Annotated in this window: 53 protein-coding genes (1 of these 53 running past the window's edge); 49 read left to right on the plus strand and 4 right to left on the minus strand. The window is 59.2% G+C overall.

Going from position 1 to position 57,671, the window contains the following annotated elements:
- Positions 1-165 precede the first annotated feature (165 nt).
- From DU505_RS18820 to DU505_RS18900, 17 genes are all read left to right on the plus strand, one after another.
- Positions 166-1,026, plus strand: a complete 861-nt coding sequence (locus DU505_RS18820; RefSeq protein WP_114480508.1) for a ParA family protein — start codon at positions 166-168, stop codon at positions 1,024-1,026.
- On the plus strand, positions 1,013-2,416 hold the full coding sequence (dnaB, locus tag DU505_RS18825; protein WP_114480509.1) for a replicative DNA helicase: 1,404 nt from the start codon (positions 1,013-1,015) through the stop codon (positions 2,414-2,416). The genes DU505_RS18820 and dnaB overlap by 14 nt, the downstream gene beginning before the upstream one ends.
- Positions 2,413-2,598: a hypothetical protein gene (locus DU505_RS18830; protein ID WP_114480510.1), complete on the plus strand. Its 186-nt coding sequence runs from the start codon at positions 2,413-2,415 to the stop codon at positions 2,596-2,598. The genes dnaB and DU505_RS18830 overlap by 4 nt, the downstream gene beginning before the upstream one ends.
- Entirely contained in the window at positions 2,595-3,386 is a 792-nt protein-coding gene (locus DU505_RS18835; protein WP_114480511.1) for a hypothetical protein, read from the plus strand. Before DU505_RS18830 ends, DU505_RS18835 begins: the two co-directional genes overlap by 4 nt.
- Positions 3,383-3,721 carry a hypothetical protein gene (locus DU505_RS18840; protein ID WP_114480512.1) on the plus strand — a complete coding sequence of 113 codons (339 nt, stop codon included), beginning with the start codon at positions 3,383-3,385 and terminating at the stop codon, positions 3,719-3,721. Before DU505_RS18835 ends, DU505_RS18840 begins: the two co-directional genes overlap by 4 nt.
- Entirely contained in the window at positions 3,718-4,473 is a 756-nt protein-coding gene (locus DU505_RS18845) for an HD domain-containing protein (protein WP_220250876.1), read from the plus strand. The genes DU505_RS18840 and DU505_RS18845 overlap by 4 nt, the downstream gene beginning before the upstream one ends.
- Entirely contained in the window at positions 4,473-4,682 is a 210-nt protein-coding gene (locus DU505_RS18850; protein WP_114480513.1) for a hypothetical protein, read from the plus strand. Before DU505_RS18845 ends, DU505_RS18850 begins: the two co-directional genes overlap by 1 nt.
- Complete coding sequence (locus DU505_RS18855) at positions 4,675-4,911, plus strand: hypothetical protein (protein ID WP_114480514.1); 237 nt, start codon at positions 4,675-4,677, stop codon at positions 4,909-4,911. The genes DU505_RS18850 and DU505_RS18855 overlap by 8 nt, the downstream gene beginning before the upstream one ends.
- Positions 4,908-5,588, plus strand: coding sequence for a DUF2786 domain-containing protein (locus DU505_RS18860; RefSeq protein WP_114480515.1), 681 nt, complete (start codon positions 4,908-4,910; stop codon positions 5,586-5,588). The genes DU505_RS18855 and DU505_RS18860 overlap by 4 nt, the downstream gene beginning before the upstream one ends.
- Positions 5,589-5,658: 70 nt before the next feature.
- Positions 5,659-6,090: a hypothetical protein gene (locus DU505_RS18865; protein WP_114480516.1), complete on the plus strand. Its 432-nt coding sequence runs from the start codon at positions 5,659-5,661 to the stop codon at positions 6,088-6,090.
- Positions 6,083-8,002 carry a ParB family protein gene (locus tag DU505_RS18870; protein ID WP_114480517.1) on the plus strand — a complete coding sequence of 640 codons (1,920 nt, stop codon included), beginning with the start codon at positions 6,083-6,085 and terminating at the stop codon, positions 8,000-8,002. The genes DU505_RS18865 and DU505_RS18870 overlap by 8 nt, the downstream gene beginning before the upstream one ends.
- A complete protein-coding gene (locus tag DU505_RS18875) occupies positions 7,999-8,643 on the plus strand; it encodes a DUF2857 domain-containing protein (protein WP_114480518.1) in 645 nt (214 codons plus the stop codon). Before DU505_RS18870 ends, DU505_RS18875 begins: the two co-directional genes overlap by 4 nt.
- Positions 8,628-9,977, plus strand: coding sequence for an STY4528 family pathogenicity island replication protein (locus DU505_RS18880; RefSeq protein WP_114480519.1), 1,350 nt, complete (start codon positions 8,628-8,630; stop codon positions 9,975-9,977). Before DU505_RS18875 ends, DU505_RS18880 begins: the two co-directional genes overlap by 16 nt.
- Before the next feature lie 87 nt (positions 9,978-10,064).
- Entirely contained in the window at positions 10,065-10,952 is an 888-nt protein-coding gene (locus tag DU505_RS18885) for a PFL_4669 family integrating conjugative element protein (RefSeq protein WP_114480520.1), read from the plus strand.
- Positions 10,953-11,196: 244 nt separating this feature from the next.
- Entirely contained in the window at positions 11,197-11,694 is a 498-nt protein-coding gene (locus DU505_RS18890) for a DUF3158 family protein (RefSeq protein ID WP_181872870.1), read from the plus strand.
- Positions 11,695-11,786: 92 nt separating this feature from the next.
- Positions 11,787-12,275: a single-stranded DNA-binding protein gene (locus DU505_RS18895; protein ID WP_114480522.1), complete on the plus strand. Its 489-nt coding sequence runs from the start codon at positions 11,787-11,789 to the stop codon at positions 12,273-12,275.
- A gap of 107 nt (positions 12,276-12,382) precedes the next feature.
- Positions 12,383-12,856, plus strand: coding sequence for a hypothetical protein (locus tag DU505_RS18900; protein ID WP_147273097.1), 474 nt, complete (start codon positions 12,383-12,385; stop codon positions 12,854-12,856).
- Positions 12,857-13,084: 228 nt separating this feature from the next.
- Here the strand turns inward: DU505_RS18900 and DU505_RS22405 are convergent, their stop codons facing one another.
- Positions 13,085-13,621, minus strand: coding sequence for a hypothetical protein (locus DU505_RS22405; RefSeq protein WP_147273098.1), 537 nt, complete (start codon positions 13,619-13,621; stop codon positions 13,085-13,087).
- A gap of 266 nt (positions 13,622-13,887) precedes the next feature.
- Here DU505_RS22405 and DU505_RS18905 point away from each other — a divergent pair, with 266 nt between their 5' ends.
- From DU505_RS18905 to DU505_RS19025, 26 genes are all read left to right on the plus strand, one after another.
- A complete protein-coding gene (locus DU505_RS18905) occupies positions 13,888-14,112 on the plus strand; it encodes a hypothetical protein (protein WP_147273099.1) in 225 nt (74 codons plus the stop codon).
- A 101-nt stretch (positions 14,113-14,213) separates the two neighbouring features.
- Positions 14,214-16,259, plus strand: a complete 2,046-nt coding sequence (locus DU505_RS18910) for a DNA topoisomerase III (protein ID WP_114480525.1) — start codon at positions 14,214-14,216, stop codon at positions 16,257-16,259.
- Positions 16,260-17,010: 751 nt separating this feature from the next.
- Entirely contained in the window at positions 17,011-17,682 is a 672-nt protein-coding gene (gene pilL2, locus DU505_RS18915; protein WP_114480526.1) for a PFGI-1 class ICE element type IV pilus protein PilL2, read from the plus strand.
- A 39-nt stretch (positions 17,683-17,721) separates the two neighbouring features.
- A complete protein-coding gene (locus DU505_RS18920) occupies positions 17,722-18,510 on the plus strand; it encodes a TIGR03759 family integrating conjugative element protein (protein ID WP_114480527.1) in 789 nt (262 codons plus the stop codon).
- Positions 18,511-18,518: 8 nt separating this feature from the next.
- The gene (locus DU505_RS18925; RefSeq protein WP_245948074.1) at positions 18,519-19,319 is read left to right on the plus strand and encodes a lysozyme family protein; all 801 of its coding nucleotides are present in this window, start codon (positions 18,519-18,521) and stop codon (positions 19,317-19,319) included.
- Between the two features lie 16 nt (positions 19,320-19,335).
- A complete protein-coding gene (locus DU505_RS18930; protein ID WP_114480528.1) occupies positions 19,336-19,887 on the plus strand; it encodes an integrating conjugative element protein in 552 nt (183 codons plus the stop codon).
- A gap of 16 nt (positions 19,888-19,903) precedes the next feature.
- A complete protein-coding gene (locus DU505_RS18935) occupies positions 19,904-20,458 on the plus strand; it encodes a hypothetical protein (RefSeq protein ID WP_147273100.1) in 555 nt (184 codons plus the stop codon).
- The gene (traD, locus tag DU505_RS18940; RefSeq protein ID WP_114480530.1) at positions 20,455-22,641 is read left to right on the plus strand and encodes a type IV conjugative transfer system coupling protein TraD; all 2,187 of its coding nucleotides are present in this window, start codon (positions 20,455-20,457) and stop codon (positions 22,639-22,641) included. Before DU505_RS18935 ends, traD begins: the two co-directional genes overlap by 4 nt.
- 50 nt (positions 22,642-22,691) lie before the next feature.
- Entirely contained in the window at positions 22,692-23,390 is a 699-nt protein-coding gene (locus DU505_RS18945) for a TIGR03747 family integrating conjugative element membrane protein (protein ID WP_114480531.1), read from the plus strand.
- A 150-nt stretch (positions 23,391-23,540) separates the two neighbouring features.
- Positions 23,541-23,891: an integrative conjugative element protein, RAQPRD family gene (locus DU505_RS18950; RefSeq protein WP_114480532.1), complete on the plus strand. Its 351-nt coding sequence runs from the start codon at positions 23,541-23,543 to the stop codon at positions 23,889-23,891.
- Positions 23,891-24,115 (plus strand): TIGR03758 family integrating conjugative element protein, encoded by a 225-nt coding sequence (locus DU505_RS18955; protein WP_114480533.1) that lies wholly within the window; start codon positions 23,891-23,893, stop codon positions 24,113-24,115. Before DU505_RS18950 ends, DU505_RS18955 begins: the two co-directional genes overlap by 1 nt.
- Before the next feature lie 41 nt (positions 24,116-24,156).
- Positions 24,157-24,528 (plus strand): TIGR03745 family integrating conjugative element membrane protein, encoded by a 372-nt coding sequence (locus tag DU505_RS18960; RefSeq protein ID WP_114480534.1) that lies wholly within the window; start codon positions 24,157-24,159, stop codon positions 24,526-24,528.
- A 13-nt stretch (positions 24,529-24,541) separates the two neighbouring features.
- Complete coding sequence (locus DU505_RS18965; RefSeq protein ID WP_114480535.1) at positions 24,542-24,922, plus strand: TIGR03750 family conjugal transfer protein; 381 nt, start codon at positions 24,542-24,544, stop codon at positions 24,920-24,922.
- Positions 24,919-25,560 (plus strand): PFL_4703 family integrating conjugative element protein, encoded by a 642-nt coding sequence (locus DU505_RS18970; protein WP_114480536.1) that lies wholly within the window; start codon positions 24,919-24,921, stop codon positions 25,558-25,560. The genes DU505_RS18965 and DU505_RS18970 overlap by 4 nt, the downstream gene beginning before the upstream one ends.
- Positions 25,557-26,405 carry a TIGR03749 family integrating conjugative element protein gene (locus tag DU505_RS18975; RefSeq protein ID WP_114480537.1) on the plus strand — a complete coding sequence of 283 codons (849 nt, stop codon included), beginning with the start codon at positions 25,557-25,559 and terminating at the stop codon, positions 26,403-26,405. The genes DU505_RS18970 and DU505_RS18975 overlap by 4 nt, the downstream gene beginning before the upstream one ends.
- Positions 26,402-27,832, plus strand: coding sequence for a TIGR03752 family integrating conjugative element protein (locus DU505_RS18980; RefSeq protein ID WP_114480538.1), 1,431 nt, complete (start codon positions 26,402-26,404; stop codon positions 27,830-27,832). Before DU505_RS18975 ends, DU505_RS18980 begins: the two co-directional genes overlap by 4 nt.
- The gene (locus DU505_RS18985) at positions 27,795-28,313 is read left to right on the plus strand and encodes a TIGR03751 family conjugal transfer lipoprotein (RefSeq protein ID WP_114480539.1); all 519 of its coding nucleotides are present in this window, start codon (positions 27,795-27,797) and stop codon (positions 28,311-28,313) included. The genes DU505_RS18980 and DU505_RS18985 overlap by 38 nt, the downstream gene beginning before the upstream one ends.
- Positions 28,310-31,216 carry a conjugative transfer ATPase gene (locus DU505_RS18990; RefSeq protein WP_114480540.1) on the plus strand — a complete coding sequence of 969 codons (2,907 nt, stop codon included), beginning with the start codon at positions 28,310-28,312 and terminating at the stop codon, positions 31,214-31,216. The genes DU505_RS18985 and DU505_RS18990 overlap by 4 nt, the downstream gene beginning before the upstream one ends.
- A gap of 666 nt (positions 31,217-31,882) precedes the next feature.
- On the plus strand, positions 31,883-33,256 hold the full coding sequence (locus DU505_RS22410) for a hypothetical protein (protein WP_147273101.1): 1,374 nt from the start codon (positions 31,883-31,885) through the stop codon (positions 33,254-33,256).
- 347 nt (positions 33,257-33,603) lie between these two features.
- Entirely contained in the window at positions 33,604-34,500 is an 897-nt protein-coding gene (locus DU505_RS19000; RefSeq protein WP_181872871.1) for an OmpA family protein, read from the plus strand.
- Between the two features lie 169 nt (positions 34,501-34,669).
- Entirely contained in the window at positions 34,670-35,095 is a 426-nt protein-coding gene (locus DU505_RS22415) for a hypothetical protein (RefSeq protein ID WP_147273102.1), read from the plus strand.
- Between the two features lie 149 nt (positions 35,096-35,244).
- Positions 35,245-35,730: a TIGR03757 family integrating conjugative element protein gene (locus DU505_RS19005; RefSeq protein ID WP_245948076.1), complete on the plus strand. Its 486-nt coding sequence runs from the start codon at positions 35,245-35,247 to the stop codon at positions 35,728-35,730.
- Positions 35,727-36,719: a TIGR03756 family integrating conjugative element protein gene (locus DU505_RS19010; RefSeq protein ID WP_114480542.1), complete on the plus strand. Its 993-nt coding sequence runs from the start codon at positions 35,727-35,729 to the stop codon at positions 36,717-36,719. The genes DU505_RS19005 and DU505_RS19010 overlap by 4 nt, the downstream gene beginning before the upstream one ends.
- Complete coding sequence (locus DU505_RS19015; RefSeq protein ID WP_245948078.1) at positions 36,716-38,149, plus strand: integrating conjugative element protein; 1,434 nt, start codon at positions 36,716-36,718, stop codon at positions 38,147-38,149. Before DU505_RS19010 ends, DU505_RS19015 begins: the two co-directional genes overlap by 4 nt.
- Positions 38,146-38,526, plus strand: a complete 381-nt coding sequence (locus DU505_RS19020) for a hypothetical protein (RefSeq protein ID WP_114480543.1) — start codon at positions 38,146-38,148, stop codon at positions 38,524-38,526. Before DU505_RS19015 ends, DU505_RS19020 begins: the two co-directional genes overlap by 4 nt.
- A gap of 8 nt (positions 38,527-38,534) precedes the next feature.
- Positions 38,535-40,064: a conjugal transfer protein TraG N-terminal domain-containing protein gene (locus tag DU505_RS19025; RefSeq protein ID WP_181872872.1), complete on the plus strand. Its 1,530-nt coding sequence runs from the start codon at positions 38,535-38,537 to the stop codon at positions 40,062-40,064.
- Between the two features lie 33 nt (positions 40,065-40,097).
- Here the strand turns inward: DU505_RS19025 and DU505_RS22420 are convergent, their stop codons facing one another.
- Positions 40,098-40,478, minus strand: coding sequence for a hypothetical protein (locus tag DU505_RS22420; protein ID WP_147273103.1), 381 nt, complete (start codon positions 40,476-40,478; stop codon positions 40,098-40,100).
- A gap of 397 nt (positions 40,479-40,875) precedes the next feature.
- On the opposite strand from DU505_RS22420, the gene DU505_RS19035 reads away from it, so the two are divergent.
- Positions 40,876-41,889 carry a hypothetical protein gene (locus DU505_RS19035; protein ID WP_147273104.1) on the plus strand — a complete coding sequence of 338 codons (1,014 nt, stop codon included), beginning with the start codon at positions 40,876-40,878 and terminating at the stop codon, positions 41,887-41,889.
- Positions 41,890-42,406: 517 nt separating this feature from the next.
- On the opposite strand, the gene DU505_RS19040 is transcribed toward DU505_RS19035, so the two are convergent.
- On the minus strand, positions 42,407-43,594 hold the full coding sequence (locus DU505_RS19040) for a toxin-antitoxin system YwqK family antitoxin (protein WP_114480547.1): 1,188 nt from the start codon (positions 43,592-43,594) through the stop codon (positions 42,407-42,409).
- A 766-nt stretch (positions 43,595-44,360) separates the two neighbouring features.
- Positions 44,361-45,443, minus strand: coding sequence for a DNA cytosine methyltransferase (locus DU505_RS19045; protein ID WP_114480548.1), 1,083 nt, complete (start codon positions 45,441-45,443; stop codon positions 44,361-44,363).
- Between the two features lie 676 nt (positions 45,444-46,119).
- On the opposite strand from DU505_RS19045, the gene DU505_RS19055 reads away from it, so the two are divergent.
- The 5 genes in view from DU505_RS19055 to drmA are tightly spaced (at most 1 nt apart) and all read left to right on the plus strand, a layout consistent with a single transcriptional unit that may run on beyond the window.
- On the plus strand, positions 46,120-46,617 hold the full coding sequence (locus tag DU505_RS19055; protein ID WP_114480549.1) for a very short patch repair endonuclease: 498 nt from the start codon (positions 46,120-46,122) through the stop codon (positions 46,615-46,617).
- Complete coding sequence (gene drmD / locus DU505_RS19060) at positions 46,544-49,666, plus strand: DISARM system SNF2-like helicase DrmD (RefSeq protein WP_114480550.1); 3,123 nt, start codon at positions 46,544-46,546, stop codon at positions 49,664-49,666. Before DU505_RS19055 ends, drmD begins: the two co-directional genes overlap by 74 nt.
- The gene (locus tag DU505_RS19065; RefSeq protein WP_114480551.1) at positions 49,663-53,919 is read left to right on the plus strand and encodes an Eco57I restriction-modification methylase domain-containing protein; all 4,257 of its coding nucleotides are present in this window, start codon (positions 49,663-49,665) and stop codon (positions 53,917-53,919) included. The genes drmD and DU505_RS19065 overlap by 4 nt, the downstream gene beginning before the upstream one ends.
- On the plus strand, positions 53,916-55,139 hold the full coding sequence (locus DU505_RS19070; RefSeq protein ID WP_114480552.1) for a restriction endonuclease: 1,224 nt from the start codon (positions 53,916-53,918) through the stop codon (positions 55,137-55,139). The genes DU505_RS19065 and DU505_RS19070 overlap by 4 nt, the downstream gene beginning before the upstream one ends.
- A 1-nt stretch (position 55,140) precedes the next feature.
- Positions 55,141-57,671, plus strand: partial view of a DISARM system helicase DrmA gene (gene drmA / locus DU505_RS19075; RefSeq protein ID WP_220250894.1) — the 5' portion only. Its footprint extends 1,498 nt past the window's final position; the window shows 2,531 of its 4,029 coding nt (coding positions 1-2,531); its start codon is at positions 55,141-55,143; the stop codon falls past the right edge of the window.

Consider the following 57,671-nt stretch of genomic DNA (forward strand, 5'->3'; position numbering starts at 1 on the left):
CAACTGACTTGTAATCAGTAGGTCCCGGGTTCGACTCCTGGTGCCGGCACCATTGATTTATTCGGGACATCAGCGACTCGCAGCTCAGTCATAGCCATCCCACCCTGTGACGCAATGCCAAACATACTTTGATCACCGTTCTGTCCACAGAAACGGGGATTTGGCATGCGTGTTACCGCGATACTCTCCACCAAAGGCGGCGTGGGCAAGACCACGACCACCGCCAACACCGGCGGATTGCTGGCCGATGCAGGGCTTCGCGTCCTGCTTGTCGATCTCGATAGCCAACCGTCGCTATCGAGCTACTACCCGATCACCGCCCACGCGCCCGGCGGCATCTACGAGCTGATCGCACTCAACGAAACCCGCCCCGAGCGGATCGTTTCCCGCACGGCGATCGACGGGCTCGACATTGTCGTGTCCAACGACTACCAGGGGCAGCTCCCTCAACTGCTGCTCAACGCCCCGGACGGCCGCTTCCGGCTCTCGCATCTCCTCGATAGCGGCGCCCTCGCTGACTACGACGCCATCCTGATCGACACCCAGGGCGCGCGGTCCATCACCTTGGAGGCGGCCGTGCTGGCGGCCGATCATCTCCTCTCCCCGATCACGCCCGACCTCCTGTCGGCTCGCGAATTCGTGCGCGGCACGATCGGCATGCTGGACGAGCTGGAATCGCTCACCCGGTACACCTCTCTCTCCGTGCCGCCGCTCTCGCTACTCCTCAATCGCCTCGATGAGACCCGCAATGCCCGAGACATCACCCAGAGTCTGCGCGGCATGTTCGAGAACGATCTGCGAGTCCAGGTCATGGACGCCCATATTCGCTTGCTGGCGTCCTTCAAAATGGCCGGGGCTGCGGGGGAGCCGATCCATCGATTCGAACCGGTCAAACCCGCCAAGCGCGTCACTCCCGCCGGTGCTGACCTGATCAAGGCCATGGTCAAGGAGCTCAATCCGGAGTGGGCGAGGGTCATCGACGCCCTCCCCACCAGAAAGGGAGGGCTTTGCCATGTCAGCCACTGACGTCCTTACCCAGCCGGCCACCGATGCGCCCTTGTTCGGCTACTTGCCACCGCACAGCGTCGAGGCGGAGCAGTCCCTGCTGGGCGCCCTGATGCTCGACAATACTGTCTGGGACGATGTGGCCGATCGGCTGTCTGGCCTCATGTTCTACCGCCCCGAGCACCGTCTGGTCTTCGAAGCGATGCGGCAATTGAGCGACCAAGACAGTCCGATGGACGTGGTGACCGTTTCGGAGGCCTTGGAAGCCAACTCCCAGCTTGAGCGCATTGGAGGGCTGACCTTCCTCGCCGAGCTCGCTCGCAACACCGCCTCTACGGCGAATGCCGTGGTCTATGCCGGCATCATTCGTGATCGCTACCAGCTTCGGCAGCTCTCGCATACCTGCACGGAGGTGAATCGCCAGGCCCTCAATCCCGAGGGGCGCTCGGCAAGCGTCATCATCCAGGACGCCGAGCGGGAGCTGTTTCGCATCGTCGAGGATCAGCCGCAGGAGCCCAGTAGCGTCAACGCAATGCTCAGCCGTGCGGTGGATGTCATCGATGCCGCGTGCCAGTCCGACGGTGGCATCACCGGCGTCCCGACGGGCTTCGCCGATCTCGATGCCATGACCGCCGGCTGGCAGCCCGCCGACCTGATCGTCGTGGCCGGACGTCCCTCTCAGGGCAAAACCTCCCTCGGTCTCAATCTGATCGAGAATGCCCTGTTCTCGGCGGCCATCGCGGCGCAAGGGCCGGTGTTCGTGTTTTCACAGGAGATGCCCGAGGAACAGCTGATGCTGCGGTTGCTGGCCAGTGTTGGCCGGTTGTCGCTGCAGAAACTGCGTACCGGCAAGCTGGAGGATGAGGACTGGCCGAAGCTAACCGCCGCCGTGGCGAGGGTGAAGGAGCTGGAGGGTCGGCTCTTCATCGATGACGAGTCCGGCATTTCAGCCTCGACCCTCAAGGCTCGCGCTCGCCGCCTGGCGCGGCGTCACGGGCAACCCTCCCTGATCCTCATCGACTACCTGCAGCTGCTCCATGAGCCGGGCGGCGAGAACCGCAACCTCGAGATCAGCGCGATCAGCCGGATCCTCAAGGCGCTGGCCAAGGATCTGCGTGTGCCGGTGATCGCCCTCTCGCAGCTCAACCGGCAGCTCGAAACCCGCCCCAACAAGCGGCCCTGCATGGCAGACCTGCGCGATAGCGGTGCCATCGAACAGGATGCCGATGTGATCGCCTTCGTCTACCGCGATGAGGTGTATCACCCGGACAACCCCGATAGCCAGGGACTCGCCGAGCTGATCATCGGCAAGCAGCGCAATGGGCCGATCGGCACCGTCAATCTCATGTTCCTGGGCGACTGCACCCGATTCGAGTCACTGGAGTGGAAACATCAGGAGGTGACGGTATGAGTACCCAACATCTTCCCGAGATCAGCCAGCTCGCATTCTTGCTTGCGCTGGCTCACACCATGCCGCATCGCTCGCAAGCCATGGAGCGCCAGGCACAGAAGCAAACGCTGTCGGAGGAGCGTGCCCGGCAAGCGGCACTGTCATTGCTGGGCATCGACCTCATCAGGGAGGACCGGGAATGAAAATTGTGACGCTGAATGCTCCTAGCACCGTGTACTGCCAATGGGCTGAGTCCACCGACCGCCGGCGACACGACCTATGGCTCTACGTCGATGGTTGGGAAGTCGCTCCCAGTTACTCCATCGCATGGCTGGAGGGCGAGTCGCTGGCGGATGCCATCGAGGTGGAGCATCTAGAGCCTGGCGAAGGCCCTGGATGGTATGTCGTGGATGGCTGTGGCGACGTGTGCCCTGACCTAGAGCCGCTAAGCCACAGCGGCCCCTTCGACACATTCGCCTGGGGAGCGATCAAGTCCAAGTGGCAGGCACTGCGAGAGGCCGGCGCCCCACCCGCAACCCCCCTCAGGGAGTTCCGCCTGCCAACGGGGGTATTCCAGGCGGAGGACTGCCGGGATGGTGTGCTCATCAACCCTGTGCTCCCTGAGCACTTTGACGACACGCCGAATAATGCTCGCAGCCCCTTGGTGATTGACCGGTGGTGGGGACGCCCGTTCATTGTCGCCCGGCCCCTGGAGGACAGTCTGGAGGATGTCGACAGCTATGCCTCCCGCCTGAGCCTGCATGGCAGCAAGCCAAGCATGACCCCGGAGGAGTGGGTAGCCGGTCAGGAGGAGCTGCGACGGCGGAGGCGTCAGCGCTATCCCAGCGGCACCGCCTATGAAGTGCGTTGCCTCGATGGCGGCGCCTGGGATCGCTCAACGTGGTGGGGCGATGCCGACAACCTGGAAGCGGCACTGGAGATCGCAAAAACCGGGCCGTGCTGGAGGCAGCAGGGAGGGCTTCTCTCATGACTCTTATCGAAACCGTTCTGGGGGCAGAGCCGATCGCCTACATGGACTGGTCACGCCCCCTGCTGCTGCGATCCTTGGGACTTGATGCCCAAATTCGGACCGCCAACCCCTTCGACTCCCCGATGGCGGACCGCTATGAGGCCGGGGAGCTCACTGGTACGGAATCTCCCGAACTGTATGGCATGGTACCTCCCGAAGGCTGTCGACTGCTGACCAGCGGGCCGTCCGAGGATGGCGAGCTGATTTGGGCCATCTACGTGCGCCCTGTCACCCGTCTCGGCGAGCGGTTCCTGGAAGAGATCAGCGGGGCGGACTGCCGGGAGGTGACCGCATGACGACCCAACACGTCTCCTCTGACCGCGAATGTCTGCACGAACAGGTCCACGGCGGGCGTTTGATCTCGGCCGAATCGGCCCTGTATCGCATTCTCGACATGCTTGGCATTACCGCGGAGCCGGACAGCGAAGGCCGCTACGATGCCTGCATCCTGCACGCGCAGACCATCGATGCCATCGAAAAACGAGAAGCCGAGCGGATCCTCGACTTCACACCGATGCCGGCCATTCTGACGGCGTCGGGTATGACATTGCCACTCACCTACCCATCGTGGCGCCTCATCGATGATCGTGACATCGCCCAGGCGTTGTCCCGCATCTGCCGATTCGGTGGTCACTCTCGCCAGTTCTACAGCGTCGCGCAGCACTGCGTACTGGCCAGCCATCTAGTACCGCCTGAAGATGCTCTCGCCGCCTTGCTGCACGACGCGCCGGAGGCGTACATCGGCGACATGATCTCGCCGCTGAAAGCGATGCTGCCCGCCTACCAAGCCGTTGAGCAGCGTATCTGGTCAGCCATTGCCCAGCGCTTCGACGTGGATCCGGTGATGCCTGCCAGCGTCAAGCAGGTCGACTTGCAGCTGCTCGCGACTGAGCGACGTGACCTGCTGCCGTATTCGCCGCAAGAGTGGACCTGCCTGGAAGGTGTGTCTCCGCTGTCCGCTCAGATTGAGCCCTGGTCGCCGGATATGGCCTCCCTCGCCTGGGGACTTCGGCTTCAGGAGCTCCTTGCCGAGCGGGAGGGCGTGTGATGACCGATCAGACGATGCATCAGGAGCTCGCCCAGCTAGAAGCACGCCTGGTCGAGCTCCGCGAGCAATGTCAGCAACTGGAGCATGCCGTCCAGGCCTTACAGACACGGAAACGCCAGTTGGTACATGCCCTGGACGGCCAGCTGGATCTGTTCCGTGACCACCTCCACCACAGCGAGCAGCTGCTCAAGGAGGTGCGACATGGCTAGGCCACTGCGCGGAGCCAAACGTGGCATCGAGCGAGTCGTGCGCTACGCCGTGGCACACGACTGGACCGTCGAGCGTACTCGGGGTGGACACGTGAAACTCAGCAAGCCCGGATGCTCCCCGGTCTTCACCAGTTTCACACCCAGCGATGGCAAGCGCTCTGCGGCGAACGCCATTGCCCAGCTTCGCCGGGCTCAAAGGCGGCTTGAACCACAGGGAGGCCCCCAATGATCCCCGATCGTGTGATGCGCAAGATCCAGCGCTGCCTGGCGCTTTCCAAGAGCGACAACGGTAACGAGGCAGGTATCGCGCTGCGCCAAGCCCAGGTGCTGATGGCGGAACACGGCGTCAGCCAGGAAGCGCTGGCCATCGCCGACTTCGATGTCGCCTCCGTCGATACCCGGGCGGGCCGGACCCCGCCGCGCTATCTCGAGTCCCTGGCGCAGTTGGTCAATGCCGCCTTCGGCACCACTACCGTCTACAGCTGGCGTGGGGTGAAGGGCGTAATCGAATTCCTGGGCCCACGGGATGCGGTGCTGATCGCCGGTTATTCCTTCGAGGTCCTGCAGCGGCAGCTGATTCGCGACCGTCGGAATTTCCTTTGCACGCAGAGCCCCCGCCTCAAGCGGATGACCAAGATCCGCCGCGGCGACGCATTCGCCGAGGCCTGGGTCGTCGGGGTCAGGAAGCTGGTCAGGCCGATGGCCATGACCGATGAAATGAAAACACTCCACCGCACATACCGGGAGCGCCGCTTCGGAGCACTCGACATGTTGACCACGCGGGAACGTCAGCCGCTGCGTCGCCATGACCATGTGGCCGTGGAAGCGGGCTACGAGGCCGGCAGCTCGGCACAGCTTTCGGCTGGCGTGACGAGGACGCAACGGGAGGGACTGACACATGGCTGACCTCATCAAACTCCATCGACAGCCGCTGCCGACGGGATGCCGATACTTCGAGATCCCTCGGTGGAGCGTCATGACACTGGGAGTAGGCACCCAGCATCTCGATGCCTTCCGTGACCGGTTCCAGGCCTGGCTCGAGGCGCGCCCCCATCGCCAGACCCGTCACAACCACCAGACACTGTCCCTGCTGGCCGATTGTCGGGTACTGCTGCAGGCCGCTACTTGTCGCCTGAATACCCCCCATGAACGCCTGCGCTGGCAGGTCCTGGAAATGAGCGACCTGACGGATCGCCAGCTGATGCTCGTCATCCTCGACACCTTGGGCGAGGTTGATCGCAGTCTGATCGCCCTGCGTCGCGACGAGCATCGCCTTACCGGCGAACCCGACCAGGAGCTGACCCCGATCATTCACAACCTGCTCCGGTTTGTCCGGCGCATCGAACACCTGCTGGACCCGGTGCCGGGCAAGGTGCTGTCGCTCAAGGAGGATTCATCGCATGAGTAAACGTAGGCACCCCTCCCAGGAGGAGCTGATGAAAAAGCTCAAGACGCCGGGGCCGGCCCTCCAGAGCGAGCCGGTCGAGACGGTCGGTCCGCCTCTGGCCGAACAGGGGATCGAGGTCACCCTGGACAAACTGCGGCCCTACGATCGCAACCCCCGGACACTGCGCAACCCGAAATACGAGGAGATCAAGGCGTCGATTCGCGAGGTCGGGCTCAAGCATGCTCCGGTGGTCACGCAGCGTCCCGGCGATGACAAATACATGATCAGTGACGGGGGCAACACCCGTCTGCAGGTCCTGCGCGAACTCTACGAAGAGACCGGCGATGAACGGTTCCGCAAGTTTCACTGCATTTTTCGCCCCTGGGTCTCCGAGGCGCATATCCTCGCCGGCCACCTGTCCGAGAACGAGACCCGGGGAGACCTGTCCTGGATCGAGAAGTCTCTGGGTACCCAGCGGCTCAAGGAAACGCTGGAGACCGAAGCTGGCAAGGCGCTTTCCCAACGCGAGTTGGCCAAGCGTGCCAAAGAGTTGGGGTTTGCTCTGGACCAGAGCCATATCAGTCGCATGTTATACACGGTCGAGCATTTCTGGCCGACGCTGCCCATGTCCCTGGAGAGTGGCATGGGCCAAGACCAGGTCAGGAAGCTGATCAATTACCGGGAAGCCTGTCTGCTGATCTGGCGGCGCTGCGAGGTCGACGAGAGCGACTTTGGCCCCGCCTGGCATGAGACCATGGCTTACTTCGATCACGAGGGCCAGACGGCACTGCCGTGGTCTATCGTCGAGGACCGCCTGCTGGGCATGCTCGAGGATGCCACCGGGGCGCACCTCAATCCCATCGATTACGCGCTGCGGACGATCCTGGATTTCCGTAAGCGGCGCTGGTCCCTAGAGGAGCACGACGAGGATATCTGGCGGCCGCTCGACGTGGAGATGGAGCGCGTGCGCGATCCCGATGCGCATCCCTTGACCTATTTCCCACCTTTGCCCGGTGAAGAGGACAAGGGGGAGAGTGGCAGGCGGTGGATGACCGTAAAAACCACCCAGCCGCAGGATCCGGATTCCAACCCCTTGCCGCCATCTCCGTCGATTGGCCAGAACGACGGGAAGATGGACGACCCGAACCATCAGCAGGATGACGAGCAACCGGCGGTCACTTCCCGAGGCGAGCTTGAGGAGCTGAGGCAGCAGGTGGAACGCCTGCAGCAGGAGAATGCCTCTCTGCAAATCCAGCCGTCCTCACTCCATGCGGTGGCTGCTACCGACGTTGACGAAGACACCGAGCTGCCGCTGCCTCCGGCTGGGCCGTCCGAGCCGCTGAACGACGAGGAACGTCAGCGGCGTCTTGATGCCCTGAGCCTGGGGGGCAGCCAGAACTCAGGTGAGACGGAGAGTTTCCGGCGCACCCGAGAATGGTTGAGTCGCCAGCAGGGCGAGGAGCCCATCAACTTCGAGGACAACGCCCTGCGTGCCGTGCCGCTGCGCTCGGCAGAACCGATCTATCCGGTCATGGACATCTGGGCCATCGAGCCGGCCTTTCGTGACGCCGACCGCATGCGCACCGAGATCGGCTATTTCGCCGTGGCCATCGCTCGCTGGGGCGGCATCAACCTTCCTCGCGAGCACCAGGCCGTGATCCCACTTCACAAGGGACTGGGATATCGCCTCGAGCCGCTCTCGAACGAGCAGGCTCAGAGCACCCGGGCCCAGCGGGTCTGGCAGCTACTGGCGGGGCTGATCGGCGAGGTGAATCCCGCTTATCCCACCGATGTCACCCTGATGGGTGAACTGCTGGGCACTGCCTCGGATGACGACATCCTGCCCGACGAGATCCTGGTGCGCCTCTACCGCATGGTGCGGTTGATGCGCGCGCTGCGAGCACAACTTGGCGAAAGGAGCGACGACTCATGAGCATGCGTACGTTGACTCATGCACTACTGGCCCAGGCGATCGGATACGTGAGGGAAGGCAACATGCGCCGCGCCCGGGCCCTCGGCTTCAGCGACGATGAGCTCCGCGAACTGCGGCGCATGTCCGCGACGGATCTGGCATCGCTGGCTAGTGACGGTCCCGCTGTGTGCCGTCTCTCCGTCGATCACGAGATGCTGCTGGCGATCATGCGGCGATTGACCCAGGACCAGGATCGCGAGCTGCAGATCGATCGCTGCCTGGCGCTCGGCGCGAGCGTGCAGATGATGGGCGACTTCTTTGGTCTTACTGGTAATGACTGCTCGACCCGCCGCTCCTTGCTGGGCCTCGAGACGCGACAGGGCCGTCTGGCCATGCCCGCGGAGGAGGACGAACATGATGCCTGGCATCGCTGGCAGCAGATCGCTCAGGAGCCCCAGGATCCGCAACGGGCCCCTGAGGACATTCGGGGCATGATGGTGTTGGCTGAGGAGACCGGTATCCCCTTGGCTGTAGTCTGGCATCTGGTCAAGGCCTGGACGTCTCCGGACGAGCCGCTTAGTGAGCTCCCCCAGGATGAGCCAGACGAAGACACGAGCGAGGAAAGCCATCTGGCGGGAGGGCGGGTATGGGCCGCCATGTAGCTGACTGGCAAATTCTGGTCGGTCGCGCGGCATCAGCCATCACCCAGCGCCGGGGCACTCATGCCACGGCGCAAGAGGGGGGCAACGAGAGCCCGGATGGCCTGCTTTTCCTGGGAAATCCACACGAGACCGTGCCACGGGCGCTGTTGCTCGATCGCCGTCTGGGTGCCGTCGATATCCTCGGCTGGCAGATGATTCGTCTACTGGCCAATGCGGACCGCACGACAGCCTTCCCCACCTACGACGACCTCCAGCCACTGCTGCGTAATGGTGTCGACAGCCAGGCCTCCCGGGGAACCGTTGCGAGGGTCATCGCTGTGCTGCGATTGACCCGGTGGCTGAGCCTGGCGCATCGCGCCAGGAACGAAACCACTGGCCGGGTTATCGGCAATGTCTACGTCCTGCACGACGAGCCGGTTGATACAGCGGAAGCCAGACTTCTGGATGACGACTACATCGACTTCGTCTTGCAGAGCTGTCGGCACAAGAACCGCATCGTGCGAGAGGTCGCGATCTCCATGCGGGCCGAGCTCGAAGAAGAGGGCGCCCTGTCCGATGTGGGTACTGCGGACCAGACCGCCCTCAAGGCTCCGATGGCGCGGCTGAATCGTCGGGCTCGGCGTTTCCAGGAGATGCGGTCGCAAGTGAACGCCCCTAGTTCACCTCGTGAACTCGAACAGTTCGCGGCCGCCTCCCCCCAGCTCTCCACGCGAACTCAAAGGAAAAACAAGGGCTTAGCAACTGGTTCTCCACGCGAACCAAGTGACACTCCTTCGCGAACTGACCTGAGTTCTCCACGCGAACTCAGTCAGGAATCAAGCACTTACCGCTTAGTTCGCGACGCGAACTCAGTCCCTACAGTAGTACGTAGTAGTAAGTTACCTACTACGAGTACGGGTAGTGAAAACCAGGACTCGCGACACGAACTGTTCTGGTCGGATCACCTCGAGCTGAGCGCCGATGAGAGGCGTTCACTCAGTGATGGGCTGAGCGACCTGCCCAACGATCTCTGCCAGGCGGTTTTGGACGAAACGTCGGGACGCGTGGCCGCCGGCAAGAGTGACAATCCGCGAGGTCTGCTTCACGCATTGATACGGCGTGCCAAGACGGGAGAGTTCCGTGCAACCCGATTCGCCCAGCGGCAGGCAGAGCGCCGTGGCGAGCGCTACATCACGGACACTCCGGACTCGGACAAGTCCCGTTCACCAAGTGACACACCGACGACAAGGCCCGTCCCGGCCCACCGCTCCGTGAGCCCACCGCTGGCGGTGACTCGCCAAGAGGCGGAAGCGGCCAGAGCGGAAATGCTCGCGTCTCTGGGGATCAAGCGCTAGGCGGGAATACAGGAAACACGTTCCTGTGCAATTACGTTTTCATGTGGCCCGTCGTAGAGCGCGCACGCCACAGTGCGGATCACATTGATGATCAACCTGGATGACCAAGGGGGACCGGACATGGCTGTAGACGCGAGCTCGATGGGTGCCTTGCGCAGCAAGATCAATCTAAGCCTGCACACCTATCACGCGACCAGATTGTGGTGGGGGCGCGGGGTTGAGAGTGGCAAGCCCCAGATCATCGGCATGCGGCAGTTTCTCTTCCTCGCCGGTGCAATCCAGCGCAATGCCACTCTCGACGATCCCTACGCCGATCACTGGATGCTGTTGATCGATGAGAAGCTGGAGGAGGTGCGGGACAAGCTGGATACCGCCCTGGCCGATGCCGAGCGGCTCCTGGAGCAGGTCCCCAGCGAGCTCACCATCGAAGAAAACGTCAACCAGCGACCGTTCAACACCCCGGTCTATACAGGCGGCCAGCAAGGCTGGCTGGCCCTTCGTCTGTTGATTGACTTCGATCGCCTGGTCCGCCATCTCCTGCTGGCCAGCCATGTTGCCTTCCTGTCGAGGGATGGGGCACATGACCGACTGAGGGTAGCCAATCACGCGTTGCGCAGCTTATGTGCCTTTCCCCAGCGCTACCCCGGCTACAGCGGCATCTCCCGTGATGACGTTGCCGCAAACAATGCCAAGGCTCGAGAAGCGCGGGAGAAGTTCGGCGAGCTGCCCCAGGACGTGCTCGATGGGTCACGACGCAGCCTATATGCCCCGCCGATTCAGAAAGTGCAGCAGGCTGCAGCATCGTACAACGCAGCTGCGGCCGGTCTCGACCAAGAGGAGAGCCCGGCTAATGGAACCGAGCGTGAGAGTAGGCAAGAACTTTCGTCACGTGATGACCCTTGTCATCAAACATACTTTGGACCCGAAGGGCTGAACGAAGGCAGAAATGATGGTGGCACCATCAAGGATACTTAGAATCTGGCGGGCTGGGAGAAGTGGCCCGAAGTGATGGTGGCACCATCAAGGATACATAGAATCTGGCGGGCTGGGAGAAGTGGCCCGAAGTGATGGTGGCACCATCAAGGATACATAGAATCTGGCGGGCTGGGAGAAGTGGCCCGAAGTGATGGTGGCACCATCAAGGATACATAGAATCTGGCGGGCTGGGAGGGAGGCCTGAAGACGAGGCCTTCCTGTTAATGACACGGGAAGCATGTACATGGCAATCGAGATGATGGCACCAAGTTGCTACCACGGATCTGCACCAGGTCGCTCCAGTGGGTCCGCACCCAATGCCTACGCAAAGGGCCTTTTGAAACCCTTTAAGGGTAAGGGGAGCCTGATCCGATTGAGGGATGAGCTCGAGGCGGAGGCAGCGGCGATGGTCCAGGAGGCCGTGGATATCGAGCAGCGATATAACTTCGGTCTTCTCTCCAAGCTTGGTCTGCTGATAAGGCATCATGGTGAGCACAATCACCGAGTGCCGTACCTCAGGTGGCGTGATCGAAAAGCCAAGAAGATGGGTAACGCCTTATGGGAGGGAGCGATGGCGCGGCGAGATCTCTCAGAGCCGATGCGACGAGAGCTTTATGACATCGAAGTGCTTCGGTGTCTGTTCAACGCCCAGGCGGGCGTCATCAATTCCGAGCTGCGTCGGCTTCGTACGGTGATCCCCACCCTGGAGCGTGCCGATCAGGTATTGGCAAAAGAAGTGTAAAACCCCTCGCCGTTTTCTTAACGTTTTCCCGAGACAGACATGGACCTCCACGGGACAGTAGTGGCACATCCCATGTGGCATAGGAGCTTCTGATGAGCACACGGTTTATTGGCGAGGGCAACATCGGTTCCGACCCGATCGTCAAGATGTTCCCGAACAATGGCAACCAGCCACCCCGCGGCGTGATGCGCTTGAATGTTCGTTTCGACAATCTGGTGCCTACTGAGCATGGGTTGATCGATCGCGGCGGATTCTGGGCCAACGTCGAAGTTTGGGGACGCCAGGTTGAGGAGTGGTCGTCGCTGTATCAGCGCAGCCAGCGTGTCTTGGTGATGGGGCGCATGGTGCAGGACACCTGGGAAAAGGACGGGGAGGAGCAGTCGGCATTCAAGGTCCAGGCGGATCGAGTCGGGATTCTGCCGTATCGAGTAACGGCTGTGGAGATGGACAACGCCGCATCTCAGAACGGGACGCCGCCGGAACAGCGGGCCGCTACGCCTCCAGCCGACATGCCGCCTTCAACCGAAGCCTCGGGCTCTGGTGCCGCTGGCGGATCTGGCATTGATGGCGGCGGTGTGTGAGGGAGGATGTGACGATGAGGATCTTGTTCCTGCTGGCATTTGGGGTTGCGACTCTAGTCATCGCCGGGTGCACGACTCAGGACCATGTGTATTCCCAGGGGCGGTGCTTGACCTGCATCAACAACCCAGTCACGGGTGAACCCGTCAATTACGATCCGGAAGAAGAGCAGACGGAGCCCGCCAAAGATGCGGCCAGGGCCGCGAGCGCTCCCGTAATACCGACAACGTTCGTTCTCAACGCGCCGATCGATGTCGATACAGCCTATGCGAGGCTGCGGAGTGCTTTCGGATTTCGGTCGGATGCCGACTTCAATCGCGATCTTCGCAGTGATCGGCTCATGCAGATGGATGAGGCATACCATCATGAAACCACTCCCGGCTCTTACTATCGACTCAGCGACTATGACAAGCAGGTCGTTGATGGTGTGGAGCACAGCATCATTCTGAGGGCAGAGATCCAGCGAGATGGAGATGGCTCTGCAATCCAGATGGAGTTCATGCCAGCAGGGAGCAACCTTACGTACGACCCCGACGCAATGAAGGAGGCAATTCAGCAGCGTGTTGAGGACGTGCTGCTATAACGAGGTCTTGAAACATGGTTGGAGAATATCAACGGCTGGGCGCCTTTGACTTATGGAAATTTGATGATTCTGGACCAATAGCAGCGAACATGGCGTTTCTGAAATAGATTGAAGTCAACAGTATGAAGCGTATGTTGCACCCAGCTAAGGGTGTCCACGCTTGCCAAAAAGGCAAGCATTGATTCGCCGTGAAGCCGGCGGACACAGATGTGGAGGCTCGGTCGGTTGTTATCTTAATTTTTCGTTTAGAGCTTTGCTTTCGCTCTCTAGGATGGCAATTTCGCAAGTTAGTTTATCAGCAGTTTTTTGAACCTCTGTAATTATCTTCTCAAGCTCTAAGAGATTTATGTTTTTTGTTTCAGTATAGAATTCTTGTATTTTCGTGATTGCTTTTATTAAGTAATTTCTTTTTTTCGAGGCTTCTATTTTTCTTCGTTCATGGCTTACTTGCTGCCTTAGGTTTTCGGCTTTCTGTAGGCTGCGGCCAATTTCACTATGCATTCTTTCTAGTTTTATTTTTAGGTCCATTTTTTCTCGGTCAACTTCCGATAGTCTCCTTTTTATTTCCCCTTTTTCCCCAAGCCCTCCCCAGTATGACGTTATATTATTGATCTGAATTTGTCTTACTCTGAGCTTTATGTATATTGCTTTTGCTTTATCAATGTCGCCGTCGGCTTTGGAAAACGCTTTCGCCCAGACACCTTCATTTATCTCGTTATTTTTTATTTCGTTGCTCACTTTTTCAAACAATGCGTAGTGCTGCATACTCCCCCCTGGCGCCAGCCACCGTTGCCAATTTTTACTTAAGGATAGTTTAAAGTAGGCTCACCGGGATATCCAACTATTCGAGCCTGTCAGGTTAGCGATTCGCGAGTCTGAATCTCGATCATCCGTTGCCATGGCGGTAAGGCATCCATCTGCGCCAGGAATCGCTCTCGAGCGCGGTTAGGGTACAGTGAGTATGAGGGGACCCAGGGAGTCGGTTGATTGGCTGCGAGAGTGAGCAACAATTTTGGAGACAGAATACTTTGGTGGATCAACTGAGCAATGAGCGCATCGGCGTGTTCAATGCCGCCCAACTCCTCGGTGTGAGGGTTTCCGAGCTCAAGGAGGCGCTGCGTCTTGGGACAGACCTTCGAGGCCATCCTCCCCCAAAACCCTTAGTCAAAGGTGCCGGCTCTACCGGTACTCTGATGCTGTTCCGTCTCGGCGATGTCATGGACCTGGCTGAGAAGATCGGGAGGGATCACCGGTGATGTCACTCAGGCGAAATCCTTTAACCCCGCGTTATCGTTTGTCCTTTCTCCCCACCGCAGGCTGACGGAATCTGTTTTCCATAACCTCATGGGAGACAAACATGAAGCTTTTTCTCTGCGAGAAGCCGTCACAGGCCCGAGACATTGCCAAGGTGCTGGGGGCAAGCCAGAAGGGCGACGGGTGCCTGCGCGGCCATGGCACCGTCGTCACCTGGGGCTTCGGACACCTGCTCGAGCAGGCGCCGCCCGATGCATATGATCCCGCGTTCAAGCGTTGGGCGCTTGATACCCTGCCGATCTTGCCGACGTCATGGAAGTTGGAGGTCAAAAAGAGTGGGCGCAAGCAGTTCGGGACGATCCGTAAACTGCTGAGAGAGGCTTCGGAGGTGGTGGTGGCCACCGATGCCGATCGCGAGGGCGAGACCATCGCCCGGGAGATCCTGGAGTACTGCGGTTACCGCGGGCCGGTGAGCCGCCTGTGGCTGTCGGCACTGGACGATGCCTCCATCCGCAAGGCGCTGGCCGACATTCGTCCCGGAGATTCGACCTATCCGCTCTACCTGGCTGGCCTGGGGCGTAGCCGTGCCGATTGGCTGGTGGGCATGAACCTGACCAGGGCCTACACCGTGATGGCGAAGCAACAGGGGCACGATGGGGTGTTGTCCGTCGGTCGGGTCCAGACGCCGACGCTGCGGCTTGTGGTGGACCGTGACAGAGAGATCGCGGACTTCATACCCAAGCCCTTCTGGGAGGTAGAGGCGCTGTTCCAGGCCAAGGGCGGTACTTTCAATGCGAAGTGGAAGCCGCGGGTCGAGTCGCTGCTGGATGACGCGGGGCGTTGCATCAACGAGGCTGCCGCACGGGAGCTGGTCCAGCGAGCTTCTGACGGGGAAGGGCGGGTCTCCTATTTGGGGACAGCGCGCAAGAAGGAGGCGCCGCCGTTGGTGATGGACTTGGCGACGCTGCAGCAGGAGGCCTCGCGGCGCTATGGGTACGGGGCTCAGCAGGTGCTCGACGTCGCCCAATCGCTCTACGAGACCCACAAGGCCACCACTTATCCCAGGACCGATTGCCGCTACTTGCCGCTCTCTCAGCTGGAAGAAGCCGAAGGGGTGGTGACGGCGCTCCTGAAATCGGATCCGGAGCTTTCTCCGCTACGCGATCGCCTGGATCTGACGCGCAAGAGCCGGGTCTGGAACGACAGTCGGATCACGGCCCACCACGGGATCATCCCCACGACCTCGCCATGTGACCTATCGCGGATGGGCGAGCCCGAGCGCAACCTCTACGATCTGATCCGTCGTCACTACCTCGCTCAGTTTCTGTCTCCCCATGAGTACGACCAGACCGATGTCGTCGTGAAGCTGGCGGGAGAGGACTTCGTGGCCACCGGTCGGCAGGTTCGGGTCGAAGGATGGCGAGTGCTGTTCCCGAAGGCTGCGAAGGAGAGCGAGGAGAGTGATGCCGGCGGTACCGAAGGTGAAAGCGCTGGCCAGGCGTTACCGGCACTGTCCCAGGGAGAGGCGTGTCCGGTGCGCTCACTCGAGGTGGTGACCAAGCAGACGACCCCGCCCAGACCCTTCTCGGAAGGGACGTTGATCGCGGCGATGAAGCACGCGGCCCGCTTCGTCACCGATGAACGTCTGAAGGCCAGGCTCAAGGAGACGGCGGGCATCGGCACCGAGGCAACCCGGGCGGGGATCATCGAGACGCTGTTGAAGCGGGGTTTCCTGAGGAAGCAGAAACGCGCTCTGGTCTCCACTCCCACGGCCCGTCAGCTCATCGATGCCTTGCCTGCCACGGTGACCGATCCAGGAATGACGGCCTTGTGGGAGCAAGCCTTGGATGAGATCGCCACGGGACACCTGGGGCTGGATGAGTTCATGGCTCGCCAGACGGCCTTGATCGACAAGCTGGTCAAGCATGCCGCCGGGGTGACGATGTCGCTGCCTCAGCAGCAGCCGGCTCAAAAATGCCCCGACTGCGGGGCGCCGATGCGCAAGCGCAAGGGCAGGAATGGCCCTTTCCTGGGGTGTAGCCGCTACCCGGAATGCATGGGAATCGTAAACCTCGGGAAGCAGCGAGGGAAGGCTAAAGGGGCTGGATCGCAAGGTCGCCGGAGTAAAGGAAGTGTGGCAAATGGCTGAGCAGAGGAAGGTCGGAATGAGGCGGCTACGATACAAGCGCTGATCCACTTATCCTGTTGAATTGCCGTGATGAATGCTTTGTCCAAGTGTTGACCGCCAAGGCTGGACTGCCATAATGACAGGCGTACCCCGCTGGTCACTGGCGGTCATCAGTGACGCCCTTTGAGCCCTCAGTGGCTCAATTGACCCCCAAGTCTCCCGCGCCTCGTGCAAGGAGACGTCCCCACGCCACTTTACGCATGCCGTGGCACCAGGTTGCACTGTCGGGGATTCGAGGCTCCTTTTACCCAGGTCAGCCTGGTGAGCTGGCCACCCCTCAACTTCCATCCAGTCTGGCCAGTGAGCGATCTCTGCTTGGGATTGCTCACTGGCCGGATTGGCATGACTTCACACTGGCGGTGCCCGCCGCTTGAACACTGGGCTCCCTTTGTGCGGGGATAACCGTGCATATTCGCGAGACGCGAAATACCGATCGTTACGCCTCCATAGGATCGGGTGTGAGAGTGTCGGCATGGCTGTGAGGGACGTGTCCGATGTCGAGCATTGTGGCCCCTTCGTGTGATCTACCTTCTCCGGCGGGTAGAGGCTGCTTCAGGTAATTGTGTTTCACCTAATCGAGACCGGGGCGCTCCCAAGCCGGAGCGCCTGGGTTGCGAAATAGTTGCTGGTCACGCTTAACATTCCCTGTCGATCCTCCTGTCCCTCCACGGCACCGTGATCCTGTTTTCGATCAGAGCTTCGCGAGGCCGACATGATGCGATCTATCCCTCGATTTCTGACCTGTGGCATGGCCGTGGCCTTGCTGGTCGGCTGTGTCGACCAGTTGCACCGGTCGTCGACCGAGCGTGCCGAGGCGACGCAGGTCGACGAGGCTAGCGCTCTGGAAATTGCACCTCGCGGTGAGTCCCAGACCGTTACCGGGGAGCATGATGTGACCACCTCACCGAATGCGCTCCGGACGGGGGTGGTGGAGACGGATGGCTATGCCCAGGAGTTGCCGGCAATCGAAGTGTTGCGCACGGCTCGTTACCAGCTGGTGGCCACACAGGCTCCGCTGGGGCAGCGGCAGCTGCTCGAGCAGTACGTGGATGTGCGCGTCCCGCAGGGCGTGTCCACTACGGTGGGTGATGGGATCGAATACGCCCTGCGGAATACCGGTTACTCGCTGTGCCACCCCGAAGCCAATCATCAGCGCTGGTTATTCAGCCGGCCGCTGCCGGAGATCCATTACCGGCTGGGGCCCATGCCGCTCCGCGAGGCACTGCAGGTACTCGCAGGCGATGCCTGGGAGCTTGACGTCGATCCTGTGCGGCGGGAGGTCTGCTACGGGCAGCGGGACATCCGCACCGCGGGGACGCCGGGTATGGCCCATCCCGTAGTAGGGACTCCAGTCCCTGATACAGCGGAGGCAGGCGATGAGTGACGACGCCGATAAGCGGGCCAGACGAGGGGAGGGAGGAGCATGACGTCGCAAAGTTGGAAGGTATGGCGCAGCGGGCCGGCATTCGGCATCGGTGCCGCCTTGTGTCTCTGGTTGTTGGCCCTCCCGGCGTCGGCTCAGACGTTGGCGCCGGGGGACGGCCAGACGAATTCTCAAGACACGAGTGGTATCGAGGAACGGGACAGCCACATCCGCGACTCGCTGCGCGCCGAGGCCCGCGAGTGGGGCCTGGACGAGCGGGAGTGGCAGCGCTACGAGACGTTGATGGAGGGCTCTCGCGGGATCTGGTCACCGGACCTCGATCCGCTGACGGCGCTGGGGATCGAGGCGGAGACAGAGGCGGAGCGTCGCCGCTACGCCGAGATGCTGGTCGAGGTAGAGAGGGCAAGAGTCGAGCGCGAGCTCGCCTTCCAGCGCGCCTATGATGAGGCCTGGCAACGCCTTTATCCCAACGAAATGCCTGTCGAGCAGTTCCTGCTGGGCGATCCTGGCCAGGCTGGGCAGGGGAGTGTGAGCTTTCTCCAGGGTGCCGGCAATCCGGCTGCTTCATCGCGCTTGAGCGTGCATGTGGCGTCCCAGGCGTGTGCCAGCTGTGACGCCACCATCCGGGAGCTGCTGGACAGCGGTGTGGCCATGGATGTGTTCGTCATCGACTCGGAAGGCGACGACACCGTCATTCGACAGTGGGCCCGGGACAATTCAATCCCGCTGAGTCGCGTGCAGTCTCGTGAGATCACGCTCAACCATGGTAGGACGGATACCTCCCTGGGCGTGACGCGGGACAGCGTGCCCCAGGTCTTTCCCCGGTAGGCAGGGTGATGGCGATGCGTTTCCGGCGTTCACCGACCACCATGCTTCGTCTCTGGTGCTGTTGTCTCGGGCTGTGGCTCGTCATGGTGGCCATTCCGGCGTCGGCAACGGCCGGCAACGATGTACCCGAGGCCTATGTGGTCGCGGCACAGCGACATGGCGTGCCGCCTGAGGTGTTGTATGCCGTGGCACTGACCGAATCCAAGGTCCCGTTGGCGCATGCGCTGCGTCCCTGGCCCTGGACGCTGAACGTCGCGGGAAAGAGCTACTACTTCGAGACGCGTACGGAGGCCTGCGAGGAGTTGACTCGCGCGTTGTTCGAGACCGAGGTGATCGACGTGGGGGTGGCACAGCTCAATTTCCGCTGGCAGCCGCAGCTGTTCGGTGCCGGCAACCGCTTCGTGGACCCCTGTGATGCTCTCGATCCCTACGCCAATCTGGATGAGGCGGCGAAGCTGTTGCGATCGCACTATGACGCCAGTGGCAGCCAGGACTGGGTGGTGGCCGCGGGGCGGTATCACCGTCCCGCCGGTGGCGCGCCGGCGGAACGCTACCGGCGATCGGTGGCGGACAATCTCGAACGCCTGGAGGGCGGCCCGCGTCAGGTGGTTGCGGCGGGTGGCGTCCAGTTCGCCTCGGCCGAGCCATTTTCCCGTTCGACCGCATCACTCTCGACCGCGACTGCCGTCGAACCCGAACCCGTCACCGCCGATACCTCCCTGGTCTGGATCGCTCCCGTGGAGCCGGCTCAGTGGGTCGATCCGGAGAGACGCTGGGATCGGCTCGTTGCGTCGGTGGCGGCACATTGATTTGAAGGAAACGCTCATGAAGACACCTTTGATCGCCATGGTCGGCCTGGTCGCCTCGACTGCCGTGCTCTCCGGCCACGCACAGCAACCGCCGAGGCCGCCGGGATTACCCGAATTGACCGTAGTGGCTGATCGCGGTGGTGAACCCGCCCGGCCGTATTACGTTGCCATCGGCATGGCCGGGGTAGACGAGGAGGACGGCTATGTGTCCGAACCCTCGGCGCCGGTCTCTATCGGCGAGCGCGACATGCTTCCGGTGGATAGTGGGACCCTGTCGCCTGGTCGAGTCCAGCCCCGGTCATTGGATTTGCCCCCGGGAATGACGCCGTTCTTCCTGGTCGGAGCTGACGATCTCTCGGTGGAGTGGCTGAAGCAGCGTAGGGCCATCCTTCGGGAGATGAATGCCGTGGGCTTAGTGGTCCAGGTGTCTGATCTGGAGAAGCTGGAGCAGCTTCGAGCCGTGGGTCAGGGGTTGGAACTGCGCCCGGTGTCCGCCGATGACCTGGCGGGGCGATTGGGGTTGTCGCATTACCCGGTGCTGATTACCGCCGATATCATCGAGCAGTGAAGGAGGAAGGCTCACCGTGACACCGATGCTTCCCGACACTGCTTTCGACGCCCTGGACGTACCGCAAATTGGCAATCAACCCGAGGATGTCGATCGACGTATATTATTCGCCGCGCGGTTGGTCCAACTTGGCGTACTGGCCTGCCGTCGGCTGGATAGACCGCTCAAGGTGACGACCCTGCTGCCTCTGGTGGAGCGCATCGAGGCCTTGGACGCCTTGGTGATCGACTTTGCCGCTGCGGTGTTGTCGGCGAAGGCTTGGCAACGAATCGCCGCGAACCTGGCGGGGTTCGGAGAGCGCTCGATCCCCCGAGCCTACCAGGGGCGCGACAAGCGCATCCCGGCCCTGTGGCTCTATCTGCGCGAGGAACCCTGCGAGAATCCGGAGGCGGCCCGTCTCCTTGACGGCTTTGCGTCCGCCTGCCGTTACGACGGTGCCCGTTACAACGCCATCCTCGCCAATCTGGCCGGTGAAGGGGTCCTCGAATCCGCGGCTGTCCAGGTGCTGGAGCATTTAGAGGGCGGCAGCGATAACGGATCGACAGTCAATGAGAAGGAGGGCTCGGCGTGAACCAGACGCATCCCCTCGAGTCGCTATTGCGGCCTGCCGTGGAGCTGAACACGGCGGTTGTGTGTTTCGCCTGTGCCCTGATGTGTGTGTTCGCACCCTGGGCACTGGCGTTGACGCCCAGCGTGGGGATCGGAATGGCCTTTGCTTTCTTGGGCTTCGGCCTGTGGCGAGGGAGGCAGGCGTGGATTGTCTTGCGGTATCGCCGCAACATGCGCCGCTTGCCTCGCTTCGCCCTGCGCAGCGACCAGGTACCGGTGAGCACCCGCAGCCTGTGGCTGGGCAAGGGCTTCAAGTGGGAGGCTAGGCATACCCAGCGGCTTCACGAGAGCCAGCAGCCCGAGGCCGAGCGCTATATCAAGCCATCGCGGCTCTATCGGTTTGCCCGCCATCTGGAGAGTCGTCTGGAGCCTGTCCGCTCCCTGTATTTCGTGATTCGGCTGCTGAGCGCGGACAGCGCCCTCAATCCCTTCCGCCCCCTGCCGCCTGTCGGGGGCATTCCCGCCTTGCATGCCGTGGAGTGGCGGGAGATCGACGTGCGCCTGCCACTGGGCGAGCGGGTGGCACATACGCTGGTGGAGGGCACGACTCGGGTCGGCAAGACGCGTCTGGCCGAGGTGATGATCACACAGGACATCGCTCGGGCGGCTCAGGATGTGGTGATCTGCTTCGACCCCAAAGGCGATGGCGATCTGCTGATCCGCATGTACATTGAGGCGCTGCGGGCCGGGCGTGGCGACGAGTTCTATGTCTTCCACCTGGGCTACCCAGGAATAAGCGCTCGCTACAATGCAGTAGGGCGCTTCGGGCGGATCAGCGAGGTGGCGACCCGCATCTCTGGTCAACTGTCCGGCGAGGGCAACAGTGCTGCTTTCAGGGAGTTTGCCTGGCGCTTCGTGAATATCGTGGCCAGGGCGCGTCACTCCCTGGGACAACGGCCCACCTATGATCAGATCCTATCCGATGTGGTGAACATCGATGGCCTGATGATCGAGTACGCCCAGCAGACCTTGGCGAAGCACGATGCCCATGCCTGGGACCGAATCAGCGAAATCGAGGGCAAGCTCAACGACAAGAACATCCCCATGGCCATGAAGGGCCGCGACAAGCGTGTGGTGGCGATCGAGCAGTATCTGCAGCAGGCCAGGATACGCGATGCCGTACTCGAGGGCTTGAGGTCCGCGGTGCGTTACGACAAGACCTATTTCGACAAGATCGTCGCAAGCCTGCTGCCACTGCTGGAGAAGTTGACCACGGGGCGCATCGCCGAACTGCTCTCGCCCGACTACCACGATCTGGAGGACCCGCGACCGATCTTCGACTGGCAGCAGATCATCCGCAAGCGGGGCGTCGTCTACGTTGGGCTCGACGCCCTGTCCGACTTCGAGGTCGCTCAGGCGGTGGGCAACTCCATGTTCGCAGATCTGGTGTCAGTGGCGGGCCACATCTACAAGCACGGTGTCGACGATGGACTGCCCAAGGTCGACGGTGGCGGATCCGGCAAGGTGGCGATCAACCTGCACTGCGACGAGTTCAACGAGCTGATGGGCGATGAGTTCATCCCGCTGATCAACAAGGGGGGCGGCGCGGGGATCCAGGTGACGGCATATACCCAGACCATGAGCGACATTGAGGCGCGCATCGGCAGCACCGCCAAGGCGGGCCAGGTCATCGGCAACTTCAACAACCTGATCATGTTGCGCGTACGCGAGGAGCGCACCGCCAAGATGCTCACCGACCAACTGCGCAAGGTCAACGTGGCCTCCCGCATGCTGGTGTCCATGGCCGGTGACAACCCGGATGTCGACTCCTCGGTCGACTTCACGAGCTCCGGGGGCGACCGGATCAGTACCGTTCAGGTGCCGATGATTGAGCCGGCCGACGTGGTGAGCCTGCCCAAGGGTCAGGCCTTCGCATTGCTCGAGGGCGGGCAACTCTGGAAGATCCGCATGCCGTTACCGCTGCCCGACAAGGGCAAGAATCTCCCCATGAACATCCAGGACATCGCCGAGGACATGCGTGCGCGCTACAGCACCGGCGAGCGGTGGTGGGAGGATGTCATGCCGCCACCTATCCATTTCGACCCGCCGCAGTTCCGGGAAGTAGCAAACCAGGCGGCATACCAACCGCCTCCCGTCGGGCCCATGGATATGGGGGAGGCCAGCGATGCGCCGTGGCAGGAGTGACGTCGAACAACCCGGTGCTCGGTCGAAGGTGACGCTAGGGAGGACAGCTGATGGCCACCAAGACCGCTGAACGGACCCACGAACGCCGCGGCGGGCTCTTCTCGCGCTCGATCGGGATCCCCATGCAGCTGGTCGGCATCCTGCTGGTGTCCCTACTGTGTTCGATCCTGATCGAGTGGGCGGGAATCTTCTGGGAGTGGTGGGCTCAGCCAGGCGCCGAACATGCCCGAATGACCATGGAGCGCGAGATGGGCTGGTTGGGCAGCGAGTTCTCCCGCTCATTGGTGGTCTCGCGACCGGTGGAGTCTGCCACCTGGTTCATCGGCATGGCGTATGAGTGGCTCTTCGTGAAGTCCGGCATCACCCCCTTCCTGGAGAACAACGCCAACAGCGGTGGCTGGCTGGGGACGCTGCACCAATATTTACAGGCTGCGGTCTATGTCACGCTGATGACTTTGACCCGGGTGGTGATCCTGGTACTGACCTCGCCACTGTTCGCCCTGGCCGGCCTGGTGGGGTTGGTCGATGGGCTGGTGCGGCGCGACCTGCGACGTTTCGGGGCGGGACGCGAGTCCGCGTTCATCTACCACCACGCCAAGCGCATGGTCGGCCCGGTCTTCGTGGTTGGTTGGATCGTCTATTTGAGCGTGCCCTTCGCCATTCACCCCAATGTATTTCTGCTGCCCTGTGCGGCCTTGTTTGGCTTGTTGGTGAGTGTCGCCACGGGGAGCTTCAAGAAGTACCTCTAATTCTCGGTTCCCTGCACGTTCCCTGCCTTGACGCCCTCCGGGGCGTCTTTTTTGTCCGGAATACCCCACGTCGGTGCTTAACATTTCGGGGTGATCTGGTGGTCGGTTCCCGCAACGATGCGGGTATCGATGGTCGACTAGAGCCGAGCCATGTCTGCTTCAACCAGATGCTTTCGTACCCTCGTCACGGCCTGCGCTGTCGCTGCCGCTCTAGCAGCTCCGTTGCCGGTGCTGGCCGACGGACGGGATGAAATCCTGCGTCGTGACCTGGCCGTGATCCAGACGCAGCTCGACCAGATCGGGTTTGTCGTGGACCGGCTCGAAGCCCGCCAGGACGTGGCTGATCCGGCGACAACACGATTCTTCCTCGATACACGGCAACTACGCGATGACCTGGCACGCATCGCCGATGGCATCGATGAGTTTCTCGAACCCCCCCGGCTCCCGCCGCGTGTCCCGAGAGCACTGTCCGGGGACTACTTGAGGCAGGAGGCTCCTTGATGGACAGCGCGGCCGCCTTCGAGACCGGTTCGGGGTTCGAGATCGCCGGCTTGTATCTGCTGCTGGCCGGAGTGGGCTGTGTCGCGGTCCTGTTGTGGGCCGCTTGGGCTGCCATATCGGCATACAGAGGTTGGGCGAAGGGCAACGTCAAAGGTGATGTCTTTGCTGGGGTCGCCGTGCGGCTGTTGCTGCTAATCCTGCTTTTCATCTGGCTGTTCGTATGAACGGCCGCGCAATGTAGTGCAACCGAAGGAGTGAAGTCACCATGAAATCCTCAATGATGATTCGGCACATCACTCGTGCCAAACGGTCGCTGGCACATCTCGTCGGTCTCGCCATGAGTCTGCCTGCCATCGCCATGGCACAGGGACTTCCCGACCTGGAAGAGCCCTCCACTGGGGGAGGAGGTCTGAGGGATACCATCCAGGGCCATATGTACGACTTTGGCATCTTGATCGGCTTGCTGCTGGCTACCGCTGTGTTCCTGGTGGTCGGCTCCGCTTCGATCGCATCATTCAAGGAGGCCAGGGAGCGCGAGACCTGGGGAAAATTCGCTCTGACGGTCGTGGTTGGGGTGGTGTTGGTCATCGCCATCATCTGGCTGACCACGGAAGCCGCACCCATCTTGATGCCCTGACCGGAGAGGCACCATGCCGAGCATCGCCTTCATTCCCAAACGGCTGAATGAGCCACCCGTGGTGTTCCGTGGCATGACCGGCAAGGAGGTCGTCATGATGACGGTAGCCGGCTTCGCCTCGGGGCTGCCATTGGGCATCGTCAGTGCTTGGGTATTGGGTGCCATCGCCATGGTGCCCACCGTGTGCTTCCTCTTCGCAGGGGCTGCCCTGTGGTTTGGCGGCACGGTGATGCGCCGCCTTCGCCGTGGCCGTTCGACCATCTGGTTCTACCGCCATGTGCAGTGGAAGCTCGCCTGCGCTGGCCTGCCCATGGGCGAGGGTGGCTCCCTGATCACTCACTCGACCGCCTATCGGATTGGACGCGACTCCTACCGGCACGGAGGACGCTCATGAGCCGTTATCGTCACGCCCTCGCTGGAAGGGACGCGCATATCACCACACTGAGGGGGATCATCCTGGTGCTGGTGGTCATCTGCGGCGGCCTGTGGTGGGGATGGAAGGCTGCCCCGGAGAATCTGACCATCCACAATCCGCCGGATCTGCGCAGCGGCAGCACGCGTGCCTGGTGGGAAGTCCCGCCCTCCAGCGTCTACGCGTTCGGCTTCTACGTTTGGCAGCAGATCCAACGTTGGCCGACCAACGGGGAGGCGGACTATGAGCGCAACCTCTACTCGCTCCAGCACTTCCTGACGCCATCCTGTCGGATCGAGCTCGAACGCGACTACGAGCGGCGTCTCAGCCGCAATGAGCTGTCCGGTCGCGTACGAGGCATCTACGAGATCCCCGGTCGCGGCTATCGGCCCGCGGCGGTGGAGATCCTGAGTCGAGATGCCTGGGTGGTGACCCTGGATCTTGCGATCGATGAGCAGTACGCCGGCACCCCTGTTCGAGACGTGTTCATCCGTTATCCCCTGCGAGTCGTCCGTGCCGACGTCGATCCCGAGCACAATCCCTGGGGGCTGCAGATCGACTGCTTCGATGGTACGCCACAGCGCCTGGAGGTGCCCAACCAGGAAGGAGCCGATGTATGAAGCTGATCCGTCGTATGGCACTGCTCGCGGCCGGGGTCTTGATGACCGGGCCGTCCTGGGCGGTGGAGATCATCGAGTGGGACCGGCGGCCAATGCCCATTCCGCTGCCTGTTGGCAGCGAGCGGATCGTGGTGCTGGACCGCAATGTGCGGGTCGGTCTGCCGTCATCGATCGCTGACCCGGAGATCCTGCGAGTGCAGAGCACCGGTGGCGTGCTCTATCTGCTGGCACACGAGAACTTCGATACCCAACGCGTACAGCTGCAGGACGTCGAGAGCGGCGAGATCCTGCTGGTGGACCTATCGGCCCGGGAGGGGGCCAGCGACGAGGATATCCGCATCGTCGAAGCCGAGGAGCCTGCCCAATCGGCTTCTGCTGAAAGGCATGCCGCGTCCGAGGACGCGCAAGGCACCAACCAGGGCAGGCCTCTGGCACCGACGCCGGTCGCGCTGACCCGTCACGCCGCTCAGTCCCTGTATGCACCGATGCGTGCCGTCGAGAACCTGCCGGGGGTGAGGCGGGTGCCGATGCGCCTGCCCGATTCTCTGCCGACGTTATTGCCGGCCCTGCCGGTGGAGGCCAAGCCGCTGGCGGCATGGATGCTCGACGGCTACACGGTGACGGCGGTGCGGTTGACCAACCAGGATCCGCGGAGCTTCGAACTCGATCCGCGTTACCTGCAGGGGGAGCTGTACAGCGCGACCTTCATGCACCCGAGCATTGGCCCGCGAGGTAGCGTCGAGGACACGACGACGGTGTTCGTGGTGACACAAGGCGGCGGACTGGCCGAGTCGATGCTGACGCCACCCGAAGCGGCGGGCCATGACGAGGGAGATGACGCATGACACTCAAGAGCAATGTCCTGCTGAAGTTCCTGGTGCCATTGGTGGTGATGGTCGTGTTGTTGGTGATGCTGCGTGCCTGCGGCGGGGGTGGTGAACCTGACACGGCCGAGCAGCGGGAGGATCCGACGCTGAGGCTCTCTGACGACGAGATGGACGCGCTCGGCATCGAAGGCGACACCCCTCGGGATACTGTGGCGACCCTGGTCGGCCAGGTTCAATCCATGCGTGATGAACTCGATCGCTCACAGGCAGAGACCGAAGCGTTACGCGAACAGAACGAGCAACTGGTCCTGCGAAACCAGAACATCGACAAGCGGATCGACGAGGCCCTCAACGAGGAGCGGGAGAGACTACAGGCCGATAGGCGGCAGCAATCACAGCAGGAGGAGGGCCTACTGGGCTCTTTACAACAGCAACTCAACCAGCTGCAGAACCGTATCGACTCCAGTGACGGCACCGAAGCCGATGAGGAGATGCCCATCGGCATGGGCCTTGAGGACGGCGGTGCCCCCTCCAGCATGTCCTGGGTCGAGCCCATGGATTCCCAGGAGGGGCTGGCGAGTGGCCGCAACGATGAGGAGGTGAATTTCCCGTCCTCCTTCGGAGAGGCCGCCAGCTCGGCCAGTGACGCGGCACGGCGCTCCGCCGAGGCTGTGGAGAGCCGGGTGACCGGCGAGCCTCCTGAGTCGACCGTGAAGCCCGTCTACACCGTGCCGGAGAACTCCACCCTGATGGGGTCGCTGGCCATGACGGCACTGATTGGGCGCGTGCCCGTGGACGGCACGGTGACGGATCCGTTTCCGTTCAAGATCATCGTCGGCCAGGACAATCTCACCGCCAATGGCGTCGAGGTTCCCGAGGTGCAGGCGGCGATCATGAGTGGCACCGCCACGGGGGATTGGACCCTGTCGTGTGTCCGCGGTGATGTGCACTCCGTCACCTTCGTGTTCCAGGACGGCACGGTACGCACCCTGCCATCGCCAGAGGACCTCGACAGTGGCGACTCCGGCTCGCGCACCAAGATCGGCTGGATCTCCGATGAAATGGGCATCCCCTGCGTGAGTGGCGAGCGCAACAGCAACGCCAAGCAATACCTGGGCACGCAGTCGTTGCTGACCGCTGCGGGGGCCGGTGTGGCCTCGATGCTGAGCGACGACGGCGATATCGCGACGACGATCAACCCCGATGGCTCAGTGACCCAGGCGATGACAGGCAGCCAGGCGACACAGCAGATCATGGCCTCTGGGGTCAACGATATGTCGCGGTGGGTCAATCGCCTCTACGGCGAGGCCTTCGCCGCGGTCTTCGTGCCCCCGGGCCGAGACGTGGCCGTGCATATCGACCGGGAACTGCAGATCGACTACGAAACCGAGGGCAGGAGGGTGCACTATGATCGCGACCTATCGCTCCGCAACGATATACCGTAACCCGCGTACCGCACTGGGTCTGTGCATCATCCTGGGGGCGGCGCTGTTGACCTCCGGATGCGCAACCTCCAAGGACGAAATGTGGGCCGGCGAGGGGGTGCCCATGCAGGAGCTGTGGCGGCAGGGCGCCGGCAATGGGGAAGACATGACCCAGCGCGGTCTGCTCGATGCCCGTGGCGAGCTGCGCCGGCAAATCGGCGATGGCGTGATGGTGGATGAGCGCATTGCCTATACCCGCAATGCGGCCAACGAGATCTATAGCCAGTTCACACGGCTGGATAACCCCGACCTGGTGATGTACGTCTTCCCGCATCTCGCCGGTGCGGATCCCGTGCCTATCCCGGGCTACTCCACGGTGTTCTCGCTTTATTCGCGGCCACAATATGCCATGCCGGGCGAGACCGCCCGACCGCAGGCACCCGAGGCACCTGACGAGCGGCGCGGTCGTGTCAGCGTCGAACTCGTGGGAGGTCGGCCATGAGCGCGTTCGATCGGATGATGAGCCGGCTGCTCCCACCCACCGGTCCGGACAAGAAGGCCAAGCAACTGGCCGAGAGCGGTGACGCCGAACCCTCGGCTCTGGCCGAAGCGCTATTGACCGATGAAAACGGTCGCCCCCTCTCGCTGCCACGGGGCAAGTCGATCACCCAGAATGCCTTGCGCAAGGCGTACCGCCGAAAGCCGAGCTTCGCATCCCGCCTGCCGTGGGTCGAATATTTGCCCGAGTCGGGGTGCTTCCTGCTCGAGGACGGCATTTCCGTTGGCGTAGTGGCCGAGGTAATCCCGGTACCGACGGAGGGGCGTGGCGAGGAAGCCCTGGAAGCGGTGCGCGATACCATCTGCGCGACCCTTCAGGATTGCCTGCCAGAGCACGATCATTTTCCTTGGGTCCTTCAGCTCTACGCGCGGGATGAGACGGATCCGCGCGAGGATCTGGAAAGGCTCCAGAGCTATGCTCGCCCCGAAGTGCGCGATACCGAGTACACCCAGGCGTGGCTCGACAGCATGGAGGCCCACTTGCGGGCCATCGCCAAGCCGGGCGGGTTGTTCGTCGACGATGTAGTGACCGATACCAAGTGGCGTGGCCAGGCAAGGCGGACTCGCCTGGTACTGTATCGCCGATTAGGTAGCGGCAAAGCCAAGCTGGGCGAGCGCCGCTCGCGTCGCGATCTACGGCCTGAAGATGCCGTCAATCATGTGTATAGCCGCCTGGAGGCCTCCCTCAAGGCGGCTGGCCTGCGCTTGCGGCGCTATGACGGTCGCGACTTCCATCGCTGGATGATGCCACGCTTCAATCCGCGGCCCCGATACTCACCCGAGGATCCCCAGCGGTTCTACGATGTGTTCGATTACCCGCGTGATGAAGTGCGGCTGCTGCAATACGACCTGGCAGAGGGGATGCTGGCGAGTTCCCCTTATGGCGATGTCGAGTCGGGCTGGTGGTATTTCGATGGGATGCCCCATGGCGTGGTGCCGGTGGAGGAGATTCGTCAGGTGCCCAAGGTGGGCCACCTGACCGGTGAAGTTCCCAAGGGAGACGGCATCTCCACCACCGCCAAGTCCAATACATTGATGGATTTACTGCCGGAGGGGACCGAGGTCTGTTTGACCATGGTGGCCACCCCTCAAGAACCCCTCGAGGACCATATCAACCAGCTGCGCAAGAAAGCGGTGGGGGATACCGTCCTGGCCGAGTCGGTTCGTAGGGACTGCGACGAGGCGCGTGAGTACCTGAGTAAAAACCATAAGCTGTACCAGAGTAACCTGGTCTTCTATGTGCACGGGGCGGATGAAAGTGAATTGAACCGACACCTCCTCGAGCTCACCACGCACTTGACCAATGCCAACCTGAAACCGGTAGAACCCGAGGATGAGGTCGCGGCGCTCAACAGCTATCTGCGCTGGCTGCCCATGTCTTTCGATCCCGGGCTGGATCGTGGCGGTTGGTACACCCAGCTCAACTTCGTCCAGCACGTCGCCAACCTGGCGCCCTTCTTCGGCCGCGCTCGGGGTACCGGACACCCTGGCTTGTCCTTCTTCAACCGTGGGGGCGGGACCTTTCACGTCGACCCCCTGAACTATGCCGACCGGTCCGCTAACGCGCACATGCTGATCTTCGGCCCAACCGGGGCCGGGAAGTCCGCCACCCTCAACGGCATGCTCAGCCAGGTAATGGCAATGCATCGCCCGCGGTTGTTCGTGATCGAGGTCGGCAACTCCTTCGGCATGCTGGGTGACTACTTCCAACGGATGGGATTGACGGTCAACAAAGTGCGCCTGGCCCCCGGTTCGGGGGCCAAGTTGCCGCCGTTCACCGAGGCTCACCGCCTGCTCGAGGACAACATGGAGGCGGCACGCAAGCAGCGCGACGCCGAGGACCACAACCCCTATGAAAACGTATCCGTCGAGGATCTGATCGAGAGTGCCGATAGCGACAACGATGAACGCGACCTGATCGGTGAAATGGAGACGGCCGCCCGTCTGATGATCACCGGCGGTGAGCCCAAGGAGGAGGCGGATTTCAAGCGCGCCGACAGGCGGATGGTGCGCGATGCGATCTATCGAGCGGCTCGCACCACCTATGAGGAAGGGCGGCAGTGTCTGACCGAGGACGTGCGTCAGGCCTTCCGTGAGATCGCCAGGGACACCGAGCTGCCCGAGCAGGCCCGCAAACGAGCCTATGACATGGGCGAGGTGCTTGGGTTGTTCGTCGACGGTTTCGACGGTCAGATGTTCAATACCGAGGGTGAGCCATGGCCCGAGTGCGATGTGACGATCATCGATCTGGCGCACTACGCCCGCGAGGGATACGAGGCTCAGCTGGCCCTGTCGGTGATCTCGATCACCAACATGATTACCAACCTGGCCGAACGCGAGCAGTACTCGGGTCGACACATCATTCAGGCCATCGACGAGAGTCACATCGTCACCGTCAATTCGCTGCTCAGCCCATTCTTCGTCAAGGTGGGCAAGATGGGGCGCAAGCTGTCCCACTGGCTGTGGTTCGCGACCCAGAACCTGGCGGATTTCCCCGCCGCAGCCGAGAAGCTACTGAATATGTGCGAGTGGTGGATCCTGCTGACGTTGCCGCCCGACGAGGTCGAGCAGGTGGCGCGCTTCAAGACGCTTACTCCGGAGCAGCGGCAGCTCATGCGCTCGGCCACCAAGGTGCCCAAGAAGTACACCGAGGGGGTAGTGCTGTCGGGCCGGATCGAGGCCCTGTTCCGGGTGATTCCGCCTAGCCTCTACCTGGCCCTAGCCGGCACGGAGGGCGAGGAGAAGGCAGCGCGCGACCGTATTATGAAGGAGCTCAAGTGCTCCGAGCTCGATGCTGCGATCGAGATTGCTAAGCGGCTGGACGAAACAAGGGGGATTGGCTCATGACAGGGTAGGGTAGGCGGTCTCCCATTTCTAACCGCAACGCTATTGAAGAGCGCTCGGACCTGTAACCGACTTCTTGAACACCTCGGCATAGACTTCCAGCGGTTTTCCCGATTCAGCGTCATCCGCCGTCGTGTATCCAATGAGCCGGCCATGTCATCGAGTTCTTTCTAGCTGTAGACCGACAGCTCCGAAGGGGTCGCGGTACCTCATTGAGCTTTTCGCTGAAGCCGATGGCCGTCGCTGTGGCCGTGGGTACCATCGACTTTTGCCAAGATCACCAATCACGTGGTCACCTCCACGAGCCTACCGACGACTCCCAGTCTGGTGCAGCGCCTGTCGGAAGGTATGATTTATTTTCAGGCCGCCTCATGAATAGGGAAGGATCAAGGTTAATACAAATAGGTTAGAAATTTAATATTGATGGGTCGATTTTCAGATAGGAAATCATTAGGGATGCACAGCATGTAGCAGAAGGCCTAGTGCCACACCTCTCAGGCCTGAGAAGAGTATTATCCTCCTCCCGGAGTATCTTCAACATCATACACCCAGAACTGTAACATTAATATTGTTTAATTTAGCTAATGTTGCATTGAAACTTTTTCTTGCGGCAATCTAAATCGACTGCTAGATATATATTGTTACAATAAAAAAGCATAGGGGCAGGGAATGAAAAAATGGGACAAGTTTTATTTCTCCATGATTTGTGTGTTGTTTATAAGTGCGTGTGGCAATGATTCGCCCAATGAGGCTGGTTTTAAAGAAGGAATGCAAAATTACATTGCCGAAAATATTGGAAGTTTTAAAATTGAACTCCCGTTAAATAACGCGAAACTTACTGCTGGGAATCTTAGGCTTGAATCTCCCCAAAGCGCATTAGATTTTTCAATTTTGCAAACCATGGCAAACAAAGGGAGAATTGAGCGGGTTGATGAGGCCGGAATGTCGGTTTTATATAGAATACCTGAAGAAGAGCGTCAATTTTTCCGATATTATCCAACTGGCCTTACATCAATTATGCTGGGGGAGGCCAATGTCCATGAAGTTATTAGGTTCACTGAGCCTGTTGTAGATGATGGCGTAAATAAATCGTACGCGACGATAGTCTTCAAAAATAACTATAATGACTGGCTTGAAGAAGAGGATGTCCTGGCTCTACGTCATTGGATTTTTTTTGCAGCAGATTTAACAGGAGCGGGAACTTCTTTTACATACCGCCCATTTCAAGATCAATTCACTGAACTAGCTTTTTCTTCAATGGTATCTTCATTGGGTGGGGGTACGATATTTGACTTGCCTCAGTATAATGTATATTGGGTAAACTTGGCTCTTGATTCTTTTACGATGGAAGTGCCAATGATAAAAAATAATGATGGCTGGGCTCCGTTGTCAGATTTATCTCAATGGGTGTTGGTTGAAGCCGATGGGGTTGGTTTGACGGGTAATGATATAGTAGAGAATGAGGACTTCATGTTTGAAAGAATCCTTGGTCCTATCGATAATCCGCCAGCTCCAAAAGAAGATGATTTGCTTCTGCTGGCAGAGGAGATTTTTTTAGGGCCGGTTTCTTACACAACTCCTTTAGATGAAAGTGGAGAAAAGCAGTGTTTGGATCAATCTAGTGCTGATACAATAGGTAAGCAAGTCTCCGAATACAGCTGCAGCCCACGGGAGGTTGAGATACTGGAGCTTATGACAAGTAATGGTCATGTTGCTCGCAGCGCCCCTGCTCGTGGGGATGTGAAATACTCAATTGATGAGAAATATCGAAGCCATCTGACAAATGAAGGGCTATTGACTATAGGCGATACTAAAGTTTCTGATATTACCCTTGGGGAGATGGGGTACGATATTAGAGGGTTTTCATTGTATCGCTTTGATCTAGAGGTGCTTTTTACGCCATTTGAGTGGGCGTTTCCCTATGTAAATGAGGGGCAGCCGAATCCTTCTGAATGGGACTTATTGTTGGTTTATGCTAACGGGGAGTGGAATGCTGTGAGGAATCGCGATCTTCTGGCACCGCTGAACTACCGGCGCGACTGAACCGTTCAGCCTGGCCAGGCATCGGCTATAGAAGAACGAACATGGGCCTTTGGTATGGCATCTAAAGACACTAGCGTTACATTATGTAAAGTTGCTTAATTGAGTGGCTGGGAGAATGATCCCAGCTATATCGGAAACGTCGAGTTTGGAATGAGTGCGAGTTATGAGGGTCAGCGGGTAACCGCGACATTTGCCGACAAAATTTGGTTAATGAAAGGCAGTGACGGCTGGATTATTAGGGGTTGATGAAGTGTTTTGTCCTGTTGGCCTTAGTCGCCTTGATCCGCATAGGCTAGTGTTATCTTATTTCGATATAGTTTAAAAATAACAAGCCTATGGAGGTAAAAATGGCTATATCTTCCAAGCTTTTAGCTCTTGGAGTTGCGGTGTTAGCTGCAAGCCTCAGCACTGCTCATGCCTTGGCGCAAGAAATGAGGGCGGACTCTACCGACGGTTCGGTGATGGGTGAATGGGTGGGTACCTATACATGCGCCCAGGGTCTCACGGGGCTAACCCTTACGATAGCGGAGGCGACGCCAACAAGTGCCCGTGCGATGTTTCATTTTTATGCTGATCCACGCAACCCTCAGGTACCTACTGGCTGTTTTACCATGGAGGGTAATTACGACCCCGTCAGCAGCCGCCTTCAGCTCAGCGGACACGACTGGCTTCTACGCCCCAGTGGTTATATGTTTGTCTCGTTCGAAGGCATGATCGATGCAGAGGGCCGGAATTTTCAGGGGTTGGTTTCAGGGCCTCCTAGATGTACTACTTTTAAGCTGAGCCGTCAGCCCTCTCCCGCTACGCCTCAAGAAAAATGTGTTTTCGACACACCCACAATTCAGGGTGACCAGATCAGCGCGGGCAAGATAGCTCAGGTGCTGGCTGATGATGGGCGAATTGATCTCAATATACTGTTTGACTTTTCTAAAGCAACAATCCGGCCGGACAGTAGAAGTCAGCTCGACGAATTAGGCCGCATCCTCATGTCACCCCTCATGGCAGAGCAGAGGATCGGAATCTTTGGGCATACTGATGCGGTAGGTTCCGTTGAGGCGAACCAACAGCTGTCAGAGGAGCGAGCTGCTGCCGTTCTCGACTATCTGGTCGATCGATTCAATGCCCCAGACGAGCGGTTTGAAATTCGAGGGTTCGGAAAAGATCGTCTGAAAAAGCCCGATTCTCCGCAAGATGAAGCCAACAGGCGAGTAGAGATCATGCTCCTAAATAACCCCTCTGGATAGCGACTTCGTCATTAATAGAACCATCGCTACCGCTACATAGCTTTAAGTTATTTTCATAACATAACGTTGGTGAAAAACACAACCCCTTTTGACCTGTTCACCACCTCTTATAAAGTGAAAACAATTGCAACTGTAATCATGAACTACCTAGCCACTATATGGAGTCCATATGCATTATTTAATAGTCCTTTTGGCTGCATTATCCTATCCTGCTTTCTCAGGGGAAAGAGAATGGTATTTGGGGGATTGGAGGATCGTAGAAGCTAGATTTCCTGGGGTTACTGCTATGACAGATCAAGAAGCTGCTGCATGGGTTGGGCTTGATATACACTATAGTAATAACTCAGTAGAATTAAAAAACGAAATCTGCAACGCTCCAGCTTATGAATCTAATTCTGTGCCTCCTGTCGATTTCATGGGAAGGAATATGTCTACACTTGAAACTCTAGAAATCAATACCTCAATGGTTGAGTTAATTGAGGTGGACTGTACTCCATCTTGGATGGGCCCAGGATTTACTATCATTAAAAGAGATGATCATAGCGGATATATTTTCTGGGATGGTGCATATTTTTTAATTATAAAGAAAAATTAGGGCTCTTCGACGTTGGGCCCTCGATCCCCCTTAGAGCGCGACTCGAGGGGTTCCATCGCAAAAAATCCGATCCGAACCACTTAACATTTCCTGCTGTGGCAGTCCCCGGGGATTGGTATCTCTGAGCCAATCCATCCTCCGGAGTGGCCATGATGCAGAGACAGCACTCGAACACCTTCCCTTGGCTGGCCAGGTTGGTCGTCACCGCTGTGGCTTTGGTACCAGTAAGTGTGCTGGGCCAAGCCCTCCTGAGTGATCTTCACCCCACTGCAAGGGGGGGATACACCGTGGAGATCTTCACGGTGGCCGGTGAACCCGTCACCAACGTGCCGTCAGGGGCTGCCGTCATCGAGCTCGATGCGCCGGCACGCCTTGATGCCGAGTTGTCCGAGGACCTTCCAGCCGAGGCGGATGCCGCCAAGGCTGTCATGCTCGAACGGATGCAGTCACCGGAGTGGGAGGACATCACTAAGCGGTACGCCGAGCAGCACATCGGCGTGACGCGCGCCTGGATGCTCGGCGTGGAGAGCGTCCCCGCCGTGGTCGTGGACAGCCAGTACGTCGTCTACGGTGAGCCCGATGTCAACGCCGCGCTCATCGAGATTCTGCGGGCTCGAGAGGAGGTGGCGCGATGATCGGCACGTATCCACCTCGCTGGCTGACGGCCGTGCTGGTGGCCGGTGTACTGGCTCTTCTGGGCAGCCACGCACCCCAAAGCGCCAGAGCGACAAGCATCACAACCCCGGAGATCGTGGAGTCCGCGCTATCGACTGAGTGCCTCGACTACAGCGTCATAGGTATTTGCGTATGGCTACACTGCACTACCTTCGGCTGCAGCATCCGCACTTCCGTCAAGGTCCGTCACTATATTCCGGAGCTGGTGGTGTCCAGCTATGAGAACACCGGCGAGAACCCCTGGCGCGAAATCGCCATGGTGTCACCTCCCACCGGAGACGCCTTGGCAGGCGGCCAGAGCACTTCCGAGGCCCAGTCGGACATGCAGGAGCACCTGCGCTTCAAGAATGTCGATGCCATCGGTCACCCCGGGGTTGAGCTCTTCAACCAATTCGCCAGTGCCCTCGGGTACACCTGCTCAGGTGCCGCACAGGCCTTCCAGCCCTACTTCATTTCGACGTTGGACGCCTTGGCGTGGCGCTCAGGCATCCCCGAGTCGGCCTATCCCGAGGCGCTGATCCCGGGCCGCCGGGAACTGGGGAAAATGGGTACGGATCTCTGGGGCAACATCTACCCGCGGAGCGGCTTCATCAACCAGGTACATGATTACAAGTCAGCTGCACTGATGGCCCAGCGCTCCGCCGACATCGTCACTCGCGAGGGCCAGCCCCACGTCTACCAGCCGCTGGTAAGTTCTGAGAGGGACGGTTACTGGCCACCGGGCCCCGTAGAGGAGGGGGACGATGACCACCGGTGGCAGCATCTGACGCCCAAGACGAGCCGGTCCTGCGTCGTGTGGCCCGACCGCAGTCCCGCCGACACCTATGCCGATCGCCTCGATGAAGCCGGCGATTACGTCTTCGCCTTATGGGGGCGCTATCGCTGCTGCCAGCGGCGGGGACAGGAACTGCTTTACCACACCGGCGACTATGCAAGGAGATCCCTATGAAGCGAACTGTCCTGAGTCCCATTTTGCCCGTGGCTGCGGCCATGGCCATGATCCTGGGGCAGGATGCCCAAGCCCAGTCCTTCGCCGATGATCTCTACTACGACATCGGCGGGGCCTCGCCATTCTCGATTTCGGCCGGTCGAGGTCACAATCCGTACAAGACGGGCATGGGCGTCCGTTGGAACATGAATTCCTCGTGCGGGAACTTCGACATCGGCGCGACGGTATCGAATCAGCTCAACGGCCTCACCAACGGCTTTCAGAATCTGATGGGCGAGGTCGTCCAGAACGCCCAAGGCGCCGTCGCACAGCTACCGGCCATGATCATCCAACGGGCCAACCCCGGTCTCTACGACCTGCTGTCCAATGGCGTCCTCCAGGGGCGCATGGACTTCGATAAGGGCAAATTATCGTGCCAACAGATGGCCGAGCGGATGGCCGACGCAGCGATGGGCGCGGGCCTGCACGAAATGGCAGTAGCAGAGAGTTGGCAAGATGCTGCGACAAGCAATGACGACGTCGTGGCAGCGCAAGAGCAGGTCGAGCGGTCCGGCGGAAACGGTGGCACGACCTGGGTTGGCGGCGAGAGGCGGGGCGGGAGCAATCAGGAACCTATCCGAGTCGTACAGGATGTTGCCACTGCTGGCTACAACCTGCTGCATGGGCGCGACGACGTCACGAGCAACGCCGCAGTCACCGGTGGTGGCGGTGGCTGGGGATCGGTGCCCACCGACGAGGGTGACTGGATTGGCGGCGGCAGTGGGTCAGGCGGGGGCGGGAGCGGCGAGTGCCAGGGGGGCATGTGCACCGTTTGGGGCAGTCCGGAAGACGCCGCCGAGTGGACCGTCGCTGTGATCGGTGAGGATGAGCTGCAGACTTGCGAAGACTGCGAAAAGCAGCGGTCCCAGGCCGGCACCGGGCTGATGCGTGAGCTTGAGAAAGAGCAGCGGGAAGTGCACGAGAAACTCGTGGCCCTAGTCGCCGGCAATGAGCCGCCCACCCCCGAGAACCTCCGAGAGGTGTCCGCGGGCGATGGGCTCACCGTGTCTCGTGGGGTGATCGAGTCGCTGCGCACGGATCCCCAATCAAGCTTCCTCGTGCATCGCCTTTCCAGCGAGATGGCACTGGCACGCACGTTGACCAAGGCCATCTGGGCAAGGCGGATGATGCTCGCCGGGATCAGTGAGCCGGGGATTGCCAACAACGATCCAGCCATGACGTCTATCGATCGCCGCGTTGCCTCTCTGGACCGCGACATAGATTCCCTGAAGTCCGAGATGGAGATCCGCAAGACCTTGGCCGGCAGTGCCGCAGGGACTGCATTGGAACGTGCCGCCAACCGTGCGGCGGGCTCCACCCGAGACGAGACAGCACGTCCGGGGGCAACCCTGGATAGCCGCGGCCGGCCGGTGAATGAGGTAGAAGAATGAACCGCTTCCGGCATGCTTGGTACGACCCGAGGCGTTGGCCATCGCTGGTGGTGTTTGTGGTTGCCCTAGTGGCTGTTGTCTTCCTCAGTGGTGTCATCGCCTCGATCGGTATCCGGTTGGCAGGCAGTCTCGCTGCCTGGCGAACCACTATGGATACTGCTGCGCCACTACTGATGGGATGGCGATTGGTGTTCTATGGCGTGATCACTTGGCTATGGCTTCGTTACTGGAAGCCCCGCGTCCTGGCAAGAATTGGCGGTGATCGAGACGGAGGCGTGCGAGCCCGCCACAAGCTCAATCGCATCGAACTCGTGTCGATAGGCTTCATCGTCGTCCTCGAGCTGATGAACGTAGCCAACTGGCTGGGAGGCATGTGATGGAGGGAGTGCTCACGGCGCCGCTGGTGGTTTTCGACTACCTCACCAATGCCCTGGTCATGCTTGGCTGGCTGATCCATAACGCCATCTGGAACGTGATGACCAGTACCGCCCTGGCGGCGATACCGTTCATCGCGCTAATTGCTTCTGAGTGGTTCAAGGCTCGACAAGAGGGTGACGACGAGGGCAACAAGGGCGTCTTGACCATCAACCGCATCGAGACGCGGCTGTACGTCATGGTGCTTATCCTCCTGTTCACCTGCCAGCCGATTCTCCAGGTGCAACTAACCACGGTAGATGTGGACCAGCGGCGCAGCCAAGAGTGTGGCACGCGCCAATTCGCTGGCGGAGAGTGGGGAGAGTCGGCTCTCAGTGCAATCGATGGGGAGACAGCGAACATCCCCGTCTGGTGGGCATTCGTCCATGCCGTATCTCATGGCATGACCGGGGCGGCCATTACAGCCATTCCATGCAGTACCGACTTCCAGTCGATTCGCACCGAGCTGGACTTGAATTCTGTCGAGGATCCGGTGCTGAAACGCGAAGTCGGTGAATTCCAGTTGGCCTGTTTCGGGCCCGCCCGTAACAGGCTCTTCCAGGAGTACGGCAGCGTCGAGCCCTCTCGCGCCCACGATGTCGACTGGATCGGAAGCCGCTTCTTTCTGGATACCCCAGGCTACTACGACAGCTTTCATGCCGGTCGGCCGGTAACAGGCTTTCCCTATGACGCAGATCGGGACGTATCCCGGCCGAATACCGGCCCTGGTCAACCCGGCTACCCGACCTGCCGGGAGTGGTGGTCGTCGTCCGACGTCGGCCTGCGAGCGAGACTGCACGACCAGGTTGATTCGGGGTTCTGGGACAGCTTCCGCAGCGTGTTCACCAGTAACGAAGCCGAGGACTACGTGATCCGGCGGATGGTTAGCCCAAGATCGGGGGCTGCAAGTGGGAACCTTGACCAGGCCGTTGTTGGCTACCGGGACCTGGGTGGAGGCGGCCGAGCCGGCTTCTGGGATTCTATTGTGACGGGGGCAGGCGCTATTGGTGGTGGTTTGTCTATTCTGCCGTTCTCGGCGGGGATGGACATGCTGAAACAGGCGCTGCCCATGGTTCAGGCGATCCTGGTGATGGCCTTGGTGATCTGCCTGCCATTCGTGATGGTGATCTCGGGCTATTCCTACAGGGCGGTGGGTATGGCCACCTTCGGGCTATTCGGAACCTGGTTCCTGACGTTCTGGTGGGAGCTGGCGAGATGGATCGATTCGAAGCTGATCGATCTGATCTATAACAGCGATGCGGCCAAGATGAGCTGGATGGCCGCCGCCAACAATGCCTACGACAAGCTGGTGTTGCAGTTCGTCGAGGGAATGATGTTCCTGGTGCTGCCGGCGATCTGGCTAGGGGTGCTGGGTTGGGCAGGGATGAGAGTGGGTGAAGCAGTTGGCTCTTCGGTAAAAGGTGGGGCCGGAGATGCTCAAGGAGCTGGGAAGAAGGGAGGGGACAAGACACAGTCCACGGCTTCCGGAGGGAAGATCTAGTACGGAGTCGATTAGGGCCAGCCTATGCTGGCCCTAGTCATCATCTGGACCAGGCATTCGAAACCCACCTTGGTAGTAGCCATAACCATCCGCACCCCATCTCCATCCATCTTCGAACAGCTCAGCCTCCTCTTCCTCGCTGCCGGAGGAGGATTCGGCAGCATTCTGCAAGATGCCTTGGGTGACACCAGCGGCAAGTGCCAAGCTTCCACCTAGCAGTTTGCCCCCTAGGCTGCCAGCACGCTTCCATCCATCAACGGTGGATGCTGCCTTGGCGGTGGAGCGGACAGTGGTAGATGCGGACTCGCCCAGGATCTTGAGAGACTCTGCAGCGGAGGCTTGGGTATGCCAGCCGTCAGACCAGCCATCACCAGCTTTATGGGAATGCTCAGGGCGAAGGGGCTTATGACTCATGTTGAACTCCTCGCACACAGTTACAGCTACAACATGGCGGTTTGCTTGTGGGCCATACGTCGCGTTCATGCTCCTCTCGCTGGGCAGGCACGACGCATGCCAGGTGCCGAATATTCCACCCTCAGGGTAGCACGAAACCCTATTTTAGCGACGCCTTGGCCGGCAACGGAACCGGGTAGATGCTTGGCCATTAGAGGTCTGCATGGATATGCCAGCGTCCATCTTGGCAGGAGCTAGAAATGCCTGTAGAGGCAAAGCACTAGCTTTAAGTTAACTTATGAGCAACGATGGTAACGCTGGGTTACAGGGAGATGCCTGGTGAGGCCAGGCATTGAGGCGCTGTTGTACGAATTAGAGCGCTGCAGCTCTCTATTAATCCAGGGGTATGGTCTTGTCCATGACACCAGAAATTTGGCTACGTCTGAACGCAGCGAAGCTCGGCAGTCCCTTCGAGGGGATGTTCATCAAGCAGGTCCTCGCCCATCTCCCCGGTGTCGATTTTGCCCACCTGCAGGCGCAGGCACCCTTCCAAGACATCGATGGACGTCAGCGCTATTGTGACTTCTCTTACGAGGTACCGGGTCACTTCAAACTAGCCATCGAGATCGATGGTTTTGACAAGCGTGGCACCGGTACCGGCATGACTCATGAGGATTTTGTGGACTGGCAACGGCGACATGCTGCCCTGGTCAGTCAGGGGTGGGATGTCTTGCGCATCGCCAACCGTGACGTGCGTGACCACCCTCAAAGATGCTTGCAGTACCTCACGCTGATCATGAAGCAGTCTCAACTGGGGCAGCTCAACCGTGCAGATCAGGGCTCACTAGGAGAGCTTCAGAGATCCCTCCAAGGAGCCCAAGCGGCGCAGGAGAGCGCAAAAGCTAAAGGCGAGAGCCTAGAAGGAGCTTTGCTTGAAGCACACAAACACGTCGAAACCCTCAACAATGAGACCCGAACATTGAAAACGTCCGTCTGGGCTTTTGCCTTCGTACTTGTTGCTGCCTTAGGCATCTTCACTTTTAAGGACGTCCTTCTCAACCGAGAGCAGACGACGACCTTGATGCCTCGGGCTTATTCATCAGCGGGAGGTGATAGCTGCGCCAATCCGATCAGTTGGGAGGAGGCTGGCCAGCATGTGGGCCAGAGGAAGGCACTAATGGGGCCTGTAGTACAATTCACCACACGCGAGAGCGTGAGTGGCAGCCCCACTTTCATCACTCTGGGCGTCGCTTACCCTGATCCGGCGCGTTTTACCTTGGTGATCTGGGGGAATGACCGAAGCAAATTCCAGTCAATCCTCTCACATGGCAACGATTTGCTGAGTCGAAAGGTCTGTGCCGTAGGAGTAATCGGCGAGTACCGGGGCCAACCTCAGATCATCCTCTCTGAGCCTGATCAGGTTGCGTTCTGATCCTGATGGAAGTGCCGCTAGCTTGGAAGTTTCATGAGTGCCGCCTGTCGTCGTCCTGTGGCTCTTGAGTCCACGGACAGGCCCCGTACCCCGCCAGACTGAGGATCCTGTTGATCGAAAAATTTACCCAGAGGGAAAGGGAAAAAGCCCAAAGGAGTAATGGAATGGGTAAGCCAAGGGGAAGGGGCTTACCCGGAAAGGCAGGGTGAGGAGAATTGGAGAGAAAACCTAAAGGGCTGAATGGACAAAGGGCTGCTCCAGTCCTTCATGCTGCTTCTGCCCAGAACTGCTTCATCTGGTGGCACGAACTACATGCTTCGATCAGTCGCTATCTCACTCATTTTTGTTTTCCTGAGTTCAAGAAATAAGCGCAGCACCTGCGGTGCTCACCGCTCTGTAACCGAATACTCTACAACTCCCATACCATAACCTTCCGAGCATGATAACGAAGATTAGTGCACGGTGGTAGTTGCCACTAATAACCCAGAAGTGGTTGCCAGTTTGGAGTTTAACATATTTAATAATTATATCCGAATGGATAGAAATTGCTATCTATATTGGTCATCGCCGGATTGCACGAATCATCTAGTTTTATGCCGTCACGGTAGATCTCGCATTTCACTATGTCACCTGCCGACCAGTCAATAAGGGCATAATAGTTATCAGCATTAAAATAATGCTTCTCAGGCCCCTCCTTATAGATATGGCCGCCTTTGCTCACACCATTGACTTCGCTTAAAAACTCCATGTCAGGATGGGTTCTGATAACCCTAACAGCATCAATGACGACACCTTTGTCCCAATTCACCCTGAACTCAAGATCCCCGTTTCTGTAAAACCGCTCCTCGACACCATCTTTAACAAAATCTTGGAAATAATTAGATGGATCGGGCTCGCCCGCCAGAACCCGAGTCACCTGACGATACACGCTCCCGTCTGAGTTGTAAGCAACGGAATGTTCATAAGTTTGTTTGCCTTCAATATACTTTGCGCTCACATGGGATTCGCCAAACTCATTATAAGAAATCACATCTCCATGTTGACGTCCGTTAGCATAATTAGTTATTTTATTAATAGATCCGTCGGGATTATAGTTGATATATTCACCGTGTCTTTCTCCATTTAGGTAATGAACCAAAAGATGAACATGACCAAAATCATAGCTACCTTGGAAACCCGTTTTTTTTCCGTTTTCGAAAACCAGGTCCGTCAGCACATCGCCATCAGATAGCCACTCTTTGTATTCGCCGTCAAGTTGGCCATTTGTGTAATTGGTCATCTTGATCAGCTGGCCATTTACAGGGTTAAATTCAGTAAATTCACCATCCTTTTTGCCATTCCTGTATTCTGACTGAGAAATAAGTTGATCATTGCTGGGATTCCATACTTTCAGAACGCCATCTAATTGACCTGCCAGGGTGTTACCAGAAGCCACTCTTTCCCCGGCGTTATTGCTGCAATCGAAGGAGCCGCTCGGCATGCCTTTTTCCATTTCAAGCCGGCAAGAACCAACCGTCATGACGCCAAGAAAATTCATGGGGTAATCAGTAACAATACCCGAAAAAGGATCATTTTCCTGGTATTTATAAGACAAGCCGTTATAAGTCTCTAGTTGCCTGTAGGATATCTCCTCCTGGGTGCATCCAGACAACAGGAAAACCACGGCCGCAAATGGCAAGAAAAAAGCGAATCGAATACCTTTCATTTGATCTCTCTAAAAAGTCATATATCGCTAATATCGACACTGAGGGCTAGATCTTTAGGGTCGTTAGCTTTTTTTTCAGCTTAATTCACTTCACTGGCGGTGCCTGGTCTAGAGGGTTAGTGATTGCTAACTAGCTGCGCCCCGGCTCGCCGATATTGCGAAGCACTACACACCTCATGGTTTGCGGACCGAAGGTAAAAAAGGTAGCGCTTCGTCATATGGGCCAGAGAGTGGCGTCCTGCACAAGTCTCGGTTGTTGGCTTTGCCCTTGGCCCAGGCAGGGCGATACTCCCCATCACAGATCGAGCTGCTCGAGTGGGGTGTCATGCGTCGACTTGCGGATCTCTGTAATCTAGGCTTTGTACGAAAAGTCGAATTTGCTAATGTCACTATGCCGAAGCAGCATGGGTGAGGTATGGAAGGACGCTACGAGCTCTCCGACCATAGTTGGTCGCTGGTCAAGGACATCGTCTCTGCCCCCCCTGGAGATGGGCCGGCTAAGGCGGGATGATCGACAGGTGTTGAACGGCACCTTCGATGCGGTGCTGGCACGTCTCCAGCTCAAGCTTCGTGAGGATGGCCTGATGGGCTCAACCTTACTCTGGCTGACATCTTGGCTGCCGTTACGCCTCTACGCCCAAGATCAACCTGGATTTTTTGCGGCCCAAATTCGAGAGCAACGTAGAAAGAGACGCTCTCAAGCAGGAGGCCTTGCGGGCGTTTGGGTGGCGAGTCTTGATCGTCTGGGAGTATGTGATGCAGGATCTCATAACGCTGGCAGCTCGGCTGCAGCGGGAGTTCGATCTGTCACCTGTTGAGCCATCCCCTTAAGATGCTGAATGAAGCTGAGCCCGATAATTTCGCCCAGTTTCACTGGCACGGCATTGCCTATCATGCGTCCTGTTGTCTTGAAATGGATCTCGGAGCCAGGCTCCGTGAAGCGGTAATTCGCCGGGAAGCCCTGAAGGAACGCTGCCTCCCTGAGAGTGATGGCCCGATCCTGTTCAGGGTGACCGAATCGGCCGTTACCGAAGCCGTAGCAAAGCGTCGTGATAGTCGGGCTTGGTTTGTGCCACTCCATACGGCCATAGACGCTTGAATAGGTCTTTCCGCTGGTTTTCGTGTGGCACTCGGTCACGAGCTCCTCGGGCCAGTCTCGCCAGGTGCCGCCGGGCTTGGACGCTTTCATCCTCCTCATATTGAGTTCGGATAGCCTAGCTGCCTTATGAAAAGGGTCACTCTGGCAAGTTTCGCCTGCCGCGAGAGGGGGCATGTGGCCGATGGCATCCTGCACCGAGACTGGTGCCAAAAGGTGAGTCGGGGGAATCAGCGAGATCGGGCCGAGACGAGATGCCAACAGGACGTGGCGCCGACGATTCTGTGGTAATCCGTAATCTACGCATGCCACAGGGCCGGCCCAGATATGGTAATCCTCGTCTTTGAGAGCGTCGACGAACTCATGGTAAATGGCGTGCTTGGTAACGTCCGGCACGTTTTCCATCGTGACGAGTTCTGGCTGAATCTCACGGATGAGATGAGTAAAGGCTCCTAACAGAGGCCACTTCTTGTCAGTGGTAGTGTCCTTTCCCTGATTATAGGTCGAGAAAGGCTGACATGGGGCGCAGCCAGCCAGGAGCTTGGCAGCGTTTGAGTCTTGATACCAGGCGCCCACCTGCTCCGGTTTGGCCTTAGAGACATCCTCGTCGACGAACTGTGCCCCGTTGTTCCACTCGTAGGCGAAACGACATGAGGCCTCGATGTCATATCCGGCGTGAACCCGGACACCGGCTTGGCGTAAGCCAGCGGTCAGGCCACCAGCTCCACAGAAAAGGTCTACGGCTTCGATCATGTGCGCTTTGCTCCCATCATGCGCCACATTCTACATGCTTTTACTCCGTACCTCGAGGGTAAAATCTAACGTAACAGGGTACGTAGCTCGTCCAGGGCGAGCCACGGGCGCTTCGCATGTACCATGTGATGACTGTTGGCCCACAGCAGAGCGAGATCATCAAGCTTCGTTTTGTCACCGGGCTCCAGGGTGTGCAATGGTTGGCTGTGGTGACATTCGATGAAGCCATGCATCATGGGCGCCATCGGTGGCTTCGAAATCGAATCCGCACGTTTCGCAAGCGAGCCTACTTCTTTACTAGAGCGCTCTCGCTTTCTTTTTCCTGACCAGTGACGGCTTCCATTCACAATCTTTATGCAGGCGCGTCAGGATCCGGCCTTCCATTGTCGACGTCAGAGCTATAAGTCCGTAGATAGAGTGCGGACGGAAACTTGGACTACAGCGAGGCAGGCAGGACAGGAGGGTGTGTGGGGGCAGCCCCCTGCCCGACCTGGTGATCATGGGGAACGTGCCGCGCCTCGAGAAGTACATGGCAATGCAGTACCCGTAGAGCTGGGCCGGGTGGTAGCCTAGAGCTTATGGTGACACTTGGAGACATCAGGCCCGAGAGATAAGGACACTTATGTCGACTTCGATGAAAGGGCCGAAGCCATCTTCTCCTGATGTCGGACGTCGCATGCAGCAGACTCGGCAGAAAAACACCTCTGCCGAGATGGTGATACGCCGCGAACTCCATCGTAGAGGGCTGCGCTACCGAGTGGGGTACACCGTCTCGTCGAAGCCGAGACGTGTGGCGGATATCGTCTTCACTCGCCAGCGGCTCGTCGTCTTCGTCGACGGCTGTTTCTGGCATGGATGTCCGTTGCATGGGACCTGGCCCAAGAACAACGCCGAATTCTGGCGAAACAAGATCGAGACCAATCGACAGCGGGATAGCGACACCAATCGTCGCTTGACCACATTAGGATGGCATGTGCTCCGAGTCTGGGAGCATGAGCCGGCTGCCGAAGCCGCCGACCGCATAGAGCGCGAACTGAAAGAACTGAAGGGCGAGGCTGCACAATGCAGAGGGCAGTCGCCCGACACCGAAGGGGCATCACATGTCGGAAGTGTTGGAAGGGACAGCGGAAGTCGAAAGAGTGGCGGGGGTCCCCGAACCGGGCCAACTGGTTGAGGTCAGGCGTAGACAGTGGGTAGTGGCTGACGTCGTTCCCTCAGACATTGCAGGGAAGCGAAGGACTCAGCATCTCGTACTACTGTCGTCCATCGAGGACGATGCCCTGGGTGACGAATTACAGGCCATTTGGGAGATCGAGCCCGGTGCTCATATCATCGAGCGTGCTGGGTTGCCGACGATCACCGGACTGGATGATGCCGACACGCTCGAGGCCTTTCTGGATGCGGTACGTTGGGGCGCCGCTACGAATGCCGACAGGGGCTATCTCCAGGCGCCGTTCCGAAGCGGCGTAAGCATCGAGGACTTCCAGCTCGATCCCCTGGTGCGGGCCATCGACATGGCGCGAGTCAATCTGCTCATCGCCGACGACGTCGGCCTCGGCAAGACGATCGAGGCAGGTCTCGTCATTCAGGAACTGCTTCTTCGCCACCGCGCCAGGACCGTGCTGGTTCTCTGTCCGGCGTCGCTTCAGGAGAAGTGGCGCCAAGAGATGCAAGAGAAGTTCGGTCTCGAGTTCCGCATCGTCGACACCCCCTATCTCAAGAGACTGCGCCGCGAACAGGGCCTGCATGCCAACCCCTGGACCTCTTTCCCGCGCCTCATCGCCTCCATGGACTGGGCGAAACAGGGTGAGGGCCTTCGGCATCTTCGTGATGTTCTGCCGTTACACACCAGCTTCCCGCGGCACTTCGATCTCCTCGTCGTCGACGAAGCCCACAACGTGGCACCCACGGTCAAGCACTATGCCGTCGACAGCCTGCGTACACGGCTGGTGCGCATGCTCACCCCCCACTTCCAGCACAAGCTGTTCCTGACGGCGACACCGCACAACGGCTTCACCGAGTCGTTCACCGCACTTCTCGAATTGTTGGACGACCAGCGCTTCGCCCGCAACGTGGAGCCGGACGAGTCACGACTCGCCACCGTCATGGTGCGTCGCCTGAAGTCGGAGCTCGTCCACCCCGATGGGCGTCTCATATACGCTCGCCGACGCCTCGAGGCACTGGAGGTCCCCTATACCCCAGACGAGCAGCGCACCAGAAAACTGCTGGACCGGTATATCGCCAGTCGAGAGTCAGGCGAGGCGGGGGATCGTTCTGCGCAGCACTTCGTACATCAACTCCTGAAGAAGCGTCTCACCTCCTCCACTGCCGCATTCGGTTCCACGCTCGCCAAGCACGTCGACACCATGGAGGGGCGTGATGGCACCGGCGAAGAGCGCTCGAACAGGCTTGATGCCGGCATCCTCCGCCGAGCGATCGCCCGCACCGAGGAGGACTACGCCGACGATGGTCAGCGTGACGCCGCCGAAGCGGAAGCCCTGGTCGAGGTCGATCGTCGGAGCCGCCCCCTCGATGACGAGGAGCGCGAGATCCTTCGCGAGCTCATGCAGTGGGCCCAGAACAATGCCCACCGAACTGACAGCAAGGCGACAGCCATCATCGACTGGCTGGAGAGCCACATACGACGCGATGGCACCTGGTCGGATGAGCGAGTCATCCTGTTCACAGAGTATCGCGACACCCAACGCTGGCTTCAGCAGATCCTCTCCGCCCATGGTTTCGGCGCCGAGCGCATGGAACTGATCTACGGCGGCATGGACACCGATGAACGTGAGCAGATCAAGGCTGCGTTTCAGGCTCACCCCAGCGAATCACCCCTGAGGATTCTCCTGGCCACGGATGCGGCCTCCGAGGGCATCGACCTGCAGAACCACTGTAGTTTGATGATCCACGTCGAGATCCCCTACAACCCCAACGTCATGGAGCAGCGCAACGGGCGGATCGACCGTCATGGACAGAGGGCCGACGAAGTCCGCATCTGGCACCCCATCGACGCCAACGGCGAGGTGGGGGCGGACATCCTACGTGCGCTCAACAAGTTAGAAACCATGCGTGCCGACATGGGCAGTGTGAATCCCGTCATCGCCCCACAGCTGCCCGCTCTTCTCGAGGGACGAATCAGCGAACTCGACACCCAGGAAGCCGAGGTCCGTGCCAACAAGAGTCGGCATCTGATCAAGTCGGATCGGGATCTTCGCGAGAGGATAGCCAAGCTGCACGAGCGCATCGAGGAGACACGTCGGGAACAACACTTCGATGCCGAACATATCGAGAGGGCAGTACGAACTGCGCTTCGCATCGCCGAGAAGCCCGATCTGGAACCGACCTCTCTCGAAGGTGCACCGGAGGGCAAGGTGTTCAGGCTTCCTCGACTCTCGGGTAGCTGGGCACAGGGGCTGGAGGGTCTGCTGCACCCCTTCACCAAAAAGCTGCGACCCATCACCTTCGACCACGACGTCGCCAAGGGGCGTGACGACGTGGTTTTGGTGCACCTCAACCATCCGCTGGTTCAACTGTCGTTGCGTCTCCTGCGCGCCCAGGTGTGGGAACGTGACGACGTCAAGCGCCTCGAGCGAGTGGCTGTACGGGCTCTGCCCGACGATCGGCTGGAATCCCCCGCTGTGGCGGTGGTGTCTCGGCTGGTGGTCACCGGAGGGCAGCATCATCGCCTTCACGAGGAGCTGACCGAGGCAGGAGGCTACCTGAGGTCTAATGGCTTCAAACGCGAGGACCGTGTCACCACCGTTCGCGCCTGGCTCGATGAATCTCGACCGGCAAAGGTGTCGGAGGACCACTTCCTGGCCCTCCGTGAGCGATTCGAGCAACAGCGAGATGCCGTCATGGCGACCGTGGAGGCACGCTCCCGTGACCGTCTGCGATACCTGACTAATACCCTGGAGAAGCGCAAGCAGCAGGAGATCGACGACATTCGGCAGGTTCTAGACGAACTCCAGTTGCACCTCGAACAAAAGCTTCACGGAAAGGGCGAGCCAGAGCAGTTGGACCTCTTGAGTGAACCGGAAGAGAGACAGCTAAAGATAGATCGTGCGGCTCTTGAGGCAAGGTTGGAACGATTGCCTGCGGAACAGGCGAATGAAGTCCGAGCCATCGAACGTCACCACGCCGACCCCGCAGAGCGCACCTTTCCCGTCGCCGTCATTTTCTTGATACCCGAGTCACTCGCCAAGGAGGTCGAGGCATGAGCGAACGTCACGACTGGCTGAATTTGATTGAGGTGTCCGGCCCCTTCCTGAGCATCCCGGTGCTGGACGAAGCGTTCCCGCAGGGACTGGAAGGACGCGACAAGCGCGATGCGGCCCGGCTTCGCCAAGCCTATGACGAATGGCGTGAGGCCGTCGACGTCGACGATCCGAGCCTGGACGAGCTTCATCGAGCCTGGGTGGACGAGGTGTTGGCGACGGCGCTTCAGATGGGTGACCAGGACCTCTGCCGCGGAGACCCGATCGGTCACCCCATGCACGTCTCGCTGCCGGAGCATGGCGTCACGCTGACGCCGGACATCGTGCTCGTGAATGTGAACGACACGGACAAACCCCTCCTGCCGATGTTCGTCGAGCCCCCCAATGCGTCACTCGACGAGGTCGTCCATCGAGATGGTTGGGTGGCCTCTCCGGCCGAGCGCATGGTGCAATACCTGCGTGGTGTCGACTGCCCCATCGGCCTGGTCACCAACGGCGAGCGCTGGATGCTCATTCATGCGCCGGCCGGCCAGGTGACGAGCTTCGTCAGCTGGTACGCGCGTCTCTGGAGCCAGGAGCCCGATACTCTGCGTGCCTTCGTTTCGCTGCTGGCCGTACCTCGTTTCTATGGTCCCGAGGAAGGGCAATTGCCCAGCCTCTTTGCCAAGTCCGAGAAACATCAGGACGAAGTCACCGAAGCTCTGGGCGATCAGGTGCGCACAGCGATCGAGGTGCTGATCCAAGCCATCGACAAGGCCAACCAGGATCGTAACGGGAAGCTGCTGGAGGACGTGACGCCTCAGGATCTCTACGAAGGCGGCCTCACCGTCATGATGCGGCTCGTGTTCATCCTCTCGGCAGAGGAGCGAGGGCTGCTTCTGCTGGGTAACACCACCTATGACAATCACTATGCGCTGTCGACCTTCCGGCAGCGCCTGCGCCGGGTGTCGTCCAATGCCCACGAGCTCCTGGAACGAAGACATGCCGGCTGGTCCCGGCTGTTGGCACTGTTCCGTGCCATCTACGGTGGCATCGAACACTCGGATCTGCGGTTGCCCGCCATGGGGGGGTCACTCTTCGATCCCGATCGCTACCCGTTCCTCGAGGGGCGGGGCACAGGCTCCAACTGGCTCACCGATGCAGCGGATCCGCTGCCCATCGACGACCGCACCGTGTTGCTCATGCTTGATGCGATCCAGAGTTTTAAGGGGCGCACGCTCTCCTATCGTGCTTTGGACGTCGAGCAGATCGGCCACGTCTACGAGGGCCTCTTGGAGCGTACCGTCAGACAAGTCGATGAGGTCACGCTAGAACTACGGGGCTCCTCCAAGATCAAGTCGCCGAAGGTGACGCTACGTGAGCTCGCCGAAGCTGGGCTGGACGGTCATGAGGCTCTGATTGAGCTTCTCGGTGAGCGGACGGGGCGTAGCGTTTCGGCATTGAGACGAGATCTTCAGCGGTCTCGAGATGATCGTCTGTCCGCAGCGCTGCTGACGGCGTGTCGAGGTGATGTGGATCTGCATGAGCGGGTTGAGCCCTACGTACACCTGATGGCACTGGATCCCTGGGATCACCCCAGGCTCTATCACCCGGGAACCTATGCCGTGGTAATGGGCAATGATCGCCGCGAGACCGGGACGCACTACACGCCGAAGAGCCTCACCGAGAAGATCGTCCACGAGACGCTCACCCCGGTCGCCTACGACGGCCCGGCGGAGGGCAAACCGAAGGAGGAGTGGCGGCTGAAGTCCCCGGCAGAGCTGCTGGACCTGAAGGTATGTGATCCAGCCATGGGGTCGGGCGCCTTCCTCGTCCAGGCCTGCCGCTGGCTGGGGGAGCGGCTCGTCGAAGCCTGGAGTCAGCCCGAAGCCTCGGGTGGTGTCGTCAGCATCGACGGCGAGGTGCTGGAGAGCTCTGGAGAGAGTGAGCTACTGCCACGGGATGCCGAAGAACGCACGGTGATCGCCCGCCGGCTCGTCGCCGAACGCTGCCTCTACGGCGTGGACATGAACCCGCTGGCGGTGGAACTCGCCAAACTGTCGATCTGGCTGGTAACTCTGGCTGAAGATCGACCATTCGGCTTTCTGGACCACAACTTGCGTTGTGGCGACAGCTTGCTGGGAATCCATTGCTTGGATCAGCTTAACGAACTTTCAATTGTGCCTACAGGGAAGGGGCAAAAACGTTTGTTTGGGCAAAATATTGAAAGGGCAGTTCAGGATGCAATGGAGTTGCGGAAGCGACTGCGGGCAATTCCGATCCGTGACATCCACGATGTTGAAGCAATGGCTCTGATGGATGCTGACGCACGGCGAAGGCTTAGGGTTTCGGAGAGTATTGCCGATTCATTTATTGCAGAAGTGTTTTTTTCTTCAGGTAGTAAGAGTAAGCTTAATGATAAAATTGAGTTGCTTTCAGTCGAAGCTGGAGAAGCTTTGGCGGGTGATGAAGATGCTCTTGCTTCCATCTCTAGTCGATCAGATGAAATATTAAATAATCACCTTATGTGGACGCGAGATCCATTTCATTGGCCGCTAGAGTTCCCGGAGGTATTTGTCAGGCCAGTGCCGGGGTTTGATGCAATTGTTGGCAACCCACCTTTTCTGGGTAATCGGCTATGGAAGGGTGCAATGGGTGAGTCATTGCAATGGCAGTGTCGGATGGTGCTGGGAGAGCCACCAGGAAAGATTGACTTATCTGTTGTTTTTCACCGCCGAACGAATGATCTCCTTCGTCAAAAAGGCTGTTATGGGTTGCTTGCAACCAACAATATTGCAGAAGGAAGTGCAATTGATGTTGGTTTAGGTTTTATTGTCGGAAATGGAGATATTTATTACGCAAGAAGGCGGATGCCTTGGCCAGGAACAGCGGTTGTTGAAATTTCTATTGTTTGTTTTTTTAAAGGCGATTGGGGGTCTTTTTGCGAATTGGATGGGGCTAAAGTTGACTATGTTAGTGCCAGGCTAAAGGGCGAAGAAAAAAATAGCTGGATTCCTGTAAAGCTGAAAGATCCTCTCTTTTCCTTTGAGGGTGTAAACAATAGTCAGGGCTTGGCGTTTGTTGTTAAAGAGGGAGATCCATGGTTTAGTTGCTTAAAGAGTGAGAAAGAAAGCCTTTTGCGTCCTTATATAAGTGGTGATGATATAACAGGCTCAGCCTTGACTGTCGTGAAAAGGTGGTCTCTAGATGTTGGTGATATGCAGCTGAGCGAGATAGCCGAGCGCTGGCCAATAGCTTACAGCTTTCTTGAGACAGTGGTTAAGCCAACTCGGACCGAGGAGGCGTTAAAAAGTTACAAGGGACTGTCAGAGCGATGGTGGCAGTACTGGAATCATCGTGCTGATTTGATGCGAAAGCTGCGCAAGAAAGACTTTTTTATAGCATATTCGAAGAATACAAAATATCCGGTTGGGATCATGGCTCCATCAGAGTGGATTTATACAAACAAGGTTCTTTTAATGGGGTTTGAGCGAGGAGATATTTACGCAATTTCGCTTAGCACGGGGTTTCGTGATTGGGTTGAGTACTATAGTGGCGGTACTCTCTTGGGGATTTTTTCTATTTCTATTGGTGAGGCTTTGGAGCGATTTCCTGTTCCGGATAATAGTGTTTCTGATTTGGGTGTTGATGCATCAAAAGAATTTAATGATCTCGTGGTCGAGTACTGTGCCTCTAATAGTTGCGGGCTTACTGGTGTGATGAACTTAATTAACTCTCCAAGTGTTAGTTGTAAAGAGGTTGCCAGACTTCGCGAATTAATAGATTTGGTGGATGGCGAGGTGCTAGCTGCATATGGGTGGAGAGATGTGCAGTCAGAATATGGGTTTAATAAAAAAGTTAGGGGGTCTGGAAAAGTTGATTGGTGCTGGAGTCTGGGTGAGGATGCATCTAATGAAATAATGAAACGATTGAGGTCTTTTAATCATGAGAAATATGAGCAAGCCTTGTTGCAGAAAAAAGGTGATGACAGTTCTTCTGTTCGGACTTTGGCTATAAGTAGCCCCCGGAGTGATGAGCCTTTTGAGCCTGTCCAGCCTTCGTTTGACTTAGATGGGGCAAATGAGCCTAGGGACCTCGTGTTGGATTTTTTAAATAATCACCACGGCTGGTACTCCAAATCGCATATCTTGGCGGCCACTGGCATTTCTATCAGCCACTGGAGCTCTACGATACGAGACCTCGTTGATCAAGGACTCGTTGAGCGCCATGGCGAACGCCGTGGCGCTCAATACCGTGCCATGAGAAATGATTCATGAGCCGAGTCGTTCCTTATGGCGATCTGTCGAGTTGCACTTTGATCGTGGATGGCATTTACGAAAGCGCCCTCGACTGCCAGCTGTCGGGCGAACGGATCAACAAGCTGCTACCTGGCTCTGGCAACATGGGGGAGGGCCGGATAGCGGGGCGTGGCCAGGACAGAAATTGGGTGGTGCTGTACACCAAAGAGCATGACCTCGACTGTCCCGACACCCTTGACCCGAGCACGGGCCTCTTTACATATTACGGAGACAACAAGCGGCCTGGGCGTGAGCTACATGATACGCAGATGGGTGGCAACGCTTTGTTGCGGCATGCTTTCGATCGTGTACACGCCGACCAGCATCCGCGCGTTGGCGTTCCACCCTTCTTCGTGTTTCGCAAGCATCCCACCGAGCACGGAGCACGCTCGGTGCAGTTCCGGGGCTTGGCCGTGCCGGGCTTTCCTGGCTTGTCAGCCACCGAGGATCTCTTGGGTATATGGAAGTCGGCCGAGGGGCAGCGTTTCCAGAACTACCGCGCTCACTTCACCATCCTAGACGTGCCGGTGGTGGAAGGTCTTTGGCTCGACGACCTCGCAGCCGGCGGTTCAATGACGGAGCATGCACCACACGCGTGGCGGGAGTGGCTGACGAAGGGCCACTACCTGCCTCTCACCGCCGAGCCCACCACGACCATCCGATCGGTTGCCCAGCAGACGGTCGACTCCAAGCTAGAGGCAGACATCCTCGCGGCTGTCTGGGGCCACTTCAATGCCACCCCACACGCCTTCGAAGCATTCGCCGCTCGCATCTATCAGATGACCGACACGCGCGTCGTCGTCGACGAGATCACCCGGGGTGTGGTGGATGGTGGTCGTGATGCAGTGGGACGCTACTCCCTGGGCTTGATGTCCGACCCGGTCCACGCCGAGTTCTCACTGGAGGCGAAGTGCTACCGCCTATCCGTCGTTGGCGAGGGTTCGCCCGTCACGGTGGGCGTGAAGGACGTCGCTCGTCTCATCTCGCGCATTCGTCACAGGCAGTTCGGTGTGCTGGTCACCACGTCGGTGGTGTCGAAGCAGGCCTATGAGGAGGTCCGTGAAGACCGGCATCCCATCATTTTTATCTCGGGCCGGGACATCGCCGAGATACTGATCAAGAAGGGATACAATTCGAGAAGCAGAGTCGAGTCTTTGTTGAACAACGAATTCGGAAACTCAGGGGGAAAGGATGGCTGAGATGATGGAAGGTCGAAATCCCAACGCATGGATGGCTGTCGACCAGGGTGCCGTCACCGATCCGAGGCTGTCACCATTCACGCTGCGAGTCACAACCAGTGGAAAGCTACTCAAGGGAGTCCGTGATGGCGACTGGCTGCTCATCGTCGATCGAGACGGCCATGTCACCCGTGTCGGCTGTGTGCTCAAGGCGCGCTGGGAGGCGGATGCCACGACGTACTACCTGGACCGCGTGAAGCCCATTGAGCAGCCTGCGTCACTCGCCACCCTGGGCCTGCCGCCCTGTGCAGGCAGCATCGGTCGCCTCGAATGGACCAAGTTCGCAGAGGCCGTCTCGAAGGGGCTGGGGTTCTCACTGGCGTCAGTACCGCTCGTCGACCCCGAGCGTGCTGAGCACAAACCCCATGCGCATGCGTACATCCGTGAGCTGTTGCAGTTGGCGGTCGTCGACGACCTTCTCGGCCCGGCTGGTGGACCGGAAGAACTCATCAAGGACATGAGCGTCCAGGATCGTTACCTTGTCGGCAAACTCGCCCCTCGAAAGCCTGTGGATGGTGATACCACAACGGTCGAACCGGCGGCAGGGATGGCTGAGGACGATCAGCCGGATGAACCTCAGGATGCCTCGCTCCACCAGCCGGGGCAGGACTTCAGCAAGGTCACCGGGCGAGTCGATGCCGACGAGGATGCCCTCGACGAGATCGACACCACCGACAACCAGTCGCTGGTCCCCTCGAGCATCGGGATGACGTTTTGCGTGGCACCAGACGTCGACAGCGTCGAGGTGACCGCCAGCTGGGGTCGCTACGAGAAACTCCCCGGGAAGGAACACGACTTCACCCGCACCAGGAAGAACAAGGAAACTGGGGAAGAAGAGCATATCAAGATCAAGGTATGGAAACGGATTCCCTGTGGCGGCTCCGTTTGTCTACCTCTCGAGGATGGCTCCATCGCTCCCAAGGCTCCCAGCCCCAGTGACGAGCTGGTTCGTCTCCAAGGGACGATTCGAACCAATGGCAAGGGGGAGCGCTTGGTCACCCTCTTCCTGGTGAACGGGCAGGAGGAGCCAGAACAGAACAAGGATGCCGCCTGGGTGTTCCAGCCACAGGTTCGCGTCACGGCAACGGAACAAGCCGGCGACAAGGCGATCTTTCATCGTCGCCCCGGCAGTGATTCCGTCGACGATGAGGAGCGCGAACGCCTGGCCTTGGTCTATCGGCGCAAGCTCGAGTTTGCCGTCGGTCACGGGGTGTCGATTCATGCCACGACTTCCGAGACGTTGCCGACATTAGCGACCGAGGTCCGCACTCAGGTCATGCCTCACTACGAGATCCCCGTAACGGAGACACCGGGCTTGTCTTCAGATGACCGCCCGGCGCAACGGCATATGATCGAGCGTGGCTGGTTGGACATGAAGGAGCTGGCGGCGATGGAGGTCGAAGAGCTGCGAGAGGCTCTGACCACCCTCACCGAGGACTATGCCGCCTGGATCGGGGAGCAGGAGAACAGGATCGGTGGCGAGATCACCGAGCACGAGGAGGCGGCAAAGAGCATCCTCGGCGACTGCCGATCCATCCTCACCCGGCTTCGCGAGGGGGTGTCGACCCTGGTGGATGACCCAAAGGCGCTACAGGCGTTTCGTTTCGCCAACCACTCGATGGCGGATCAACGTATTCGCAGCATCTACTCACTCGAGAAGCGGCGCGGTGCCGATCCGTCACTCGAGTCTCTAAGCGCAGAAAGAAAGAATTTTTCGTGGCGCCCCTTCCAGCTTGCCTTCCTACTGCTCTCGATTCCATCTCTTGCGAATCCACACCATCACGACAGGACCCATCCCGTCGAGGCGCATGCCGACCTGCTTTGGTTTCCCACCGGGGGCGGTAAGACCGAGGCCTATTTGGGTGTCGCCGCCTTCGCCATGGGGATACGTCGTCTGATGGGTATGCAAGGTGGCCTGGATGGTTCCCGTGGGCTCACCGTCATCATGCGCTACACCCTTCGCCTGCTCACGCTGCAGCAGTTCCAGCGTGCCACTGCATTGATCTGCGCCATGGAGGTTATACGCCGCAGTGAGTCGGCCGTTTGGGGTGAGGAGCCCTTCACCATCGGCCTGTGGGTCGGCAACAAAGTGAGCCCGGGTACCACGGCCAAGGCACACGAAGCCATCGAGGCGATGCGCAACGACGATCGGAACACCTCGAGCCTGGCATCGCCGGCGCAGCTGACCGGCTGTCCGTGGTGTGGCTCGGAGATAGATCCCCGCAGAAACATCAAGGTCGACAAGACTGCATTGCGCACGACGCTCTATTGCAGCGATCCCTACGGTCACTGCGAGTTCTCCGAAGGCCAGTCGTCGCGTCTCGCGCATCCTGGGCTGCCCGTCGAGGTGGTCGACCAAGAAATCTACCATCGTCCGCCCAGCATGATGATAGCGACGGTCGACAAATTTGCGCAGATGGCTTGGCGGCCTGAGGTCCGGACCCTCTTTGGGAGAGTCAATCAGGAGTGTGAACGCCATGGTCTTCTCTGGCC

Source organism: Billgrantia montanilacus (assembly GCF_003336675.1).
GTDB classification, from domain to species: domain Bacteria; phylum Pseudomonadota; class Gammaproteobacteria; order Pseudomonadales; family Halomonadaceae; genus Halomonas; species Halomonas montanilacus.

Excerpts from the sequence above, each read along its gene's own strand:
- DU505_RS18820 (WP_114480508.1), top strand. The coding sequence starts at position 166 with ATGCGTGTTACCGCGATACTCTCCACCAAAGGCGGCGTGGGCAAGACC.
- dnaB (WP_114480509.1), top strand. The coding sequence starts at position 1,013 with ATGTCAGCCACTGACGTCCTTACCCAGCCGGCCACCGATGCGCCCTTG.
- DU505_RS18830 (WP_114480510.1), top strand. The coding sequence starts at position 2,413 with ATGAGTACCCAACATCTTCCCGAGATCAGCCAGCTCGCATTCTTGCTT.
- DU505_RS18835 (WP_114480511.1), top strand. The coding sequence starts at position 2,595 with ATGAAAATTGTGACGCTGAATGCTCCTAGCACCGTGTACTGCCAATGG.
- DU505_RS18840 (WP_114480512.1), top strand. The coding sequence starts at position 3,383 with ATGACTCTTATCGAAACCGTTCTGGGGGCAGAGCCGATCGCCTACATG.
- DU505_RS18845 (WP_220250876.1), top strand. The coding sequence starts at position 3,718 with ATGACGACCCAACACGTCTCCTCTGACCGCGAATGTCTGCACGAACAG.
- DU505_RS18850 (WP_114480513.1), top strand. The coding sequence starts at position 4,473 with ATGACCGATCAGACGATGCATCAGGAGCTCGCCCAGCTAGAAGCACGC.
- DU505_RS18855 (WP_114480514.1), top strand. The coding sequence starts at position 4,675 with ATGGCTAGGCCACTGCGCGGAGCCAAACGTGGCATCGAGCGAGTCGTG.
- DU505_RS18860 (WP_114480515.1), top strand. The coding sequence starts at position 4,908 with ATGATCCCCGATCGTGTGATGCGCAAGATCCAGCGCTGCCTGGCGCTT.
- DU505_RS18865 (WP_114480516.1), top strand. The coding sequence starts at position 5,659 with ATGACACTGGGAGTAGGCACCCAGCATCTCGATGCCTTCCGTGACCGG.
- DU505_RS18870 (WP_114480517.1), top strand. The coding sequence starts at position 6,083 with ATGAGTAAACGTAGGCACCCCTCCCAGGAGGAGCTGATGAAAAAGCTC.
- DU505_RS18875 (WP_114480518.1), top strand. The coding sequence starts at position 7,999 with ATGAGCATGCGTACGTTGACTCATGCACTACTGGCCCAGGCGATCGGA.
- DU505_RS18880 (WP_114480519.1), top strand. The coding sequence starts at position 8,628 with ATGGGCCGCCATGTAGCTGACTGGCAAATTCTGGTCGGTCGCGCGGCA.
- DU505_RS18885 (WP_114480520.1), top strand. The coding sequence starts at position 10,065 with ATGATCAACCTGGATGACCAAGGGGGACCGGACATGGCTGTAGACGCG.
- DU505_RS18890 (WP_181872870.1), top strand. The coding sequence starts at position 11,197 with ATGGCAATCGAGATGATGGCACCAAGTTGCTACCACGGATCTGCACCA.
- DU505_RS18895 (WP_114480522.1), top strand. The coding sequence starts at position 11,787 with ATGAGCACACGGTTTATTGGCGAGGGCAACATCGGTTCCGACCCGATC.
- DU505_RS22405 (WP_147273098.1), bottom strand. The coding sequence starts at position 13,621 with ATGCAGCACTACGCATTGTTTGAAAAAGTGAGCAACGAAATAAAAAAT.
- DU505_RS18910 (WP_114480525.1), top strand. The coding sequence starts at position 14,214 with ATGAAGCTTTTTCTCTGCGAGAAGCCGTCACAGGCCCGAGACATTGCC.
- pilL2 (WP_114480526.1), top strand. The coding sequence starts at position 17,011 with ATGATGCGATCTATCCCTCGATTTCTGACCTGTGGCATGGCCGTGGCC.
- DU505_RS18920 (WP_114480527.1), top strand. The coding sequence starts at position 17,722 with ATGACGTCGCAAAGTTGGAAGGTATGGCGCAGCGGGCCGGCATTCGGC.
- DU505_RS18925 (WP_245948074.1), top strand. The coding sequence starts at position 18,519 with ATGGCGATGCGTTTCCGGCGTTCACCGACCACCATGCTTCGTCTCTGG.
- DU505_RS18930 (WP_114480528.1), top strand. The coding sequence starts at position 19,336 with ATGAAGACACCTTTGATCGCCATGGTCGGCCTGGTCGCCTCGACTGCC.
- DU505_RS18945 (WP_114480531.1), top strand. The coding sequence starts at position 22,692 with ATGGCCACCAAGACCGCTGAACGGACCCACGAACGCCGCGGCGGGCTC.
- DU505_RS18950 (WP_114480532.1), top strand. The coding sequence starts at position 23,541 with ATGTCTGCTTCAACCAGATGCTTTCGTACCCTCGTCACGGCCTGCGCT.
- DU505_RS18955 (WP_114480533.1), top strand. The coding sequence starts at position 23,891 with ATGGACAGCGCGGCCGCCTTCGAGACCGGTTCGGGGTTCGAGATCGCC.
- DU505_RS18960 (WP_114480534.1), top strand. The coding sequence starts at position 24,157 with ATGAAATCCTCAATGATGATTCGGCACATCACTCGTGCCAAACGGTCG.
- DU505_RS18965 (WP_114480535.1), top strand. The coding sequence starts at position 24,542 with ATGCCGAGCATCGCCTTCATTCCCAAACGGCTGAATGAGCCACCCGTG.
- DU505_RS18970 (WP_114480536.1), top strand. The coding sequence starts at position 24,919 with ATGAGCCGTTATCGTCACGCCCTCGCTGGAAGGGACGCGCATATCACC.
- DU505_RS18975 (WP_114480537.1), top strand. The coding sequence starts at position 25,557 with ATGAAGCTGATCCGTCGTATGGCACTGCTCGCGGCCGGGGTCTTGATG.
- DU505_RS18980 (WP_114480538.1), top strand. The coding sequence starts at position 26,402 with ATGACACTCAAGAGCAATGTCCTGCTGAAGTTCCTGGTGCCATTGGTG.
- DU505_RS18985 (WP_114480539.1), top strand. The coding sequence starts at position 27,795 with ATGATCGCGACCTATCGCTCCGCAACGATATACCGTAACCCGCGTACC.
- DU505_RS18990 (WP_114480540.1), top strand. The coding sequence starts at position 28,310 with ATGAGCGCGTTCGATCGGATGATGAGCCGGCTGCTCCCACCCACCGGT.
- DU505_RS22410 (WP_147273101.1), top strand. The coding sequence starts at position 31,883 with ATGAAAAAATGGGACAAGTTTTATTTCTCCATGATTTGTGTGTTGTTT.
- DU505_RS19000 (WP_181872871.1), top strand. The coding sequence starts at position 33,604 with ATGGCTATATCTTCCAAGCTTTTAGCTCTTGGAGTTGCGGTGTTAGCT.
- DU505_RS22415 (WP_147273102.1), top strand. The coding sequence starts at position 34,670 with ATGCATTATTTAATAGTCCTTTTGGCTGCATTATCCTATCCTGCTTTC.
- DU505_RS19005 (WP_245948076.1), top strand. The coding sequence starts at position 35,245 with ATGATGCAGAGACAGCACTCGAACACCTTCCCTTGGCTGGCCAGGTTG.
- DU505_RS19010 (WP_114480542.1), top strand. The coding sequence starts at position 35,727 with ATGATCGGCACGTATCCACCTCGCTGGCTGACGGCCGTGCTGGTGGCC.
- DU505_RS19015 (WP_245948078.1), top strand. The coding sequence starts at position 36,716 with ATGAAGCGAACTGTCCTGAGTCCCATTTTGCCCGTGGCTGCGGCCATG.
- DU505_RS19020 (WP_114480543.1), top strand. The coding sequence starts at position 38,146 with ATGAACCGCTTCCGGCATGCTTGGTACGACCCGAGGCGTTGGCCATCG.
- DU505_RS22420 (WP_147273103.1), bottom strand. The coding sequence starts at position 40,478 with ATGAGTCATAAGCCCCTTCGCCCTGAGCATTCCCATAAAGCTGGTGAT.
- DU505_RS19035 (WP_147273104.1), top strand. The coding sequence starts at position 40,876 with ATGACACCAGAAATTTGGCTACGTCTGAACGCAGCGAAGCTCGGCAGT.
- DU505_RS19040 (WP_114480547.1), bottom strand. The coding sequence starts at position 43,594 with ATGAAAGGTATTCGATTCGCTTTTTTCTTGCCATTTGCGGCCGTGGTT.
- DU505_RS19045 (WP_114480548.1), bottom strand. The coding sequence starts at position 45,443 with ATGATCGAAGCCGTAGACCTTTTCTGTGGAGCTGGTGGCCTGACCGCT.
- DU505_RS19055 (WP_114480549.1), top strand. The coding sequence starts at position 46,120 with ATGCAGCAGACTCGGCAGAAAAACACCTCTGCCGAGATGGTGATACGC.
- drmD (WP_114480550.1), top strand. The coding sequence starts at position 46,544 with ATGTCGGAAGTGTTGGAAGGGACAGCGGAAGTCGAAAGAGTGGCGGGG.
- DU505_RS19065 (WP_114480551.1), top strand. The coding sequence starts at position 49,663 with ATGAGCGAACGTCACGACTGGCTGAATTTGATTGAGGTGTCCGGCCCC.
- DU505_RS19070 (WP_114480552.1), top strand. The coding sequence starts at position 53,916 with ATGAGCCGAGTCGTTCCTTATGGCGATCTGTCGAGTTGCACTTTGATC.